At 73.6% G+C, this 57,671-nt stretch carries 48 protein-coding genes and 1 pseudogene (1 of these 49 running past the window's edge); 16 read left to right on the top strand and 33 right to left on the bottom strand.

Going from position 1 to position 57,671, the window contains the following annotated elements:
- Positions 1-341, top strand: the end of a protein-coding gene (locus E1293_RS50100; RefSeq protein WP_132192677.1) for a hypothetical protein. 874 nt of this gene lie to the left of the window's left edge; only the last 341 of its 1,215 coding nucleotides appear in the window; its start codon lies beyond the left edge, outside the window; its stop codon occupies positions 339-341.
- A gap of 208 nt (positions 342-549) precedes the next feature.
- On the opposite strand, the gene whiA is transcribed toward E1293_RS50100, so the two are convergent.
- The 4 genes from whiA to uvrC form a co-directional block, all read right to left on the bottom strand.
- Positions 550-1,530 carry a DNA-binding protein WhiA gene (gene whiA / locus E1293_RS00810; RefSeq protein ID WP_132192675.1) on the bottom strand — a complete coding sequence of 327 codons (981 nt, stop codon included), beginning with the start codon at positions 1,528-1,530 and terminating at the stop codon, positions 550-552.
- Between the two features lie 61 nt (positions 1,531-1,591).
- On the bottom strand, positions 1,592-2,569 hold the full coding sequence (locus E1293_RS00805; RefSeq protein ID WP_132192673.1) for a gluconeogenesis factor YvcK family protein: 978 nt from the start codon (positions 2,567-2,569) through the stop codon (positions 1,592-1,594).
- Between the two features lie 40 nt (positions 2,570-2,609).
- A complete protein-coding gene (gene rapZ / locus E1293_RS00800) occupies positions 2,610-3,488 on the bottom strand; it encodes an RNase adapter RapZ (RefSeq protein ID WP_132192671.1) in 879 nt (292 codons plus the stop codon).
- Positions 3,485-5,515, bottom strand: coding sequence for an excinuclease ABC subunit UvrC (gene uvrC, locus E1293_RS00795; RefSeq protein ID WP_132192669.1), 2,031 nt, complete (start codon positions 5,513-5,515; stop codon positions 3,485-3,487). The genes rapZ and uvrC overlap by 4 nt, the downstream gene beginning before the upstream one ends.
- A 206-nt stretch (positions 5,516-5,721) precedes the next feature.
- On the opposite strand from uvrC, the gene E1293_RS00790 reads away from it, so the two are divergent.
- Positions 5,722-6,900: a mechanosensitive ion channel family protein gene (locus E1293_RS00790; protein WP_132192667.1), complete on the top strand. Its 1,179-nt coding sequence runs from the start codon at positions 5,722-5,724 to the stop codon at positions 6,898-6,900.
- Here E1293_RS00790 and E1293_RS00785 read toward each other — a convergent pair.
- The 8 genes from E1293_RS00785 to E1293_RS00750 all read right to left on the bottom strand — a co-directional run bounded on the left by E1293_RS00785 (position 6,887) and on the right by E1293_RS00750 (position 16,511).
- A complete protein-coding gene (locus E1293_RS00785; RefSeq protein WP_132192665.1) occupies positions 6,887-7,384 on the bottom strand; it encodes a Rieske (2Fe-2S) protein in 498 nt (165 codons plus the stop codon). The genes E1293_RS00790 and E1293_RS00785 overlap by 14 nt on opposite strands.
- Before the next feature lie 103 nt (positions 7,385-7,487).
- Positions 7,488-7,922: a Rieske (2Fe-2S) protein gene (locus E1293_RS00780; RefSeq protein WP_132192663.1), complete on the bottom strand. Its 435-nt coding sequence runs from the start codon at positions 7,920-7,922 to the stop codon at positions 7,488-7,490.
- Positions 7,923-8,019: 97 nt separating this feature from the next.
- Complete coding sequence (locus E1293_RS00775; RefSeq protein ID WP_132192770.1) at positions 8,020-8,613, bottom strand: sarcosine oxidase subunit gamma; 594 nt, start codon at positions 8,611-8,613, stop codon at positions 8,020-8,022.
- On the bottom strand, positions 8,606-11,239 hold the full coding sequence (locus E1293_RS00770) for a 2Fe-2S iron-sulfur cluster-binding protein (protein ID WP_132192661.1): 2,634 nt from the start codon (positions 11,237-11,239) through the stop codon (positions 8,606-8,608). Before E1293_RS00770 ends, E1293_RS00775 begins: the two co-directional genes overlap by 8 nt.
- Complete coding sequence (locus E1293_RS00765) at positions 11,236-11,517, bottom strand: sarcosine oxidase subunit delta (RefSeq protein ID WP_132192659.1); 282 nt, start codon at positions 11,515-11,517, stop codon at positions 11,236-11,238. The genes E1293_RS00770 and E1293_RS00765 overlap by 4 nt, the downstream gene beginning before the upstream one ends.
- Before the next feature lie 9 nt (positions 11,518-11,526).
- On the bottom strand, positions 11,527-12,729 hold the full coding sequence (locus tag E1293_RS00760; protein WP_243715941.1) for a sarcosine oxidase subunit beta family protein: 1,203 nt from the start codon (positions 12,727-12,729) through the stop codon (positions 11,527-11,529).
- Entirely contained in the window at positions 12,722-15,076 is a 2,355-nt protein-coding gene (locus E1293_RS00755; RefSeq protein ID WP_132192655.1) for a GcvT family protein, read from the bottom strand. Before E1293_RS00755 ends, E1293_RS00760 begins: the two co-directional genes overlap by 8 nt.
- 1 nt (position 15,077) lies before the next feature.
- Positions 15,078-16,511, bottom strand: a complete 1,434-nt coding sequence (locus E1293_RS00750) for a trimethylamine methyltransferase family protein (RefSeq protein ID WP_243715940.1) — start codon at positions 16,509-16,511, stop codon at positions 15,078-15,080.
- 105 nt (positions 16,512-16,616) lie between these two features.
- On the opposite strand from E1293_RS00750, the gene E1293_RS00745 reads away from it, so the two are divergent.
- Genes E1293_RS00745 through E1293_RS00720 form a run of 6 tightly spaced genes read left to right on the top strand, consistent with a single transcriptional unit; the run spans position 16,617 to position 22,425 of the window.
- Positions 16,617-17,405, top strand: a complete 789-nt coding sequence (locus E1293_RS00745; RefSeq protein ID WP_165978029.1) for an IclR family transcriptional regulator — start codon at positions 16,617-16,619, stop codon at positions 17,403-17,405.
- A 40-nt stretch (positions 17,406-17,445) separates the two neighbouring features.
- Positions 17,446-18,147, top strand: a complete 702-nt coding sequence (locus E1293_RS00740) for a corrinoid protein (RefSeq protein WP_132192649.1) — start codon at positions 17,446-17,448, stop codon at positions 18,145-18,147.
- Complete coding sequence (locus E1293_RS00735; RefSeq protein ID WP_165978028.1) at positions 18,144-19,193, top strand: methylenetetrahydrofolate reductase C-terminal domain-containing protein; 1,050 nt, start codon at positions 18,144-18,146, stop codon at positions 19,191-19,193. The genes E1293_RS00740 and E1293_RS00735 overlap by 4 nt, the downstream gene beginning before the upstream one ends.
- Positions 19,165-20,010 (top strand): dihydropteroate synthase, encoded by an 846-nt coding sequence (locus E1293_RS00730; protein WP_132192647.1) that lies wholly within the window; start codon positions 19,165-19,167, stop codon positions 20,008-20,010. Before E1293_RS00735 ends, E1293_RS00730 begins: the two co-directional genes overlap by 29 nt.
- Entirely contained in the window at positions 20,007-21,809 is a 1,803-nt protein-coding gene (locus E1293_RS00725; protein WP_207938598.1) for an ASKHA domain-containing protein, read from the top strand. Before E1293_RS00730 ends, E1293_RS00725 begins: the two co-directional genes overlap by 4 nt.
- A gap of 10 nt (positions 21,810-21,819) precedes the next feature.
- Positions 21,820-22,425 (top strand): DUF1638 domain-containing protein, encoded by a 606-nt coding sequence (locus tag E1293_RS00720; protein ID WP_132192643.1) that lies wholly within the window; start codon positions 21,820-21,822, stop codon positions 22,423-22,425.
- Between the two features lie 197 nt (positions 22,426-22,622).
- Here the strand turns inward: E1293_RS00720 and uvrA are convergent, their stop codons facing one another.
- Together uvrA and E1293_RS00710 are read right to left on the bottom strand one after the other, a co-directional pair.
- A complete protein-coding gene (uvrA, locus tag E1293_RS00715; protein ID WP_132192641.1) occupies positions 22,623-25,460 on the bottom strand; it encodes an excinuclease ABC subunit UvrA in 2,838 nt (945 codons plus the stop codon).
- A 224-nt stretch (positions 25,461-25,684) separates the two neighbouring features.
- Positions 25,685-26,242 (bottom strand): TetR/AcrR family transcriptional regulator, encoded by a 558-nt coding sequence (locus tag E1293_RS00710; RefSeq protein WP_207938597.1) that lies wholly within the window; start codon positions 26,240-26,242, stop codon positions 25,685-25,687.
- Positions 26,243-26,329: 87 nt separating this feature from the next.
- Here E1293_RS00710 and E1293_RS00705 point away from each other — a divergent pair, with 87 nt between their 5' ends.
- The gene (locus E1293_RS00705) at positions 26,330-26,737 is read left to right on the top strand and encodes a nuclear transport factor 2 family protein (RefSeq protein ID WP_132192639.1); all 408 of its coding nucleotides are present in this window, start codon (positions 26,330-26,332) and stop codon (positions 26,735-26,737) included.
- A 1-nt stretch (position 26,738) separates the two neighbouring features.
- On the opposite strand, the gene E1293_RS00700 is transcribed toward E1293_RS00705, so the two are convergent.
- From E1293_RS00700 to E1293_RS00690, 3 genes are all read right to left on the bottom strand, one after another.
- Positions 26,739-27,512 carry a Crp/Fnr family transcriptional regulator gene (locus E1293_RS00700; RefSeq protein WP_132192637.1) on the bottom strand — a complete coding sequence of 258 codons (774 nt, stop codon included), beginning with the start codon at positions 27,510-27,512 and terminating at the stop codon, positions 26,739-26,741.
- A 112-nt stretch (positions 27,513-27,624) separates the two neighbouring features.
- A complete protein-coding gene (locus E1293_RS00695; RefSeq protein WP_132192635.1) occupies positions 27,625-31,434 on the bottom strand; it encodes a tetratricopeptide repeat protein in 3,810 nt (1,269 codons plus the stop codon).
- A 4-nt stretch (positions 31,435-31,438) separates the two neighbouring features.
- Positions 31,439-31,927 carry a hypothetical protein gene (locus E1293_RS00690; protein WP_132192633.1) on the bottom strand — a complete coding sequence of 163 codons (489 nt, stop codon included), beginning with the start codon at positions 31,925-31,927 and terminating at the stop codon, positions 31,439-31,441.
- A 193-nt stretch (positions 31,928-32,120) separates the two neighbouring features.
- Here E1293_RS00690 and E1293_RS00685 point away from each other — a divergent pair, with 193 nt between their 5' ends.
- Both E1293_RS00685 and E1293_RS00680 read left to right on the top strand, forming a co-directional pair.
- On the top strand, positions 32,121-32,786 hold the full coding sequence (locus tag E1293_RS00685; RefSeq protein WP_132192631.1) for an MBL fold metallo-hydrolase: 666 nt from the start codon (positions 32,121-32,123) through the stop codon (positions 32,784-32,786).
- Positions 32,787-32,887: 101 nt separating this feature from the next.
- Complete coding sequence (locus tag E1293_RS00680) at positions 32,888-33,463, top strand: ATP-binding protein (protein ID WP_243715939.1); 576 nt, start codon at positions 32,888-32,890, stop codon at positions 33,461-33,463.
- Between the two features lie 6 nt (positions 33,464-33,469).
- Here E1293_RS00680 and E1293_RS00675 read toward each other — a convergent pair whose 3' ends face one another.
- A complete protein-coding gene (locus E1293_RS00675; RefSeq protein WP_207938596.1) occupies positions 33,470-34,720 on the bottom strand; it encodes an alpha/beta hydrolase family protein in 1,251 nt (416 codons plus the stop codon).
- Between the two features lie 160 nt (positions 34,721-34,880).
- Here E1293_RS00675 and E1293_RS00670 point away from each other — a divergent pair, with 160 nt between their 5' ends.
- From E1293_RS00670 to E1293_RS00660, 3 genes are read left to right on the top strand one after another with little or no spacing between them, the layout of a single operon-like run.
- Positions 34,881-35,966, top strand: a complete 1,086-nt coding sequence (locus E1293_RS00670) for an S-(hydroxymethyl)mycothiol dehydrogenase (protein ID WP_132192629.1) — start codon at positions 34,881-34,883, stop codon at positions 35,964-35,966.
- A complete protein-coding gene (locus tag E1293_RS00665; protein ID WP_132192626.1) occupies positions 35,966-36,595 on the top strand; it encodes an MBL fold metallo-hydrolase in 630 nt (209 codons plus the stop codon). The genes E1293_RS00670 and E1293_RS00665 overlap by 1 nt, the downstream gene beginning before the upstream one ends.
- A 51-nt stretch (positions 36,596-36,646) precedes the next feature.
- The gene (locus tag E1293_RS00660; RefSeq protein WP_243715938.1) at positions 36,647-37,357 is read left to right on the top strand and encodes a hypothetical protein; all 711 of its coding nucleotides are present in this window, start codon (positions 36,647-36,649) and stop codon (positions 37,355-37,357) included.
- Here the strand turns inward: E1293_RS00660 and E1293_RS00655 are convergent.
- On the bottom strand, positions 37,354-38,946 hold the full coding sequence (locus E1293_RS00655; RefSeq protein ID WP_132192624.1) for an adenylate/guanylate cyclase domain-containing protein: 1,593 nt from the start codon (positions 38,944-38,946) through the stop codon (positions 37,354-37,356). The two genes, E1293_RS00660 and E1293_RS00655, sit on opposite strands and share 4 nt — an antisense overlap.
- Positions 38,947-39,020: 74 nt before the next feature.
- Positions 39,021-39,515 (bottom strand): winged helix-turn-helix transcriptional regulator, encoded by a 495-nt coding sequence (locus E1293_RS00650; protein WP_132192622.1) that lies wholly within the window; start codon positions 39,513-39,515, stop codon positions 39,021-39,023.
- A gap of 91 nt (positions 39,516-39,606) precedes the next feature.
- On the opposite strand from E1293_RS00650, the gene E1293_RS00645 reads away from it, so the two are divergent.
- On the top strand, positions 39,607-40,992 hold the full coding sequence (locus E1293_RS00645; RefSeq protein WP_132192620.1) for an MFS transporter: 1,386 nt from the start codon (positions 39,607-39,609) through the stop codon (positions 40,990-40,992).
- On the opposite strand, the gene E1293_RS00640 is transcribed toward E1293_RS00645, so the two are convergent.
- The 3 genes from E1293_RS00640 to E1293_RS00630 are packed head-to-tail and all read right to left on the bottom strand — an operon-like array spanning position 40,973 to position 43,699.
- Entirely contained in the window at positions 40,973-42,370 is a 1,398-nt protein-coding gene (locus E1293_RS00640; protein WP_132192618.1) for a vWA domain-containing protein, read from the bottom strand. The two genes, E1293_RS00645 and E1293_RS00640, sit on opposite strands and share 20 nt — an antisense overlap.
- 1 nt (position 42,371) lies before the next feature.
- On the bottom strand, positions 42,372-43,241 hold the full coding sequence (locus tag E1293_RS00635) for an AAA family ATPase (protein ID WP_132192616.1): 870 nt from the start codon (positions 43,239-43,241) through the stop codon (positions 42,372-42,374).
- Complete coding sequence (locus E1293_RS00630; protein ID WP_243715937.1) at positions 43,238-43,699, bottom strand: hypothetical protein; 462 nt, start codon at positions 43,697-43,699, stop codon at positions 43,238-43,240. Before E1293_RS00630 ends, E1293_RS00635 begins: the two co-directional genes overlap by 4 nt.
- A gap of 122 nt (positions 43,700-43,821) precedes the next feature.
- Between E1293_RS00630 and E1293_RS00625 the strand changes: the two genes are divergently transcribed.
- Entirely contained in the window at positions 43,822-44,169 is a 348-nt protein-coding gene (locus E1293_RS00625; RefSeq protein ID WP_132192614.1) for a hypothetical protein, read from the top strand.
- Positions 44,170-44,172: 3 nt separating this feature from the next.
- Here E1293_RS00625 and E1293_RS00620 read toward each other — a convergent pair whose 3' ends face one another.
- The 10 genes and pseudogenes from E1293_RS00620 to E1293_RS00575 form a co-directional block, all read right to left on the bottom strand.
- Positions 44,173-46,380: an acyl-CoA dehydrogenase family protein gene (locus E1293_RS00620; RefSeq protein WP_132192612.1), complete on the bottom strand. Its 2,208-nt coding sequence runs from the start codon at positions 46,378-46,380 to the stop codon at positions 44,173-44,175.
- Positions 46,381-46,457: 77 nt separating this feature from the next.
- Positions 46,458-47,456 (bottom strand): TerC family protein, encoded by a 999-nt coding sequence (locus E1293_RS00615; RefSeq protein WP_132192610.1) that lies wholly within the window; start codon positions 47,454-47,456, stop codon positions 46,458-46,460.
- Positions 47,457-47,681: 225 nt separating this feature from the next.
- Entirely contained in the window at positions 47,682-48,914 is a 1,233-nt protein-coding gene (locus E1293_RS00610) for a glycosyltransferase family 4 protein (RefSeq protein ID WP_243715936.1), read from the bottom strand.
- Positions 48,907-50,568, bottom strand: coding sequence for a murein biosynthesis integral membrane protein MurJ (gene murJ / locus E1293_RS00605; protein ID WP_243715935.1), 1,662 nt, complete (start codon positions 50,566-50,568; stop codon positions 48,907-48,909). The genes E1293_RS00610 and murJ overlap by 8 nt, the downstream gene beginning before the upstream one ends.
- Positions 50,569-50,649: 81 nt before the next feature.
- On the bottom strand, positions 50,650-51,618 hold the full coding sequence (locus E1293_RS00600) for a hypothetical protein (protein WP_243715934.1): 969 nt from the start codon (positions 51,616-51,618) through the stop codon (positions 50,650-50,652).
- Positions 51,619-51,622: 4 nt separating this feature from the next.
- Positions 51,623-52,579, bottom strand: coding sequence for a copper transporter (locus E1293_RS00595; RefSeq protein ID WP_132192608.1), 957 nt, complete (start codon positions 52,577-52,579; stop codon positions 51,623-51,625).
- Positions 52,576-53,814, bottom strand: a complete 1,239-nt coding sequence (gene steA / locus E1293_RS00590) for a putative cytokinetic ring protein SteA (protein WP_132192606.1) — start codon at positions 53,812-53,814, stop codon at positions 52,576-52,578. The genes E1293_RS00595 and steA overlap by 4 nt, the downstream gene beginning before the upstream one ends.
- Before the next feature lie 106 nt (positions 53,815-53,920).
- On the bottom strand, positions 53,921-55,627 hold the full coding sequence (gene recN, locus E1293_RS00585) for a DNA repair protein RecN (RefSeq protein ID WP_132192604.1): 1,707 nt from the start codon (positions 55,625-55,627) through the stop codon (positions 53,921-53,923).
- A gap of 209 nt (positions 55,628-55,836) precedes the next feature.
- Positions 55,837-56,727 (bottom strand): annotated as a pseudogene (locus E1293_RS00580) (NAD kinase); the annotation flags it as partial.
- 112 nt (positions 56,728-56,839) lie between these two features.
- Entirely contained in the window at positions 56,840-57,643 is an 804-nt protein-coding gene (locus E1293_RS00575) for a TlyA family RNA methyltransferase (protein ID WP_132192600.1), read from the bottom strand.
- Positions 57,644-57,671 lie beyond the last annotated feature (28 nt).

Below are 57,671 nucleotides of genomic sequence, written 5' to 3'. Positions count from 1 at the left end.
TCGACCAGGGCCGGGACGCCCTCGCCTCCGCGCAGGCCGTTGCGGACGGCAAGCCGGAGATCCCGCCGGTCCCCCTCTGCTTCTTCAACCCCCTGCACGGCGACGCGACGAACAAGCTCGACTGGCGCCCCCTGGGCTCCCGCAAGCGCCTCCGCGTCCAGACGTGCCGCCCCTGCGCCCGCGCGGCCCGCGACAAGCAGACCCCCGACGTCCTCACCGACCACCGCGACGGCCGCGAAGTCCCCTACTACGAGGCCGACCCGACCCAAAGCGTCTGGGCCGAAACCGGCTACGGCCAACTACGCGAAGACCTGATCCCCCGAATCCTAAGAGGCGACTAGCCCACGCCGAGCCCTCTTGGGTCTGGACCTCAGGCGGCGGTCACGGGCAGGCACGCGGAGCGAGCGCAGCGAGCGGAGCGGGCATGCCCGACGACGCAGGCGACCGGAGCGACGCCGCACAAGGCGCAAGAGGCACAGAGACCGAAACGGCGGCGTGAGGATCGCCTGCGTCGCAACGGGGGGTTTGGGGGGTCGCCCCCCCAGTAAACTACGGCGCCAGCATGTCGGCCGTCAGGTTGGCGTCGGTGCCGGGGATGCCCTGGTCGCCGGCGCGTTTGTCGGCCATGGCGAGGAGGCGGCGGATGCGGCCGGCGATGGCGTCCTTGGTGAGGGCCGGGTCGGCGAGCTGGCCGAGTTCCTCCAGGGACGCCTGCTTGTGCTCCAGGCGGAGGCGGCCGGCGCTGACGAGGTGCTCGGGGGCGTCGTCGCCGAGGATCTCCAGGGCGCGGGCGACGCGGGCGCCGGCGGCGACGGCGGCGCGGGCGGAGCGGCGGAGGTTGGCGTCGTCGAAGTTGGCGAGCCGGTTGGCGGTGGCGCGGACTTCGCGGCGCATCCGGCGCTCTTCCCAGGCGAGGACGCTGTCGTGCGCGCCGAGCCGGGTGAGCAGGGCGCTGATCGCGTCGCCGTCGCGGACGACGACGCGGTCGACGCCGCGGACCTCGCGGGCCTTGGCGTGGATCTTGAGGCGGCGGGCGGCGCCGACGAGGGCGAGCGCGGCCTCGGGGCCGGGGCAGGTCACTTCGAGGGACATGGAGCGGCCGGGTTCGGTGAGCGAGCCGTGCGCGAGGAACGCGCCGCGCCAGGCGGACTCGGCGTCACAGGCCGCCCCCGCGACCACATGCCGGGGGAGGCCGCGGACGGGCCGGCCGTTGTTGTCGACGAGGCCGGTCTGCCGGGCGAGCGACTCGCCCTCCCGGAAGACGCGGACGACGTAGCGGTTGCCCTTGCGCAGGCCGCTGGCCGCGAGCACGACGACCTCGGAGGTGTGCCCGAACACCTCGGAGATGTCCTTGATCAGGCGCCGGGCGGCCACGCCGGTGTCGATCTCGGCCTCGATCACGATGCGCCCGCTGACCAGGTGCAGGCCTCCCGCGAAGCGCAGCAGCGTCGAGACCTCGGCTTTGCGGCAGCACGGTTTCAGTATCGTGAGCCTGCTCAGCTCGTCCTTGACCAGACCGGTCATCGCCATCTGATGAACCCTCCCCCTATCGGACTTCCAGCAGTCTGGCCGATGACGGCCGCGCCGGTCGTCACTCAGCGAATATCTGTACGAAGGCTTGGGCCAGACGGGCGGGTTCATGACGCGGCGATCCGTCGGCGGCGGCGACGCCGGCGAGGACGAGGCGTCCGCCGAGGTCCTGGACGGCCTTGTCGAGCGCCGCCGGGTCGTCCACCACCGCGCGGTCGGCGAGGACGACGTCCACGCTCAGGTCCGGTGCGTGCGCCTGCAGGACCTCCAGGTGCCGCTGCGGCGAGAAGTCGTCGGTCTCGCCGGGCTGCGGCGCGAGGTTGAGCGCGACGACGCGGCGGGCGCGGGAGGTGGTGAGGGCGCGGGCCAGCGCGGGGACCTTGAGGTGCGGCAGGACGCTGGTGAACCAGGAGCCGGGGCCGAACACGATCCAGTCGGCCTCGTCAACGGCGGCGAGGGCCTCGGGGCAGGCGGGCGGGTCGGCGGGCACGAGCGACACCCCGAGGACGGCGCCGGGCGTCTTCGCGCAGGCGGCCTGCCCCTTGACGTGGGTGATCTCGTCGGGGCGGGCCGGGTCGGCGCCGCGCACCTCGGCGACGATGTCCATCGGGACGGCCGCCATCGGCAGGACGCGGCCGTGCGCACCGAGCAGCCGGCCGACCCAGTCGAGCCCGGCGACGGTGGAGCCGGGCGCGGAGGTGCCGCCGAGCAGTTCCCACAGCGCGACGATGAGGAGGTTGCCGACGGCGTGGTCTTGCAGGTCGCCCTCGCTGCGGAAGCGGTGCTGGACGACGTCCCGCCAGGTCTGGCCCCATTCGTCGTCGCCGCAGAGGGCGGCGAGCGCCATCCGGAGGTCGCCGGGCGGCAGCACGCCGAGTTCGCGGCGGAGCCGGCCGCTGGAGCCGCCGTCGTCGGCGACGGTGACGACGGCGGTCAGCCGGTCGGTGACCCGGCGCAGCGCGGACAGCGAGGCGTAGAGGCCGTGGCCCCCGCCGAGCGCGACGACCTTCGGACCCGCCTTCGGGCCAGGGGGCTTCACCGTGCCGTGTCTCTCCTTGTCCGCGCCCCGTGCCGGGCTGTCACTCGCGGCCGAGGTCACGATGGGCGACCTGCACCTCGATGCCCTCGTCCCGCAGCCGGGCGGCGATCTGTTCCGCCATGGCCACACTACGGTGTTTTCCACCGGTGCATCCCACGGCGAGGGTCACGTAGTGCTTGCCCTCGCGCTCGTAGCCGTCGGAGAGAAGGCGGAGGACCTCGGCGTAGGCGTCCAGGAACTCCTTGGCGCCGCGCTGCCCGAGGACGTAGTCGCGGACGGCGGCGTCGCGGCCCGTCTTCGGCCGCAGCTCCGGCACCCAGTGCGGGTTCGGCAGGAACCGGCAGTCGACGACGAGGTCGGCGTCGACGGGCAGCCCGTACTTGTAGCCGAACGACACGACGGTGGCGCGCAGGCTGGACTCGCCGGTGTCGTTGCCGAAGAACCCGATGATCTTGTTGCGCAGCTCGTGCACGTTGAGGCCGCTGGTGTCGATGACGAGGTCGGCCTCGGCGCGGACCTCGCGGACGAGTTCGCGCTCGCGGGCGATGCCGTCCACCAGGCGCCCGTCGCCCTGCAGCGGGTGGGGGCGGCGGACGCTCTCGAAGCGGCGCACCAGGTCGGCGTCGCCGGCCTCCAGGAACACCACGCGCGGGTGGACGCCGCGCGCCTCCAGTTCGGCGATCGAGGAGTGCAGGTCCTCGGTGAACCCGCGGCTGCGGACGTCCACGACCACGGCGATGCGCGGCACGGCGTTCTTCACCCGGCCGCCGAGGTCGGCCATGGTGGCGAGCAGCCCGGGCGGCAGGTTGTCGACCACGAACCAGTCGAGGTCCTCCAGGGACTTGGCGGCGGTGCTGCGGCCCGCCCCGGACATGCCGGTGACTATCACGATGTCCGGGATCTTCGTCTCGCTGGTCATGCCCGTCTCCCCCTGTGCTCCCCGTCGACCCTGTGCTCGCCGTCGACCGTGCTCTCCCCGCCGGCCGCGTGCCGCCCGGTGCCGGTCCCGCCCCCCGGGGGGACCTTGCCGCCGTGCAGTGCCGCGACGATGCCCTCGGCGCTGCGCGCGCCGATCCCCGGGACCTCGGCGACCTGCTCGGGCGTCGCGTCCTTCAGCCGCTTCAGCGAGCCGAAGTGTTTCAGCAGCGCCGCGCGCCGCGCCGGGCCCAGACCCGGAACGTTATCGAGTTCGCTCACCGTCATGGACTTGGATCGCCGCTGCCGGTGGAAGGTGATGGCGAACCGGTGGGCCTCGTCGCGGACCCGCTGGACGAGGAACATGCCCTCGCTGTTGCGCGGCAGGATGACCGGGTCGTCCTCGCCGGGGAGCCAGATCTCCTCCAGCCGCTTGGCGATGCCGCAGACGGCGATGTCGTCGACGCCCAGCTCGTCGAGGGCGCGCTGCGCGGCGGCGACCTGCGGCGCGCCGCCGTCGACGATCACCAGGTTGGGCGGGTAGGCGAACTTGCGCGGCCGTCCGGTCTCCGGGTCGATCGGCTGGTGCGCGCCGTCTTCCTCCGGATCTCCAAGCGAGTCGAGCTCGCCCATCTTCTCGCTTTCGGCGAGGTAGCGGCGGAACCGGCGGGTGATGACCTCGTGGATGGAGCGGACGTCGTCCTGACCCTCCACGGCCTTGATCGTGAACCGGCGGTACTCGCTCTTGCGGGCCAGGCCGTCCTCGAACACGACCATGGAGGCGACCACGTTGGTGCCCTGCAGGTTGGACACGTCGTAGCACTCGACGCGCAGGGGCGCGTCGTCGAGCTCCAGGGCGTCCTGGAGCTCCTGGAGGGCGCGGCTGCGGGTGGTGAGGTCGGATGCGCGGCGCGTCTTGTGCTGCTTGAGCGCCTCGTGGGCGTTGCGCGCGACCGTCTCCAGCAGGGTCTTCTTGTCGCCGCGCTGCGGGACGCGCAGCCGGACGGGCCCGCCGCGCTGCTCCGACAGCAGTTCGGTCATCGCGGCCTCCTCCGGCGGCAGGGCCGGGACGAAGACCTCGCGGGGCACCGACTCGATCTCGCCGTAGACCTGGATGAGGAAGTGCTCGACGAGGTCGGCGGTGGTGACGTCCTCGACCTTGTCGACGACCCAGCCGCGCTGCCCGCGGATGCGGCCGCCGCGCACGTAGAACACCTGGACGGCGGCCTCCAGCTCGTCCTCGGCGAAGGCGACCATGTCGCAGTCGGTGCGGTCGGGCAGGACGACGGCCTGCTTCTCCAGGGCGCGCTCCAGGGCGCGGATGTCGTCGCGGAGCCGGGCGGCGCGCTCGTACTCCTGGGACGCGGCGGCCTCGCGCATGTCGCGTTCGAGGCGCTTGATGAAGCGGGAGGTGTTGCCCGCCATGAAGTCGCAGAAGTCCTCGGCGAGGAGGCGGTGCTCCTCGGTGGAGACGCGGCCGACGCAGGGCGCGGAGCACTTGCCGATGTAGCCGAGCAGGCAGGGGCGGTCGAGCTGGTGCTGCCGCTTGAACACGCCTGCGCTGCACGTCCGAACGGGGAAGACGCGCAGGAGCTGGTCGACCGTCTCCCGGATCGCCCACGCGTGGGAGTACGGCCCGAAGTAGCGCACGCCCTTGCGTTTGGCACCCCGCATCACCATCACCCTCGGGAACTCCTCGTTCAGGGTGACGGCGAGATACGGATACGACTTGTCGTCCCGGTAGCGGACGTTGAACCGGGGGTCGAACTCCTTGATCCAGGAGTATTCGAGCTGGAGGGCCTCGACCTCGGTGCCGACGACCGTCCAGTCGACGCGCGAGGCGGTCTGCACCATCGTCTGGGTGCGGGGGTGCAGCGAGGAGAAGTCGGCGAAGTAGGAGTTGAGCCGCGAGCGGAGGCTCTTCGCCTTGCCCACGTAGATGACCCGGCCGTGCTCGTCGCGGAATCGGTACACCCCGGGGGACTCCGGGATGGAGCCCGGTGCGGGTCGGTAGGTCGCCGGATCTGCCACGCTCAGAAGCCTAGTGGGCGGTACCGACACGCCGTGCGCCCGCGCGTCCCGCCCCGGTCCGATGCGGCGCGGGGTGACATAGATCTCCCCGCCGCGCCCGGATGACCGCAAAGTGACGGGAAAGGGAAGGTCGGACGCAGGTCGAGCGCCTGGTGACCACCGGTCGGGCACCCGCTCGGCAGAACCGGAAGGGGGTCGTTGCGCACGTGTCCGCGTTCTGGGCATGGACCGTCCTCGCGGCCGTCGTCGCGGCGTCCGCGATCATCGTCGAGGGAGGCCGGCGGCTGCTCGCGGGCCGGCTGTCGGCGCGCTGGCCGGGCGCCGGGCGCGTCGCCCGGCGCTGCGCGGCGCCGGCGTTCGCGTTCGCGGCGGTGACCGGTTCCAACGCCGCGATGCCGTACCAGCTGATCGGCGACGGCGCGGAGGGCGCGGTCCGGCACGCGCTGCGGATCGCGGTGATCGGCGCGACCACCTGGCTGGTGCTCCGGATCGGCTACGCGCTGAGCGACCCGCCGCTGGCCCGGCTGATGCGCATCGAGGGCGAGCGCAACCGGCGGGCGAGGCGCGCCCGGACGCAGATGCTGCTGCTCCGCCGCATCGCCGCGGTGATCATCGTGGTCCTCGCGGTGGGCGCCGCGCTGTTCACCTTCCCGGCCGTCCGGGCGGTCGGCGCCGGGGTGCTGGCCTCGGCGGGCGTCGCCGGGCTGGTCGTCGGCATCGCGGCGCGGCCGGCGCTCGGCAACCTGCTCGCCGGGCTGCAGCTGGCGTTCAGCGACGCGCTGCGGCTGGACGACGTCGTCGTCACGCAGGGCACCTGGGGCCGGGTCGAGGAGCTGACGCTGTCGTACGTGGTGCTGCAGCTCTGGGACGACCGGCGGATGATCTTCCCGGTGTCGCACTTCACCGAGCAGCCGTTCGAGAACTGGACCCGGCACTCCAGCCGGCTGCTCGGCTCGGTGGAGCTGCACGTGGACTGGACGGTGCCGGTCGAGGAGCTGCGCGCCGAGCTGTACGCGGCGCTGAGGGAGAACCCGCTGTGGGACCGGCGGGAGTGGATGCTGCAGGTGGTGGACGTCCTGCCGAACGGCGTCGTCAAGCTCCGCGCGCTGATGAGCGCCGCCGACTCGGCGAGCACCTGGGACCTGCGCTGCGACGTCCGGGAGCACCTGGTCGCCCACATCCGGGACCGGCATCCGGAGGCGCTCCCCCGGTTCCGCGTCGACTCCGACCCCGTGGCGGACGACGCCGCGCCCTCGCCGGACGGCGAGACGCCCGCGAACGGCGCCCCGGTGGACGGCGTGGCGGAGGGGCGGCACGCGGACGGGGCACGGGCCGTCCCGCGCAGGGACGGCCCGGCGCCCGCGAAGTCGCTCAGGCGAGCATGATCTTCCCGCCCTGGACGGTGACCTTCTTCTCCTCCAGGGGCTTGTCGGCGGGCGGGCTCGCCACCGACCCGTCGGCGATCTTGAACTTGCTGCCGTGGCACGGGCAGTTGATCGTGCCGCCGGACACCGACCCGACGCTGCAGCCCTTGTGGGTGCAGGTGGCGGAGAACGCCTTGAACTCGCCCTCCTGCGGCTGGCAGACGACGACCTTGGCGTCCTCGAAGACCTTGCCGCCGCCGACCGGGATCTCGCTGGCCGCCGCCAGCGCACCGCCCGCGCCGCCGCCCGAGTCCCCGCCGGACCCGCCGGACCCGCCGGAGCCGCCCGCGTCGTCGTCGCCGGACCCGCCGCACGCGGCTGCCAGGCCGGCCACGCCCGCGAGCCCGGCGCCGATGAGCAGCCCTCTCCGGGTGCCGCCCGCGGCCGGTGTCTCCCCCGGCTGCTGCTCCGTCCCGTCCGCCTGCGTATCGGACTTCTGTGGCATGTTCGCCCCTCCGGTGACATGTCTTGATTCCGGTCCGTCACCAGGAAGCACGGATGCGCGAGCGAGTTGGTTCAAACCGAAACCAATGCGCCGGAAGTGATGATCAGGTGACGACGATGCCGTCGCCCTTCACCTGCACCGGGTACTCGGTCAGCGGCTCCTTCGCGGGGCCGTGCGCCACCGACCCGTCCGCGATCTTGAACTCGCTGCCGTGGCAGGGGCACTTGATCAGACCGTTCGTGACGCTGCCCACCGTGCAGCCCTGGTGGGTGCACACCGCCGTGAACGCCTTGAAGGCGCCCTGGCTCGACTGCGTCACCACGACCTTCTGGTCCCCGAACACCTTGCCGCCGCCGACCGGGACGTCGGCGGCCTTCGCGATCTCCTTGCCCTTCAGGTCCGCGGCCGACGTCGGCTCGCTGTCGCCGCCGCACCCGGCGAGCGCGGCGGCACCGACGGCGCCGGCCCCGCCGTACAGCACCGCGCGCCGTCCGATCCCCCGGTCCCCGGCGGCCCGGGGCGTCACGTTGTCTCCCATGGCTCCATCTTGGTGGGACCGCACCGAGCGGCCCGCATCGACCCGCCCGTAGCCGCCGCCCGTGTTCGATCAGGCGTGCTCGATCAGGCGGGCTGGATCAGACGTACTCGGTCATCGCGTCCAGGAGCCAGCGGACGAGATGGTCGGCGTAGGACGTCCGCACGAGGAGCCGGTAGTCGGCCGCGCCCGTCTGGTGCAGGACCACCTGAGCCTGCGCCAGGACGGTCTGCGCGCAGCGCCCTGGCCCGAACGTCCTCGGATGGAGGTCGAGCAGGCAGCCGTGGGCCAGCACTGCGCGCGCGCTTGGGCCCGACAGTTCGAGGACCGTCCGTGCGGCCGACACGTCCACCGCCGAGCCGCACATTCCGCCGCAGTCCGCGCCGAGCGCGTCGCGGAGGCCGGCGAGGAGGCCGTACGCGCTCCCGGGCCGGTCGACGGCGAGGTACCAGCCGGGGCCGAGCCACAGGACGTACGGGTCGCCCGCCCCGGCGGCGTGCCCGGGGGCCGGCATGCCGCAGCACAGGAACTGCCCGGCGCGGGGGCCGAACGCGGTGGCGTCCTCGTCGTCCAGGCGCAGCTCGACCTGGGCGGGGAACGCGACCTCGCGGAGCCGGACCGCGCCGCCGGGACGGTCGGGCAGGTCGGGTGCGAGATGGGCGACGGCGCTGCGCGGCGCCGATCCCTCAGCCATCGCCGTCACGGCGTGCTCCTTCCCTGTCGTAGTGGACGGGACTGGTCACGGTGACCGCGTCGGCGCGTCCGGAGTCGACCGCGTAGAGGGTCTCGCCCTCCCGCTCGTCCCCGCCCTTGAGGAGGGCGAGCGCGAACGAGCCGACCGTGCCCCGGTAGGACGAGGTGACGTGGCCGAGCATCGGGACCGGGTGGGTGATCTCGGCCGGCGGGGGCTCGGCGACCAGCTGGGCGCCCTCGGCCAGGACGACGGCGGGGTCCCGCGGGCGCAGGCCGACGAGGCGCTTGCGGTCGGCGCGGGCTGTGTCGGGGCGGTGCAGCGAGCGGTGCCCGACCCAGCCTCCGGCGGCCTTGACGGCCCAGCCGAGGCCCGCGTCGTGCGGGGTGACGGTGCCGTCGGTGTCCTGGCCCGCGACGATGTAGCCCTTCTCGGCGCGCAGGACGTGCATGGTCTCGGTCCCGTAGGGCGCGATGCCGTGCGGTTCCCCGGCCGCCATGACCGCCTCCCAGAGCGCGAGGCCGTGCCAGGACGGGACGTTGATCTCGTAGGCGAGCTCCCCGCTGTAGCTGATCCGGAAGACCCGCGCCGGGAGGCCCGCGACCTCCGCCTCGCGCGTCGCCATGAACGGGAACGCGGCGACGTCGAGGCCGGGCGCCAGCGCGGTCAGGACGTCCCGCGACCGGGGACCGGCGAGCGCGACGACGGCCCACTGGTCGGTGACCGAGGTGCACCGGACGCGCAGCTCGGGCCATTCGGTCTGGAGCCACTCCTCCAGCCAGTCCAGGACGCGGGCGGCGTTGCCGGACGTGGTGGTGAGGTGGAACCGGCCGGGGGCCAGCCGCGCCGCCACCCCGTCATCGAAGATCATCCCATCGGTGCCGCACATCACGCCGTAGCGGCAGCGTCCGGGCGCGAGCGTCGAGATCCGCCCGGTGTAGATCCGGTCGAGGAACGCGGCGGCGTCCGGGCCCTGCACGTCGATCTTGCCGAGGGTGGACGCGTCCAGGGCCGCGACGCGGGCGCGGGCCGTCCGGCATTCGCGGAGCACCGCGTCGTCCATCGACTCGCCGGGACGCGGGTAGTACCGGGGGCGCTTCCATTCGCCGACGTCCTCGAAGAGGGCGCCGTGCTCCTCGTGCCAGCCGTGCATGGGGGTGCGGCGGGCGGGCGCGAGCAGGTCGCCGCGGTCGCGGCCCGCGAGGACGGCGAACGGGATCGGCTCGACGGGCGGGCGCTGCGTGGTGGTGCCGATCTCGCCGGGCGCGCGGCCGAGGAGGCGCGCCAGCGCACCGGACGCCGGGACCCCGGACGTGCGGCCCTGGTCGGCGCCGGTGCCGATGGTCGTGTACCGCTTGACGTGCTCGTTCGAGGTCATGCCGGCCTGGAGGGCGTCGCGCACGCCGGCGAGGGTGGCGTCGCGGTGGAGGTCGACGAAGACCAGGCCGTCGGCGCCTTCCGGGAGGTGCTCGGCCGCTTCGCCCGGGATGCCGCGCGCCGATCCGACGACGTCGATGGGCACGCGCGGCGGCGCGCCGGGGATGAAGGCGGCGTGCTCGGCGGACCATCGCGTCCGGCCGCCCGCCTGGGTGAACAGGTGCAGGTCGGGGTTCCAGCCGCCGGAGACGGCGAGCAGGTCGCAGGGCACGATGTCGCCCCCGATCCGGGCGTCGGTCAGGATGCCGTCCGGACCGGACTCCGTGCCGGTGACGGCCCGCCCTTCCAGGACGGTCACGCCGCGCTCGCGCAGCCGGTCGCCGAGCGGCCCGGTCGACGCCCGGACGTCGGTCACGCACGCGATCTCCACGCCCGCGTCCAGGAGGTCGAGCGCGGCTTGCAAGGCCCCGTCGTGCGCACCGAAGACGACCGCCCGGCGGCCCGGCAGGACGCCGTATCGCCGGACGTAGGCGGCGGCCGCCCCGGCGAGCATGATCCCCGGCCGGTCGTTGTCCGGGAAGAGGACGGGGCGTTCGAGAGCACCCGTCGCCAGGACGACCCGCCGCGCCCGGACGTGCCAGAGCCGCCGCCGCGCCGTCCGGGCGGGAGCGGCGTCGCCGAGGTGGTCGGTGCGGCGCTCGACGGCGACGAAGTACCCGTGGTCGTAATGGCCGGTCACCGTCGTGCGGGGCAGGACCGTCAGCTCCCCCGACGCCTCGATCCCGATGCCGGGACGGTCGTCGGCGACGATGACCCGAGCACCGGCCGCGACCGCCGCCAGAGCCGCCGCGCGTCCAGCGGTCCCGGCGCCGATGACGAGCACATCGCAGTGCGCGTACACCTTGTCGTAGCGGCCGGTGTCGGGCGCGTCCACCAGACGCCCGCGCCCGGACAGGGACGAGGCGCGCAGACCGTCGTGAACCTCAAGGCGGGTGGCGCGCACCATCGGTTCCCCTGGGCCCGACTCGACCTGGACGAACGCGTTGGGCTCCTCGGCGCCCGTGCTGTAGACGCCTCGCGGCCGTCCCGTGTACGGGCCTTGCGCGACGACGCGAACGCCATGGGCAAGGAGCGCGGACGCCAGCGTGTCACCGGGATGCGCGGTGTAGGTCGTGCCATCGAAGGTGAAGGTGAGGGTGCGTGAACGGTCGATGCGCGTGCCGCCCGACGCCGTCCGGAACGACCCGGTCATGACGCGACCTTTGGCGGGACGTCACCGGGCCGGTACGAACCGGCGATCTCATACGTGACCGTGTGGCGGACCACGTTGAACCAGCGGCGGCACCCTGCGGTGTGCGTCCACCGCTCGCGGAACCAGCCTTTCGGGTTGTCGCGCATGAACACGTAGTCGGCCCAGGCCGCATCGTCCAGAGCGTCAGGATCGGACGGGTACGCCACGTGCGCCTGGCCGCCGTAGTGGAATTCGACCTCGTCGCGGTCTCCGCACCAAGGGCAAGGGATGAGCAGCATGGTTCCTCCCTAGTGCGCGACGGCCGCGGCACCGTGTTCGTCGATGAGGGCGCCGGTCGTGAACCGTTCGAGCCCGAACGGTTCTGCGAGCGGGTGCGGACGGGCGTGGGCGATGGTGTCGGCGTAGACGTGCCCGGCGCCGGGAGTGGCCTTGAACCCGCCCGTCCCCCAGCCGCAGTTGACGAAGACGTTCTCCACGGGCGTCGGGCCGATGATGGGCGAGGCGTCCGGGGAGACGTCCACGATGCCGCCCCAGGTCCGCAGGACGTGCGCCCGCGCGAAGACGGGGAACAGTTCGACGGCCGCCGCGATCTGCTGCTCGATGACGTGGAACGAGCCGCGCTGCCCGTACCCGTTGAACGCGTCGATGCCGGCGCCCATGACGAGTTCGCCCTTGTGGGCCTGGCTGACGTACACGTGGACGGCGTTCGACATGACCACCGTGTCGAGGACCTGTTCCAGCAGTTCCGACACCAGCGCCTGCAGCGGATGGCTCTGCAGCGGCAGCCGGAAGCCGAGCATGTCGGCGAGGACGGAGGTGTGCCCTGCCGCGCAGAGCGCGACCCTCCCCGCGCCGATGAACCCGCGCGAGGTCTCCACGCCGGTCACCGCACCGCCGGGCGTGCGGCGGAACCCGGTGACCTCGCAGTTCTGGATCAGGTGCACGCCGCGCTCGTCCGCGCCCTTGGCCAGGCCCCAGGCGACCTGGTCGTGGCGGGCGATGCCGCCGCGCGGCTGGAACGTCCCGCCGAGGACGGGGAACCGCACCGACGGGCTCGTGTTAAGGATCGGGACGAGCTTCTTGACGTCGTCGGGGTCCAGCCATTCGGCGTCCACGCCGTTCAGCCGGTTGGCGTTGACGCGCCGGACGCCTTCGCGCACGTCGGGCAGGTTGTGCGCGAGGTTGAGGACGCCCCGCTGGCTGAACTTCAGGTCGTGGCCGAGATCGTCCTCCAGGCCCTCCCACAGCCGCAGGGAGTGCTCGTAGATGGCGGCGCTCTCGTCCCAGAGGTAGTTGGAGCGGATGATCGTGGTGTTGCGGGCCATGTTGCCGCCGGCGAGCCAGCCGCGTTCGAGGACGGCGACGTCCGTGATGCCGTGGTCGCGGGCCAGGTAGTAGGCGGTGGCGAGGCCGTGCCCGCCCGCGCCGACGATGACGACGTCGTAGGAGTTCCCGGGTTCCCGGTCCTCCCACAGCTTCCCGTCAGGCACGCAGTCGCTCCATTCCCGGGTCGAAGAGCGGTTCTTCGGCGACCACCGCAGGGAGGCGCCGGTCGAAGTAGCCGATTTCCAGTGCCGTGCCCGGTTCGGCATGTTCGGACGGCACCCACGCGTAGGCTATTCCGCGCCCGATGGTGTACCCCCAAGCCGCACTGGTCACGTATCCCACGGGCCGCTCGTCGGCGTACACCGGCTCCTTGCCCATCACCACGTCGTCCAGGACGAGGCAGACGAGGCGGCGTGCGGGCTCGGCCGGGGTGGCGTCCTCCTTGCGGACGGCGAATCCCAAGCCGGCCTCGTACGGGTCGTGTTCGGCCGTCATGTCCACGCCGTAGGAGCGGTAGCCCTTCTCCATGCGCAGGCTGTTGAACGCGCCTCGTCCTGCGGCGATGAGGCCGTGCTCGCGTCCGGCGTCCCAGAGGGTGTCCCACAGCTTCAGGCCCATGTCGGCGGTCGTGCTCAGCTCCCAGCCGAGTTCGCCGACGTAGGACACGCGCAACGCGGTGACCGGGACGGTGCCGATGTGGGCTCGCCTGGCCCGGAAGTAGCGGAGGCCCTTCGCGGAGAAGTCGTCCTGGCTGAGGGGCTGGACGAGGTCTCGCGCACGCGGCCCCCAGACCCCGATGCAGCACGTGCCGGCGGTGACGTCGCGGACGGCCACGCCCAGTGGCGCCCGGTCGGCGAGCCATTCGGCGTCCAGGACGGTGTTGGCCCCGATTTGGAACGTGTCCTCGCCGAGCCAGGCGACGGTGATGTCGCTGAGGACTCGGCCATGCTCGTCCAGCAGGAGGCAGTACGTGACGGAGCCGATGCCACGCGAGAACGCACCGGTCGTCGCCTCCCGTAGGAACGCCTCGGCGCCGGGCCCGCGAACCTCGATCCGCTTCAGCGAGGTCATGTCGTACAGCGCGACCCTCTCCCGCGTCACCTGCGCTTCCGCACCGGCGATCGGCGACCAGTACCGCGCCGCCCACGGACCGGGCTCGCGGATTTCGCGGCCGTCGAGGAGAGGCGCGTTCGACTCGTACCACTGCGGTCGTTCCCACCCCATGCCCTCCAGGAACACCGCGCCGAGCTCTTCCTCGCGGCGGTGGAAGGGGCTGGCGCGCAGCGGGCGCGGGTCCTCCATCGGCTGGAGCGGATGGAGGATGTCGTAGACCTCCCGGTAGTTCTGGCAGTCGCGGGCCAGCACGTATTCGGGGCTCCGCTGGTGCTCCTCGAACCGTCCGATGTCGCATTCGCGAGGCGGGGTCACCGGGCGCTCGCCGGTCAGCCATTCGGCGACGGCCCGTCCGACGCCGGCGGAGTGGGTGATCCAGACGGCCTCGGCGATCCAGAGCCCCTCGACCCCGCGGGCCGGGCCGAGCAGCGGCAGGTTGTCGGGGGTGAACGAGAACAGGCCGTTGAAGCCCTCCTCGATCTTGGCGTCGCCCGCGGCGGGGAGCAGCGACCGCGTCTCCCGCCAGGCGCCGGCGAAGTCGTCCTCGGTGAACGGGAGCGTCGCCGTGCTCTCCAGCTCGTTCGCCGGGACGGGCAGCGGCCGGTGGCCGTAGTTCCCGACGACGAGCCGGTCGAACCGCTCGCGGAAGTACAGCGCGGCCGACTGGTGCCGCAGGATCGGATGCCCGACCTCCTGCTCGGCGCCGGCGAGGCGAGGGAGCGGGTCGGTCCAGGCGAGCTGGTGGGCCAGCGGGGTCAGCGGCAGGTCCACGCCGGCCATCGCGGCGATCCGCGGCCCCCAGATCCCGGCGCAGCAGACGACGATGTCGGCGGGGACGTCGCCGTCCGCGGTGACGGCGGCCGTCACCCGGCCGCCTTGGATCCGCAGGTCGAGCACTTCGCGGTGGCCGTGGAAGACCGCGCCGCGCTCCGTCGCCGCCCGCGCCTGCGCGACCGCCGCGTCGACGGCGCGGGCGACGCCGTCGGACGGGATGTGCAGCCCGCCGAGGACACGGCCGGCGTCCACCAGCGGGTGCAGGCGGGCGCACTCGGCCGGTTCCAGGACGCGCGCCTCGATCCCCCAGGACGTGGCCCAGCCCTGGCGCCGGTGGAGTTCGTCCAGCCGCTCGGGCGTCGTCGCCAGTTCCAGGCCGCCGACCCGGTCGAACGCGCCGAGCGCCTCGTACTTCTCGACGGTGCGCCGCGCGAACTCCGCCATCGTCTTGCTCGGGTTGACCTGGAAGACCAGGCCGGGGGCGTGGGACGTGGAGCCGCCGGTGGAGAACAGCGGCCCCTGGTCGAGGACGGTCACATCGGTCGTCCCGCGGCGGGTCAGCTCGTCCGCCACCGCGCAGCCGACGATGCCGGCGCCGATGACGACGACGCGTGGCTGCGTCACATCAGTCTCCGAGTTCTCTCCGGCGGCGGGTCACGTAGTCGTCGAGTTCGGCGCGGATCCCGTCGTCCAGGGGCGGCGGCTCGTAGGCGGCGAGCCGGCCGGCGGCGATCCCGGCGGCGCGGGCGGCGGTGTCGGCGGCGCCGTTCTTCAGCCACCGCTCGTGGTTCTCCGACGAGGACAGGAACGGCCGGTAGAAGCACGTCCGGAACCGTTCGAGGGTGTGCGCGGCGCCGAGGAAGTGCCCGCCGTGCCCGATCTCCTCGTGCGCGCCGAACGCCAGCGACGCCTCGTCGATCTCCAGGGGGGTGAACTCGTGCTGGAGCATCTCGACGAGCTGCAGGTCGATGACGAACTTCTCGTAGGACGCGACGAGGCCGCCCTCCAGCCAGCCGGCGGCGTGCATGACGAAGTTGGCCCCGGCGAGGAACGTCGGCAGCAGCGTCATGAGGCCTTCGTAGGCGGCCTGCGCGTCCGGGAGCTGCGCGGACGTGAGCGCGCCGCCGGACCGGAACGGCAGCCCGAAGTGCCGGGCGATCTGGCCGGTGCACAGCAGCCCCATGCCGGACTCGGGCGTCCCGAAGCACGGCGACCCCGACTGCATGTCGATGTTGGACAGGAACGACCCGAAGACCACCGGCGCGCCCGGCCGGATCAGCTGGGCCAGCGCGATCCCCGACAGCGCCTCGGCGATCTGCTGGACGAGCGCGGCCGGGATGGTGACCGGCGACATCGCGCCCATGAGCAGGAACGGGGTGAGGACGACGGGCTGGTTCGCGGCGCTGTACTCGAACAGGGCGTCCAGCATCCGGCCGTCCCAGCACAGCGGCGAGTTGCAGTTGATGAGCGAGATGGTGACGGGGTCGGCCTCGATCGCGTCCCGGCCGCCGAACAGGATCGACGACATCGCGAGGGTGTCGCGGGCGTTCTCGCCGGACACGACGTTGCCCATGTAGATCTTGTCGGTCAGCGTGGCGAGTGCGCGGACCATGTCGAGGTGCCGGGAGTCGAGCGGGGCGTCGTTCGGCTCGCAGACGACGCCGCCCGCCGAGTCGAGCGCGTCCGCGGTCTGGGCGAGCATCGCCAGCCGGCGGAAGTCGTCCATCGTCGCGTCGCGGCGGACCTCGCCCTCGCGGACGAACGGGGGCCCGTACACGGCGCCGAACGCCATCCCGTCGCCGCCGATGCGGACCGATCTGCCGGGGTTGCGCGCCCGGACGCCGAACTCGCTCGGTGCCTTGGCCACCTGCTCCAGGACGAAGCCGGGATCGAGGCGGACGGTGTCGCCGTCCACGCGCTGGCCCGCCTCGCGGAACAGCGCGAGGGCGCGCGGTGAGTCGAACTGGACGCCGACCTCGGTGAGCAGGCGGCGCCATCCGGTGTCGAGGACGTCCATCGCGTCGGAAGTGAGGATCTCGTAGCGCGGCATGCGGTTCACGAACATGCGGTGCCTCGGGTTTCCGGGGCTTTTTGCCCCTTGACGCCGTTCCGTCCGGAATCTTACGCTCGATTTATGGAACACAGGTTCCATATAGTGGAACTTATGTCACGCGAATCACGCACCGCGGCGCAGCCCGGCACCCAGGCGATCGACCGGGCGGCCGAGCTGATCCGCCTCATCGTCGAGGCGGAGGCGCCGCGCACCTTCACCGCGCTCGTCACCGAGACGGGCCTCGCCAAGTCCACCACGTCCCGCCTGCTCCAGGCCCTGGAACGGCACCGCCTCGTCCGCCGCGACCGCGACGGCGCCTTCCGCGCCGGCCCGGTCTTCACGCAGTACGCGCTGCGCGGCGACATCACCGACGCGCTCGTCGACATCGCGACCCCGACGCTGGAACGGCTCCGGGAGAGCAGCGGCGAGACCGTCACCATCGCCGTCCCCCGGGCCGGCGCCGTCATCACCATCGCGCAGGTCGACAGCGAGTACCTGCTGAGCGCGACGAGCTGGATCGGCCTCGACCTGCCCCCGCACTGCATGGCCACCGGCAAGGTCTTCTACGCGCACGGCCGGCTGCCGCTGCCCGACGACGAGGACCTGGAACGCCTCACCGGCAACACCGTGACCAGGCGCGACCTGCTCGAAGCCCAGTTCACCGGGATCCGGCGCAGCGGCTACGCCGTCACCCGGGAGGAACTGGAGATCGGCCTGGTCTCGATCGCCGCGCCCGTCCACTCGGCGGGCGACGACGTCATCGCCGCGGTCGCGGTCACCGGGCCCACCGCGCGGCTCACCCCGTCCCGCACCGAGCAGGTCGGCACGTGGCTGGCCGCGGAGACCCGCGCGCTGTCGGCCGCACTCGGCCACCATCCGCCGAACCCGCCTCCCCGCTGAACCAGCGCGGGGAGGTACCGCCCGAGAAGGAGGGCGCCCCATGTCCCACGAGGAGATCCTCACCGGCCTCTACACCGAGACGCTCGTCGGCAACGGCCCGACGGTCCTGGAGCTGACCCACGCCGGTCTCGACGAGGGACTGGCACCCGAGCGCATGCTGTTCGACGCGCTCATCCCGTCGCTGGAGGAGGTCGGCGCCCGCTTCGAGCGCGGCGACTTCTTCGTCCCCGAGATGCTGATCGCCGGGAAGGCGATGGCGGGCGCGCTGGAGGTGCTGCGGCCGCTTCTCGCCGAGACCGGCGCCGCGAGCACCGGCACGTTCCTGATGGGCACCGTCAAGGGGGACGTGCACGACATCGGCAAGAACCTGGTGAACATCATGCTGGAAGGCGCCGGGTTCCACGTCATCGACCTCGGCGTGCAGGTCGCGCCGGAACGGTTCGTCGAGGCGATCCGGGAACACAATCCCGACATCGTGGGTTTCTCGGCGTTCCTGACCACGACCATGCCGATGTTCAAGGCGAACATGAACGCGCTCACCAAGGCGGGGCTTCGCGACGAGGTCATCGTCATGGTCGGCGGCGCGCCCGTCACCCAGGAGTACGCGGACGCGGTCGGCGCCGACGCCTACGCGGCCGACGCGTCCGCCGCCGTGAAGCGCGCCAAGGAGCTGCTCGCGGCGCGGCGCACGGCACCGGCGGGCACCGCACCGGCAGGCACCGCACCGGCGGGCGCGTCATGAGGCTGCTGCCGCTCGTCGAGCACGCCGTGAAGAAGCCGGTGTTCGGCTGCCGGATGTGCGGGCAGTGCGTCCTGCACTCGACCGGGCTTACCTGCCCGATGAACTGCCCGAAGACGCTGCGGAACGGTCCGTGCGGCGGGGTCCGCGAGGACGGCCGCTGCGAGGTGGTGCCCGAGATGCGGTGCGTGTGGCTGAAGGCCCACGACCGTTCGCGGCGGCTGCCGGGCGGCGCGCCCTGGGTCGACGCCGTCAACGCGACCGACAACACCGCCGCGCACGCCCACGCGTCCAACGTCGCCGTCGCGATCGCGCTGCGCGGACTCGGCGTCGAGCCGATCCTGCAGGTGGTGTGCCGCGACAAGAACCGGCTCGCCGTCCAGGCCGACATCGTCGGGGCCGCGCTGCACGGCGTCACCAACGTGTGCTGCCTGACCGGCGACGACGTCAGCGCGGGCGACGAGCCGCAGAGCCGCCGCGTGTTCGACCTGGACGGGCCGCAGCTCGTGCGGGTCGCGGCCGGGCTGCGGCGCGGCGAGTACCTGTCCGGGCGCGCGATCACGCCGCCGCCCGAGCTGTTCATCGGCGCCGTGGAGAACCCGTCGGCGCCGCCGCACGAGTACCGGGTGCGGCGGGCGCAGCTGAAGGCCGCCGCGGGCGCGCGGTTCCTGCAGCTGCAGATCTGCTTCCGGCCCGGCCGGCTGGAGGCGTTCGCCGCGCTCGCCGAACGCACCGGCCTCACCCGGCGGGCCGCGCTGCTCCAGACGGTCGTCCTGGTGCGCGGTGCGCGGGGGCTGCGGTTCATGGACGAGCACGTGCCCGGCATCTCCGTCCCAGCGGACGTCATCGACCGCGTCGACCGCGCCGCCGACCCCGCCGAGGCCGCCTATCGGCTCGCCCTGGAGCAGGCCCGGCACGCGCTGGCGCTGCCCGGCGTCCGCGGCCTGCACCTCGCCGACATGCGCCGGGACGGCTCGCTCGCCCGGCTCGTCACCGACCTCGGACTCGGAAGGGACCACCATGCACACGACCCTGCGATCGCGCGGTGACGAGGTCGTCATCGGCCCCGACCGGCCGTTCTGCGTGATCGGCGAGCGCATCAACCCCACCGGCCGCAAGAAGCTCGCCGAGATGCTGCGGGCCGGGGACCTGTCGCAGCTGGAGATCGACGTCCGGGAGCAGACCCCGGCGGCGGCCGTCCTCGACGTCAACATGGGCGTGCCGCTCGCCGACGAGGCCGAGCTGCTGACCCGCGCGATCCGGCTGATCCAGGACCTCACCCCGGTGCCGCTGTGCCTGGACTCCTCGGTCGTCGAGGCGCTCGCCGCCGCACTGGAGGTCTACGACGGCAAGGCGCTCGTCAACTCCGTCACCGCGGAGGACGAGCGGCTCCACCAGGTCCTGCCGCTGGTCAAACGGCACGGCGCCGCCGTGATCGGGCTGCCCAACGACGAGGACGAGATCCCGGACGACCCGCGCCGCCGGCTGGAACTGGCCCGCAAGATCGTGGACGTCGCCACCGGCACCTACGGCATCCCGGTGGAGGACGTCCTCATCGACCCGCTCGCCATGCCCGTCGGGGCCGACACGAGCCTGGTCATGAAGACGCTGGAGACCATCGCGCTGATCCGCGACGACCTCGGCGTCAACATGACGCTCGGCGCGTCCAACGTCTCGTTCGGGATGCCGGACCGGCACGCCATCGGCGCGGCGTTCCTGCCGATGGCGATGGCGCACGGCCTCACCAGCGCGATCATGGACGCGCGGGCGGCGTCGCTCGTCCAGGCGGCCCGCGCGGCCGACCTGCTGCTCGGCAACGACCCGTGGGGCGGGAACTGGATCGCCGCGTTCCGGAGCGCGCGTTGAGCAGGATCCGGCTCACCTACCGGCTGGACGACGGGCGGGAACGCGAGATCGCCGTCCCGCCCGGCGTCACCGTCTTCGACGCCGCCAGCTGGAACGGCATCGCCGTCGACTCCACCTGCGGCGGCCACGGGACGTGCCGCAAATGCGGGGTGCGGATCGCCGCAGGGGCGGCGCCGCCGACCTCGCTGGACGGGCGGGCCTACTCCCCCGACCGGCTCCGCGACGGCTGGCGGCTCGCGTGCCGGGCGGTCGCGCAGGAGGACCTGACGGTCGAGGTGCCGCCGCTGACCACCCGCCCGAAGGCGTCGACGGTCGGCGTCGGGCGGCAGGTCATCCTGCGGCCGGCCGTCCAGAAACGGTACGTGGAGCTGGTCGAGCCGACCCTCAAGGACCAGCGGTCCGACCTCGAACGGCTGCTGGACGCGATCGACGACCTCGAACCCGCCGCCGGCCTCGCCGTGCTGCGCCGCCTCGGCCCGGTCCTGCGGGAGGCGGACTGGAAGGTCACCGCCGTCATCGTGGACGAGACCCTCATCGACGTCGAACCCGGCGACACCACCGGGACCGCCTACGGGATCGCGTTCGACCTGGGCACGACCACGGTCGTCGCCACCCTCCTCGACCTGACGGCGGGCACGCCGGTCGCGGCGGCGTCCCGGCTGAACGCGCAGCAGCCGTTCGGCGCCGACGTCATCACCCGGATCAGCGCCACGATGATGGACGCCTCCGCCGCGTCCCGGCTGCGCGACCTGGCCCATGAGACGCTCGCCGACCTGGCCGCCGAGGTCTGCGCCGAAGGCGGCGTCGCACCCGGACACGTCTACGAGATCGCGCTGGCGGGCAACGCGACGATGACGCAGCTCGCGCTCGGCCTGGATCCGGAGCCGCTCGGCGTCGCGCCCTTCATCCCGTCCGCCCGCGCCATACCTTCGCTGCACGCCGCCGACCTCGGGGTACGCGTCCACCCGGAGGCACGCGCGGCGATGTTCCCGGCCCTGGGCGCCTACGTGGGCGGCGACATCGTGGCCGGTCTGCTCGCCTCGGGCATGGACCGCGACCGGCGCGTCCGGCTGTTCATCGACGTGGGGACGAACTGCGAGATCGTCCTCGGCTCCGCGGCCGGGCTCACCGCCACCGCCGCGCCCGCCGGGCCCGCGTTCGAGGGCGCCGCCATCCGCTGCGGGATGCGGGCCGCCGAGGGCGCCGTCGAGACCGTCCGGCTGACACCGGACACGGTCGAGCTCGGCGTGATCGGCGACACCGAGCCCCGCGGCCTGTGCGGCTCCGGCCTGGTCGACGCCGTGGCGGAGCTGCTGCGGACGGGCCTGCTGGACGCCTCCGGCCGACTGGCCACCCCGGACGAGGCGCCCGCCGCCCTGGCGCCGCGCCTCACCGAGGTCAACGGCGAACGCGTCTTCGTCCTCCGCGGCGACGTCTACCTCTCCCAGCGGGACGTCCGGGAACTGCAGTTCGCCAAGGCCGCGATCGCCACCGGCTGGAGCCTCCTCCTCGACGAGACCGGGACGGACGTCGCCGACGTTGCCCAGGTGCTCCTCGCCGGGTCGTTCGGTTCCTACCTGTCCCCCGCCAACGCCGTCCGGATCGGCCTCGTCCCGCCCCTGGCCCTGCCGCGCATCGTCAGCGCCGGCAACGTCGCCGGCGAGGGCGCCAAGCTGGCCCTGCTCAGCCTGCGCGAACGGACGGGCGCCGACGCGCTGCTCCAGGAGGTGCGCTATGTCGAACTCTCCGACCGCCCCGACTTCAACGACCTGTTCATCACGCGGCTCGCCTTCCCCTGACCTCACGGTCGTGGCCTGCGGCGCGCTGGCGCCCCACATCGCCTCGATCGCGAGACGCCGGGGATGGCCGATCGACGTCCACGCGCTGGCGCCGCTCCTGCACAACCGCCCCGCCCGCATCGCCGCCGCGGTCGAGGAACGCGTCCGCGCCCTCGCCCCCCGCCGCGTCGCCGTGGCCTACGCCGACTGCGGCACCTACGGCGCGCTGGACGAGGTCTGCGCCCGCCTGGACGTCCCGCGCCTCCCGGGCCCGCACTGCTACGCGACCTTCGCCGGCGAGGAACGCCTGGACGCCCTCCTCCGCGCCGAACCCGGCACGTACCTGCTCACGGACTTCCTGGTCCGCTCGTTCGAGCAGACGGTGGTCGCCGAGCTGGGCCTCGACCGCCGCCCCGAACTCCGCGACGACTACTTCGCCCACTACACGCGCGCGGTCTGGTTGGCCCAGTCCCCGACCCCGGAACTCCGCGCCGCCGCCGACCGCGCCGCCGCGTCCATCGGCCTGCCCCTGACCATCGTCGCGACCGGCGACGGAGACCTGGAGGCGGCCCTCGAACGACTGCTGGCCGATGCCCCGGAGGCCCTCCCCCTTGACCAGGCGGACCTCCGGGCCTGAGGGCCGCCCCCGTCCGGTGGACCCGCAGCCAGGAGTCACCCGCCGCCGCGTGCCCCCACGCGACAGCGGGCCATGGGTCGCCGTGACCGCCTTCGGTGTACGTCCTGCTTGGTCGGCCCGGTCTTCCTCCCGCTGCGGGGCCGCCTCCGGCGGCCCTCACCCACAGCACGCGCGAGGCGCGCCCTGGGGTTCAGCGCTCAGTCGAGAATCTTCTGGAGGAACTGGCCGGTGTGGCTGGCGTCGATCTTGGCGACGTCCTCGGGGGTCCCGGTGGCCACCACGGTGCCGCCCCGGGAGCCGCCCTCGGGGCCCATGTCGATGATCCAGTCGGCGGTCTTGATGACGTCCAGGTTGTGCTCGATGATGATCACCGTGTTGCCCTTGTCGACCAGGCCGTTCAGGACGCCGAGGAGCTTGTTGATGTCCTCGAAGTGCAGGCCGGTGGTCGGCTCGTCCAGCACGTAGATCGTGCGGCCGGTGGAGCGCTTCTGGAGCTCGGACGCCAGCTTGACGCGCTGCGCCTCGCCGCCGGACAGGGTCGGGGCGGGCTGGCCGAGCCGGACGTAGCCGAGGCCGACGTCGTTGAGCGTCTTCAGGTGCCGGTGGATCGCGGTGACCGGCTCGAAGAACTCGGTGGCCTGCTCGATCGGCATGTCGAGCACCTCGGAGATCGTCTTGCCCTTGTAGTGGACCTCCAGGGTCTCCCGGTTGTAGCGGGCGCCGTGGCAGACCTCGCACGGGACGTAGACGTCCGGCAGGAAGTTCATCTCGATCTTGATGGTGCCGTCGCCGGCGCAGTTCTCGCAGCGGCCGCCCTTGACGTTGAAGGAGAACCGGCCCGGCTGGTAGCCGCGCACCTTCGCCTCGGTCGTCTGCGCGAACAGCTTGCGGATGTGGTCGAAGACGCCGGTGTAGGTCGCCGGGTTGGAGCGCGGGGTGCGGCCGATCGGCGACTGGTCGACGTGCACGACCTTGTCGAGGTTGTCGACCCCGTTGACGCGCTTGTGCTTGCCGGGCACGGTCTTCGCGCCGTTCAGCTTCTTCGCGAGGGAGTTGTAGAGGATGTCGTTGACGAGGGTCGACTTGCCCGACCCCGACACCCCCGTCACGGCGGTCAGGACGCCGAGCGGGAACGCGACGTCGACGTCGCGCAGGTTGTTCTGCTGGGCGCCCCTCACGGTGACCTCGCGGCCCTTGGTGCGCGGACGGCGGATCTGCGGGACGGCGATCTCGCGGCGCCCGTCCAGGTAGGCGCCGGTCAGCGAGCGCTCGGACTTCTTCAGGTCCTCGACGGTGCCGGACACGACGATCTCGCCGCCGTGCTCGCCCGCCCGGGGGCCGATGTCGACGATCCAGTCGGCGGCGGCGATGGTGTCCTCGTCGTGCTCGACGACGATCAGGGTGTTGCCCATGTCGCGGAGCCGGATCAGGGTCTCCAGCAGCCGGTGGTTGTCGCGCTGGTGCAGGCCGATGGACGGCTCGTCCAGCACGTAGAGGACGCCGACCAGGCCGGAGCCGATCTGCGTCGCGAGCCGGATGCGCTGCGCCTCCCCGCCGGCGAGCGTCGCGGACGCCCGGTCGAGGGTGAGGTAGTCGAGGCCGACGTCCAGCAGGAAGCCGAGGCGGGCGTTGATCTCCTTGAGGACGCGCTCGGCGATGTGCGTCTCGCGCTCGTTCAGCTCCATCGCGAGGAGGAACTTCGCGGCCTCGCCGATCGGCATCGAGGCGACCTCGGCGATCGACATCCCGCCCATGGTGACGGCGAGCACGACCGGCTTCAGCCGGGCGCCCTCGCACGTCGGGCACGGGATCTCCCGCATGTAGCCCTCGAACCGCTCCCGGCTGGAGTCGCTCTCGGACTCGGCGTGCCGCCGCTGGATGTAGGGGATCACGCCCTCGTAGGCGGTGTAGTACGACCGCGTCCGGCCGTAGCGGTTCTTGTAGCGGACGTGGACCTGGGTCTCGTGCCCGTTGAGGACCGCCTTGCGCGCCTTGACCGGCAGCTTCTCCCACGGGGTGTTCAGGTCGAACCCCATGGCGTCGCCCAGAGCCGACAGCAGGCGCAGGAAGTAGTCGCTCACGTGCCCGTTCGACCACGGCTGGATCGCGCCCTCGCCGAGGGTCAGCTCCTCGTCCGGGACGACCAGCTCAGGGTCGACCTCCATGCGCGTCCCGAGGCCGGTGCAGTCGGGGCACGCGCCGTAGGGCGAGTTGAACGAGAACGAGCGCGGCTCCAGCTCCTCGAACGACAGGTCGTCGTAGGGGCAGTAGAGGTGCTCGGAGTACATCCGGGTGCGGTGCTCGTCGCCTTCGGGCAGGTCGACGAAGTCGAGGATGATCGTGCCGCCCGCGAGCCCGAGCGCCGTCTCCACCGAGTCGGCGAGCCGCTGCCGCGCGGAGTCCTTCACCGAGAGCCGGTCGACCACGACGGAGATGTCGTGCTTCTCCTGCTTCTTCAGCTTGGGCGGCTCGTCCAGCCGGATCATCTGCCCGTCGACCAGCGCCCGCGAGTAGCCCTTGGACTGCAGCTCGCGGAACAGCTCCAGGTATTCGCCCTTGCGCCCGCGGATCACCGGCGCCAGCACCTGGAACCGCGTGCCGGGCTCCAGCTCCAGCACCCGGTCGACGATCTGCTGCGGCGCCTGCCGGCTGATCGGCCGGCCGCAGTCGGGGCAGTGCGGATGCCCGATCCGCGCGTACAGCAGCCGCAGGTAGTCGTAGACCTCGGTGATCGTCCCGACCGTCGACCGCGGGTTCTTGCTGGTCGACTTCTGGTCGATCGACACCGCCGGGGACAGCCCCTCGATGAAGTCGACGTCGGGCTTGTCCATCTGCCCGAGGAACTGCCGGGCGTAGGCCGACAGCGACTCCACGTACCGGCGCTGGCCCTCGGCGAAGATCGTGTCGAAGGCCAGGCTGGACTTCCCCGAACCCGACAGACCGGTGAACACGATCATGGAGTCCCGCGGGAGGTCGAGCGAGACGTCCTTCAGGTTGTGCTCGCGTGCTCCACGCACGATGAGTCGGTCATGCACGGCGTTCTTCCGGTTCCTCTTCTGGGGCGCGGCGACTGGAGAGACAGGTCGGTCTCAAGGCTAGCCAGGGGGTACGACAGAATTCCCCCGAGTCTTCAACAGCGGCGCTCACCGCTGCATTTCATGAAGCTACCCGCCCGTCCCCACCGGTCCGGACGGCACCTCGCACCGTACACGTGTTCGAACACCCCCCGCCACCGCAACCCACGGAGCAACACGCGAGTTCACCGGCGGAGGGCGTCCAAGACGAGGGCGAGGGTCCGGTGGCGCAGGTCTTCCGTCCATGACGCGGCCAGGGCGCCGTGGGTGGTGGCGGTCAGCAGGGCCATCACCTCATCCAGGCGGGCGTCGGGACGGACGGTGCCCGCCTCCTGGGCGGCCTCCAGAAGGGCCCCGAAGGTCTGGGCGAAGGCCATGATCTGGTCGCCGGGCTCGATCGGCGTGCCCTCCTCCGCGAGAAGGGTCACGACCGTGCCGATCTCGGCGGAGCTTTCGACGAGATACGTGAAGTAGTCGAAGAAGGCGGTGGCGGGGTCGCCGCCGGCGATGAGCGTCTCGGCCTTGTCGATGAGGCGCTGCCGGAGCTCCTTCATGATCGCGGCGAGCAGGTCGTGCTTGGTCGGGAAGTGCCGGAAGACCGTGCCGATGGCGACGCCGGCGCGGGCCGCGACCTCCTCGGTGGACGCGGAGGCGCCCCGCTCGGCGAAGACCTCCCCGGCGGCGGCGAGGATGCGGGCGCGGTTGCGCCGGGCGTCGGCGCGCATGGGCTTGCTCGGTGTCATTCGTCCACCCTTGACAAGATGAGTCGCGACTCATATTTTCCAAGATGAGTCAAAGCTCATCTTATTGCCCCGACGGAGGGACGACCCATGTCCGAGCCCGGTCCACGCGACCTGTTCGCCCGGTTCCAGCGCAACGCCCTCGCCGGTGAGGCGGGGCTGGACGAGGAGATGCTCGCCGAGGACGTCGTGATCGAGATGCCGTTCGCGCCCGCCGGACACGAGCGGCGCTCCGAGGGACGCGAAGCGATCGCGGCGCGGCTGCGCGAGGGACGCAGGTCGCTGCCGATCGAGTTCGAGGAGTTCCGGGACGTGGTGGTGCACGAGACCGCCGACCCCGAGGTGATCGTCGCCGAGTACGAGCTGGTGGCCACGATCCCGGGCACGGGCAAGCGGGGATCCGCGAACTTCGTCACGGTGCTGCGGGCGCGGGACGGGCGCATCGTGCACTGGCGCGAGTACCAGGATCGGGCCGCGATCGAGGAGGCGCTTTCATGACTCACTCGTCGTCCAGGGCGTAGGTGAGGTAGCGGTCGGGCGCCGGCCCCGCCGGGTTCCGGCCGCCGGGTTCGAGGGCGGGGTCGTCGTCGCGGGCGAGGCGGTGCAGGACGTCGACCGAGCGGACGACGATCGCGCTGCGGGCGACCGTCAGCCCGCCGCGGACCGGCTCGGACGCGAGGATCTGCGCGACCTTGCGGCGGCCCATGCCGGCCCAGCGGCCGAGGTCGTGCTGGGAGACGGGGAGCCGGACGTGCACGCCCTCCTCGGTCACGCCGTCCGGGCGCTCCTCCTTGGCCGGGGAGCCGAACCGCGCCACCAGGCGCAGCAGCCGGCCGGCGAGGCGGCGTTCGGGGTCGTCGGGGAAGTGGGCGACGCGCAGCTCGTTGGAGTCGCGCAGCCGCTCGGCGAGGACGGCGGCGACGGCCCACACCGAGCCGGGATGGGCGTCCAGGACGCCGCGGAACCGCGCGGCGGGGAGCACGACCGCCTCGACCCGGGTCAGCGCCTCGACGTTGGCGTGCCGGGTGCCGCCGTCCACGGCCTCCAGCTCGCCGACCACATCGCCCGGCCCGAGGACGTCGAGGATGGCGCTCTCGCCGTCCCGGTCCACCCACACCTTCACGGCCCCGGAGCGCAGGACGAAGACCTGGGACGCGCGGGTGTGCTCGCGCATCAGGAACGCGCCGGGCCTGATGACCACCGGGACTCCGGCCCGCAGCAGCGCCTCCCGGGCGCGCGGGCCCAGCGCGTCCCAGAACCGGGTGATCTCCATCTCGCCTCCTCACCGCGCCCGGACCCCGGGGCCGGGGCCCGCGGCGGCCGTGATGATCGGCCGCCCTGTGGTCCAGGTAACGCGGCGCTGCGCCGATGGACTAGGTCATTCGTCACATGTCGAGCGATCTTTCTGATTCGAGCAGCTTGTCGAGGGCGCGGACGCGGCGGGCGCTGTCCGCCGCCGCGGCCTGGTCGCCGAGCGCCAGGTGCGAGTCGTGCAGCAGCCCCAGCGCCGCCCGCAGCCCGCGCCGGTCGTCCATGTCGCGGCGGATGACGACCTCGGCGGCCACGTGCTCCACCGCGCGGGCGTGCTTGCCGAGCAGCCGGCACGCGCTGGCCATGGTGTGCAGCGCGTACGCCTGCTCGCGGGCGGCGCCCAGCTCGGCCGCCAGGTCCAGGGCGCGGCGCCCCTTCTCCAGGGCCTCGTCGGCGTGGCCGAGGTCGAGGTGGATGGCGGCGAGGTGGACGAGGCCGGTGGCCTCGCTGTGCCGGTCGCCGACCTCGCCGAGCAGCCGCAGCGCCTCCAGCTCCCGTTCGAGGGCCTCCTCGAAGCGGCCGACGCGGCGCAGGACGGAGGCCAGGGTGTCCATGCCGACGCCGAGCCCGTACCAGTCGCCGCCGGACTCGCGGATGCTCAGCGCCTGCCGCGCGGCGCGCTCGGCCTCGGCGGGCAGGCCGAGCTGCGAGTACGTGCGGGCCAGGCTGCCGAGCGTGCCCGCCATCCGGCCCTGCGCGCCGAGCACGTGCCACAGGTCGAGGGCCTCCAGGCCGAGGACGAACGCCTCCTGGGGGCGGCCGAGCCGGCGCATCACGACCGACAGGTGCTCCAGGTCGTTGGCCTCGCCGTGCTGGTCGCCGATCTCGCGGCGGATCTCCAGCGCGCGCAGCAGGTGCTCGCGCGCCTCCCGGTACCGTCCGAGGCGCCAGTGGACGATGCCGATCTGCGCGAGCGCCTCGGCCTCGCCGTGCCGGTCGCTGATGTCGCGGTGCAGCCGCAGCGCCTGACCGCAGTAGGTGAACGCCTCGGCGAACCGCGTCGCGTCGCACATGAGCATGCCGAGCGTGGTCAGCGCGCGCGCCTCCCCGTGGCGTGCGCCCAGGGCGCGGTAGGTGCGCAAGGCCTGCTCGGCGTCCTGCTGCGCCATGTCGCGCAGGCCGAGCGTCGCGTTCATCCGCGCGAGTTCGGTCAGCGCCTCGGCGGCGCCGTGCATGTCGGCGAGTTCCTGCCGGATGTACAGGGCCTCCAGTGCGTGCGACACGGCCTCGTGGACGTTCCCCTGCCGGCGGTGGACCCCGGCCACGGTCAGCAGGGTCTCGGCCATGCCCGCCTGGTCGCCGATCCGGCCGCGCAAGGCGAGCGCCCTCGCGGCGTGCTCCAGCGCCGTCTCGTAGTCGCCGAGCCCCAGGTGCGCGCGGGCGAGCGTGCTGCGGCCCTTGGCCACGCCCGCGTCGTTCCCCAGCTCCTCGTGGATTCCGAGGGAGCGCCGCGCGTGGTCGATCGCCGTCAGGTACCGGCCCAGCACCACGTGGACGTCGGCGAGGGTGGCGAGGGTGACGGCCTCTCCGTACCGGTCGGGCGGGTCGACGGCCCGGAAACCGCGGCGCGCGTCCTCCCCGTACCCGATGGCTTGGACGGAGCCGCCCAGCTCGACATGCGCCATCGCCAGGTTGTGCAGCATGACGGCCGCCGCCGCCCAGTCCTCCTCGGTGCGGGCGGCGTGCAGGCCCGCCTGGTGGACGGCGATGTTGTCCTCGCCGTACCGCCGGAACTCCTGGAAGTCGAACAGGGCGTCGGCGAGCTCCCAGCAGGTCCGGTGCAGGCCGAGCCGGGCGGCCTGGTGGACGGCCGCGACCAGGTTGCGCCGCTCGGCCTCGAACCAGGCGAGCCCGGCGGCGCGCTCGGCGGACGCCGGCGGACGGCTCGGCGCCTCGCCGCGGTGCACGGCGGGCCGGGGCCGTCCGGGCAGCGACCCGTTCGCCTCGCGCGCCTCGGCGAGGTAGCCGCCGAGGAGCCGGCGCTGCGCCGCCTGCCGCTCGCCGTCCGAGTCCTCCTGGAGTCCCCGTTCGCGGGCGAACTCGCGCAGCAGGTCGTGCATCCCGAACCGGTCCGGCCCGACGTCGTGGACCAGGTACGCCTGCCGCAGCCCCTCCAGGCATTCGCGCGCCTCGCCGACCGTGCTGTCCTGCAGTGCGGCGAGGGCGACGGGCGTGAAGTCGGGGCCCGCGACGAGGCCGAGCCTGCGGAAGGCCGCGCGCTGCCCGCGGCGCAGGCTCCGGTAGGCGACGTCGAACGTCGGGTTGACGACGGCGCTCAGCCCCGGCCCGGCCGCTCCGGGCGCCGTGCCCAGGCCCGCCCCTGCGAGGCCCGGTTCGTACGGCGCGGCGCCGGGCGCGTCCCGGGCCGCCAGCTCCCGGACGGTCCCGGCGATCGACTCGCCGGGGTTCTCGGCCAGCCGCCCGGCCATCACGCCGAGGGCCAGCGGCAGGTGGCCGCACTCCTCGGCGAGCCGCACGACCGCCTTGTGCTCGTCGCCGACGCGGGGGTCTCCCGGGCCGAGCACGTTGGAGATCAGGTCGACCGCCTCCTGCGTCGCCATCTCCCGCAGCTCCAGGGTCCGGATGTCGGCGCCTTCGAGCAGGGCGGGCAGCCGCCGCCGGCTCGTCACGATCACCAGCCCGGACGCCATCGCGTCCAGCAGCGGCCTGACCTGCTCGGGCCGGACGGCGTTGTCGAGCACCAGCAGCATCCGGCGGTCGGCGAGCAGCGACCGGCACTGCGCCGCCAGCTCCGCCTCCGTCCGCGGGACGTGGTCGCCGGGCACGCCCGCCGCCCGCAGCACCTGGCCCATCGCCTCCGCCGGGGTGACCGGGGCGCCGGTCGTGCCGCGCAGGTCGGCGAACAGGACGCCGTCGGGGAAGCGGTCCACGACCCGGTGCGCCCAGTGCAGCGCCAGGGTCGTCTTGCCGACCCCCGCCATCCCCTGGACGACGACCGCGCGCGGCCACACCGTCTGGCCGACGAGCAGGTCGAGTTTGCCTAGGCTGACCGTCCGCCCGGCGAAGAAGGGGGTGCCGGCGGGGAGGCGCACCTCGGGCGGCGCGCCCTGCGCCGCCAGGCGCACCGGCTCGCGCGCCGCGATCCCGGCGCCCCCGGCCGGCTCGGGCCCGGCCTCGGCCGCCCGCTCGGCGTCGGCGGCCGGCCACTCGTCGCCCCACGGGCTCGCGGCGCGGCGCAGCCGCTCGATGTCGAGGACGGTCAGCGGGCGGGCCCGGCGGTCGAGGATCCCCCGCGCCCGCCAGAGCCGGAACCAGCGCACCAGCGTCTCGCGGGAGATCCCCGCCCAGTTCGCGAGCTCGGCCTGGCTGAGCTTCAGCGGGATCCGCGTCCCGGCTCCGGGCGCGGGCTCGCCGAACCGGTGCGCCAACTCCAGCAGGTGGTAGGCGAGCCGCTGCGGATGGTCGGCGGCCCGCACCGCGTGCCGGCGGCCGCCGAACGTGGCGCCCTCGGAGATCGCGTGCATCATCGCCTCGGCGACCTGCGGGCTCGCCGCGAGCAGGCTGCGGAACTTGCCGCGGTCCACGCGCAGCGCCGTGACGTGGTCCAGCGCGGCGACGGTGCCGCGCTGCGGGTGCCCCCACGGGCCGAGGACGCCGACCAGGTCCCCGGCCCCAAACAGCTCGATGATCGATTCGTCGCCGTCGCTGGAGTCCACGAACTCCTTGGCGACCGCGTTGCTCGCGCCCCGCGGCGACGCCTTGAACACCACGTACACGGCCGGCGCGACCGACCCCTGGTGGCACAGCATGCCGCCGGGCGGGATGTCGGTGCGCCGGCCCATGGCGCGCAGCGCCTGCCGGTCGGTGGGCGCCAGCCGCTCCCAGAAGCTGCCCGGCCGGACGTCCGGGGCGTCGCCGATCACCCGGTCACCCTCCCGCCATCGCCGCCGCCAGCGTCCAGAACAGGAACAGCACCCCGGTGGCCACCGACCAGGCGACGGCCTGCCAGGACAGCTCGCCGCAGCGGTGCGCCGCCGACAGCAGCCGGCGCAGCTCCACGTCGCGGACCCGGTCGTCCAGCGCGACCGCCGAGCCGAACGGCGTCCACGGCGCGCCCGGGTCGACGGGCGAGCCGGTGCGGCCCCGGACGTCGCCGAGCACCCGCACCAGCGTCCGGCGGGACCGGACCGCGTATCCGGCGGAGACCGCGAACGAGCCGGCCAGGACCGGCAGCAGTGCCAGCGCGGCGGGACCGGGCAGGCCGGCCGCGAGCCGCGTGACGGTTCCGACCAGCACCAGGGCGAGGAACATCACCGCGATCGCGGAGTCCCTGCCGCAGAGCCGGACCAGTGTGCAGGCGTGCTGGAGGAGGTCCTCCGGCTGCTCCCTGTCCGGTCCGGGACGGAATGCGGTCACCAACGCTTCACCGTCCTCACGGGGGTCGATCTGATCTTCCACTGACCATGATGCGGCGGCAACACGGGGATGTCCGTCCGCGGGCGCACGGTCCGGCTGAGTCTGGTGACTCAATCGCGCCACGCGCCGGGGTGCGGGGGATCCGGGCCGCCGATGATGGAAGATGGTCTCCGGACCAACGACGGGAGATCCCATGACCTACACCGGGAACGTCGAGGTGGGCGGACGTCCCGACGTCCGGGAGCTGCCCGGGCTGACGGTCACGAAGGTGGCGGTCGGCCCGTACGACAACAACGCCTACCTGCTGCGCTGCACCGCGACCGGCGAGCGGCTGCTGATCGACGCGGCGAACGAGGCGCCCCGGCTGCTGGAGCTGATCGGCGACGGGCCGCTGGCCCGGATCGTCACCACGCACCGCCACGAGGACCACTGGGGCGCGCTGAGCGAGGTAGTGCGCGCCACCGGCGCGCCCGTCGCCGCCCACCCGCACGACGCGGGCCCGCTGCCCGAACCGGTGGCCGAGCCCGTCGAGCACGGCGACACCGTCACCGTCGGGCAGGCGTCCTTCGACGTCATCCACCTGCGCGGCCACACGCCCGGCTCGATCGCGCTGCTGTACGACGCCGGCGGCGAGCTGGCCGGGCGCCCGCACCTGTTCACCGGCGACAGCCTGTTCCCGGGCGGGGTCGGCAACACGTGGGGCGACCCCACCCGCTTCAAGCAGCTGCTCTCGGACGTGGAGGAGCGCGTCTTCGACCGCCTCCCCGACGCCACCTGGTTCTACCCCGGCCACGGCAAGGACTCGACGCTCGGCCGGGAGCGCCCCTCGCTGCCGGAGTGGCGCGCCCGCGGCTGGTGACCGTCCCGGCTCGGGACGGAACAAGCGGTGCTGGGTGTTCGTTGGCCCCAACACACTTCCGGCCCCGAGCCCAGGAGACGACAATCCCCGAACCCATCGAGGTGGATCCGGGACCCGCACTGCGCTACCCGGCGGGTTCCCTGGTGCTGGTCGCCGGCCTCCCGGGGGCCGGCAAGAGCACGCTGCTCAACCGCCTGTACGGGCTGCGCGGCGACGAGACCGCCCCGGTCCGCGCCGGGGACGTCCGGGTGATCGACTCGCGGCAGTCCCGCAACTGGTGGGCGCGGTTCCTCGGGCCGCTGCCGGTCCGGCTGCGGACGCCGCTCGTCCACGCGACCCACGTCTGGCGCATCGGCCGCGCGATCCTCGCCGGGCACGGCGTCGTCGCCCACACCCGCGGCACCTGGCCGCACATCCTGCACTGCTTCGACTGGCTGGCCCGCCGCCGCGGCGGCCGGCTGCACCTGGTCCTCATCGACGTGGACCCCGAGACCGCCCGCGCCGGCCAGGTCGCCCGCGGCCGGGTCGTCACGTCCGTCACCTGGGCCCGGCACTGCCGCCGCTGGAGCCCGCTCATCGCCCGCGCCCGCGGCGGCGGGCCCCTCCCGCCCGCCGCCGGCGTCACGGTCCTCGACCGCGACGCCGCCGACAAGCTCCAGGCCATCCGCTTCACCTGAGCCGCTTCACCTGAGTTCGCTGAACCAGCGGACGATCCGGGCGGTGCCGGCGAGGTTGGAGCCGAGGTGGCGGGAGCCGCCGTAGAGCCTGTCCCCCGTGTCGATGACGGGGACGTCGACGCCGCGCTCCCGGAGCCGCGCGGCGCAATGGTCGGTGTTGGCGGTCGTGGCCTGCTCGTCGCCGGCCATCTTGTAGAGGCGGATGGGGACGCGCGGTGTCCAGGCCGTGCAGACCTCCGCGTCCACGCGCAGGGCCTCGGCGAACGTGCCGGACGGGTCGCGCAGCACCTCGAAGCCGCGCGGGGTGAGCAGCTCGCCGAGCGTGCCCGGCAGGCCCTTGAGCATGACGGGTCCGGGTGTGGTGCTGTCGAAGTACTTCTCGACGCGGCCCGCGTACGGGTCCTGGAACAGCTCGGAGGGCGAGGTGTAGATGCCGCCGTGGACGCGGTTCCAGGAGGTGAGGAGGTACGAGACGTACGCGACGGACATCTTCGCGTCGAGGTCGCCGTTCAGCAGTGCGGGGAGTTCCGCGCCCCGGAAGTCGTAGGCGCCGCTGATCGGGGCCACGGCGCGGAGGCGGAAGCGCGGGTCGGCGCCGTCCTGCAGTGCGCGTGCCAGGCCGAGTGCGGTCGAGGCGCCCTGCGAGAAGCCGGTGACGAACACCCGGCCGTCGAGGGTCCGGCCCGTGCGGGGCGCGAAGTGCCGGGCGGCGCGGAGCATGTCGAGGGACGCGATCGTCTCGGACGGCACGTCCTTCCAGGGGTGGGCGCCGGGGCTCTGGCCGAGGCCGAGGTAGTCGGGCGCGGTGGCCGCGAAGCCGGCGGCGGCGTAGGTGACGGCCGCGCCGGGTCCCCAGACGTCGTCCGCCATCGAGGGGGCGTCGGCCTTGTAGCTGGTCGTGCCGTGCGTGTAGGAGACGGTGGCGAGGCGGCGGTCGCGGTTGCGGGGCAGGACGAGGAGGCCGCTGGCCGTGGTCTCGCGGCCGCGGGTGTCGATCGTCCGGTAGACGAGGCGGTAGGTGTCCACGCCGTAGCGGACGGACGCGTCGTCGAAGTCCTCGGTCGCGAGCCACGCGCGGACCTCGCCGGCGGACATCGTGCCGAGGTGGGCGGCGGAGACCAGGTGCCCGCGGGCGGGCTGCCGGTGGGTGACGGAGGGGCGGTCCAGCGCGCCCGCGGAGGCCGGGGCGGCCCCGGCCGCGGTGATCGCGGCGGCGGCGATGAGGCCGGCGGTCAGCCGGGACGTGGTGCGGTTCATGGATCAAGCGTTCATTCCGGGCACCCGGACCCGCATCGCGCCCGAAGTCGATCTTCCACCCCCTACCTGAGAGGGGCCCGCGTCCGGCGGAACCGATGCGGGCAGGTCAGTACCGCGATATGTAGGGTCGGGGAAGATCGAGTCGAGGAGAGGCGGCAGCATGGCGCAGCAGGTACGCGGGGTCGTCGCACCGGGCAAGGGGCGGCCGGTGCGGATCGAGACGATCGTCGTGCCGGACCCCGGGCCCGGTGAGGCGGTCGTCAAGGTCCAGGCGTGCGGGGTCTGCCACACCGACCTGCACTACCGCGAGGGCGGGATCAACGACGAGTTCCCGTTCCTGCTCGGGCACGAGGCCGCCGGCGTGGTCGAGTCGGTCGGCGACGGGGTGACCGAGGTGGCGCCGGGCGACTTCGTGATCCTGAACTGGCGCGCGGTGTGCGGGCAGTGCCGCGCCTGCCTGCGTGGACGCCCCTGGTACTGCTTCAACACGCACAACGCGACGCAGAAGATGACGCTCGCGGACGGCACCGAGCTGTCGCCGGCGCTCGGCATCGGCGCGTTCGCCGACAAGACCCTGGTCGCGGCCGGGCAGTGCACGAAGGTCGACCCCGCGGCCAAGCCGGAGGTGGCGGGCCTGCTCGGGTGCGGCGTGATGGCGGGGCTCGGCGCGGCGATCAACACCGGCGGGGTCGGACGCGGCGACTCGGTCGCGGTGATCGGCTGCGGCGGCGTCGGCGCGGCCGCCGTCCTCGGCGCCCGGCTGGCCGGCGCGGGGACGATCATCGCGGTGGACCTGGACGAGCGGAAGCTGGCCACGGCGTCCTCGCTCGGCGCGACGCACACCGTCAGCGCCAAGGACGGGGACGTCGTCGAGACGGTGCGGGAGCTGACCGGCGGATTCGGCGCGGACGTCGTCGTCGAGGCGGTCGGCCGCCCGGAGACCTACGAGCAGGCCTTCTACGCCCGCGACCTCGCCGGCACCGTGGTGCTGGTCGGGGTGCCGACCCCGGAGATGAAGCTGGAGCTGCCGCTGCTGGACGTGTTCGGGCGCGGCGGCTCGCTGAAGTCGTCCTGGTACGGCGACTGCCTGCCCTCCCGCGACTTCCCGATGCTCATCGACCTCTACCTCCAGGGACGCCTGGACCTGGACGCGTTCGTGTCGGAGACGATCGAGCTGGACGGCGTCGAGGCCGCGTTCGAGAAGATGCACCACGGCGACGTGCTGCGCTCGGTGGTGGTCCTCTGATGCCGGCCCGCATCGGCCACGTGGTCACGTCCGGGACGTTCTCCCTGGACGGCGGGACGTGGGACGTCGACAACAACGTCTGGATCGTCGGCGACGACAGCGAGGCGATCGTCATCGACGCCGCGCACGACGCCGACGCGATCGCGGCGGCGGTGGGCGGCCGGCGGCTGGTCGCGATCGTGTCGACGCACGGGCACGACGACCACATCGACGCGGCGCCCGCCCTCAAGGCCCGCACCGGCGCGCCGATCCTGCTGCACCCGGACGACCTGATGCTCTGGAAGCAGCGGCACCCGGACCTCTCCCCCGACAGCGACCTGTCGGACGGCCAGGTCATCACCGTCGCCGGGACGGACCTCACCGTCCTGCACACGCCGGGCCACTCCCCCGGCGCGGTGTGCCTGCACGCGCCTGAGCTGGGCGCGGTCTTCTCCGGCGACACGCTGTTCAACGGGGGTCCGGGCGCGACGGGCCGGTCGTTCTCCGACTTCCCGACGATCATCACGTCGATCCGGGAGCGCCTGCTGACGCTCCCGGCGGAGACGACCGTCCGCACCGGCCACGGCGACTTCACCACGATCGGCGCGGAGGCCCCGCATCTGGACGAATGGATAGCCCGCGGCCATTGACCGGGATAGTGTCCGCGGTGGCGGACGGACGTCCACGGCCGGGAGGGTGCGATGCGGCGCAGGGCACCGCTGGCCGTCCTGCTGTGCGGGGCGGTCGCGGGCTGCGGCCAGAGCGCCCGCGGCGCGGACGTCCCCCCGCCGACCGCGCCCGCCGTCCCGGCCGTGACCGCCTCCGCGGAGCCTACGGAGCCCACTGGCTCCGTACCGCTCGGGCACCGCGGAGGATGGCGCATCACCACCTACTACACGGCGCTCGAAAGCCTGTACGACGGCGAGCCGAAGGCGGTGCGCGGCTGCGTGCGGTTCCACTGCTCGCATGGGAAGACCCCGCTCGGCGAGTATCCGAAGGACTTCCTCAAGGTCGTCCAGACCGAGGGCAGTGGCCGCATCACCGCCGGGCCGCAACAAGGCCGGTACCTGAACTGGTCGCACAGCGTCGGCTTCTGGCTGGACGCCACGACGCGCGACTCGCGGGGGCACCCGCTCCAGCCCTGGGCATCGGCGGCGGCCGACAAGTCGGTCCTCGCACGGGGCCAGCGGTTCGCGATCGTCGAGTGCGGCAAGGACGGGAACGGCCGCGCGACCGAGAAGAAGGTGTGCCAGGCGTTCCGGAAGGCTCGCTGGACGGTCACCGATCTCTTCCGTCCCGGCTACGGGGGCGAGAACCACGCCGACGTCTACATCGGTGAGGAGAAGGGCTCGCGGCTGTCCGAGTCGCCCTTCTACACCACGCTGAGCGGCGCCACGCTCGGGTCGTCCTAGGACGGGACCCGGTCGGCCGGGCGCGGTGAGGCGAGCCGCGTCGCCCGCGTCCGGCCCCGGAGGGTGACCTCGCCGCCGAGCGACCAGTGCGCGGCCTCCTCCGGCCCGGCCTCCGCGACGAGCGACCCCGACGCGAGCACCCGCTCCTCAGTGGTCTTGGCCATGTCGGTGAGGCGGGCGGCCTCGTTCACGGGGTCGCCGATCACGGTGTACTCGAAGCGCTCCTCGGCGCCGATGTGCCCGGCGACGGCCTCGCCGGCCGAGACGCCGATCGCGGCCTCCAGCACGGGGACGTCCGAGCGGAGCCGGCGGGCCAGTTCCCGGGACGCGGCGAGCGCCCGGCCGGGCCCGCCGTCCAGTGGCAGCGGCGCGCCGAAGATCGCCAGCGCGGCGTCGCCCTCGAACTTGTTGATCCAGCCGCCGTGCGCGCCGATCACCTCGACGACCACGGCGAAGAAGTCGTTCAGCAGCCGGACGACCTCGGCGGGCGGGCGGTCGGCGGCGAGCCGGGTGGAGCCGATGAGGTCCACGAAGACCACCGCGACCTCGCGCAGCTCGCCGCCGAGGTCGATGCCGCGCTCGACGGCGACGCGCGCGACGTCCGTGCCGACCTGGCGGCCGAACAGGTCGCGGAGCCGCTCGTGCTCGCGCAGCCCGGCGGCCATGTGGTTGAACCCGGCCTGCAGCATCCCGACCTCGCTGGCGTCGTAGACGGGGACCTCGACGTCCAGGTCGCCGCGTTCGACACGGGCGAGGCCGAGCCGCACCGACTCGACCGGATCGGCGATGGCGCGGGCGGCGCCGTAGGTGACGCCGAGGCCGACGACCAGCGCGATGCCGCCGAGCGCGAGGACGGCCACGGCGAAGTCCCGGACGGTGATCCGGGCGATGAGGAACGAGCCGATCGCCAGGGTGATCAGGCCGAGGATCGGGACGGCGGTGCCGAGGCTCCAGGCGAGCACGGAGCGGGCGACGACGCCGGGCAGCCCGGTCCGGCGCGGCAGCTCGCTGCGCAGGGCGGTGGTCACGGCGCGCCGCAGCAGCCGCTCGGTCAGCAGGTAGACGATCGTGCAGGTGGTGAGGCCGCCGAGCAGGCTGGTCAGGCCGAGTTTGACGGCGAGCAGGCCGGAGAACGGGGCGTTGATGACGACCCAGCCGACCGTCCCGATCCCCCAGAGGGTCAGGTGCAGGGCCATCAGGCGCAGCGGCCCGTACAGCAGCAGGGCGCGCTCGTGCCGGTCGGGTTCCTCGTGCCGCTCGACCAGGCGCCGGACGCGGCGGAAGAACCGTTCGCCGAGGACGAGGCCGACCGGCATCGCGGCGGCGACGTAGGCGGTGAAGACGACCAGGTTGACGAGCTGAAGCCGCGCGGAGACGTCGCCGACCGGGTCGGGGACGACGACCGCGAACGCGAGCACGACCAGCGCGCCGCCGAGGTTGGCGAGGCCGGTGGCGATCGTCACCAGGATCCGGGCGCGGCGCGCGATCCGGGCCCGCGAGTCGCCGGGCACGCCGTCGATCAGCCGCCACAGGAAGCCGAGCGCGGTGCGTCTGGCCCGGGGTGCGGGCTCCGCGGTTTCGGTCTCCATGAGCGTGCAGATTATCCGGTCGAAACCTGCTTCTCCCTATCGCGGCCGCGTGACCTGGGCGAGGGATTGCTCACTCAGGCGCGGATCGGGGCGAGGAGGCGGTGCGGCTCGCGCAGCACCTTGCTGACCGGGTCGCTGCGGCGGCTGCCGCTCGGGCCGGGGAGCATTTCGAGATCGTCCACCGGGACGGGGCGGTCGCAGGCGGGGCACCTGCCGTCCGGTCCCACGCGCGCACCGCAGCCGGCGTGGACGAAGACCCTGCACTGGCCGCCGTGCAGGTGGTCCTCGCCCCAGCGGGCGAGGGTGTGGACGACGGGCCACAGCTCCTTGCCCATGCCGGTCAGCACGTAGTCGCTGCCGTCCTTGATGAGGACGCCGGTGTCGACGAGCGCCTGGAGCCGCGCCGACAGCACCGCACGGGGGATGTCCAGGTGCGCGAGGAAGTCGCTGAACCGGCGGACGCCGTAGAAGGCGTCCCGGACGATGAGCAGCGTCCACCGCTCCCCCACGACCTCCAGCGCGCGGGCGAGCGAGCAGTCCTGCGCGGCGTAGTCCTTGCCGAGTGCCATGTGCACCACAGTACCCGCCCCGGGGTTCATTGATTGAACTAAAGCGTGCTACGGTCGGCGGGTTGGTTCGTTCAATGAACTTGGAGACCGCATGACGACGCTGACCACGTCCCGTCCGGCGCGCCGCATGTCCGGTCCGGGCGCCGCGCTGGCCGTGCCCGCCGCCGCGACGCTGCTCGCCCTGATGAACTACACGGCGCCCATGGCGGCGCTGACCGACACCGCGCGCGGGCTGCACGCCGGCGGGACGGCCCAGATCTGGCTGATGAGCTCGATCAGCCTCGGCCTCGCGGCGGCGCTGCTGGCCGTGGGCAGCCTGGCCGACGACCACGGGCGGCGCCGGGTGTTCCTGATCGGTGCCGCGACGCTCGCCGTGTCCAGCGTGGTCTGCGCCGTGGCGCAGGACACGGCGGTCTTCGTCGCCGGGCGGATCGTGCAGGGCGCGGCGAGCGCTGCCCTGCTCGCGACCGGTCTCGGCATCATCGCCGCCTCGTTCGAGCCGGGGCCGCGCCGGGCCCACGCGACCGGGGTCTGGGGCGCGATGCTCGGCCTCGGCATCGCGCTCGGCCCGATCGCCTCCGCCGGGCTGGCCGAGGCGGGCGGCTGGCGGCTCTGGTACTGGGCGGCGGCGCTGGCGTCGGTGCCGCTCGGCATCGCCGCGCTGTCCCTCCCGGAGTCGCGCGCCGCCCGCCCGCGCGGCCTGGACCTGCCCGGCCTGCTCACCATGAGCCTCGGCGTCGGCGCGCTGGTCGCGGCGATCACCTGGGGGCGGATCGGCTGGACGCGCCCGGCCGTCCTCGCGCTGTTCGCGGCGGCGGCCGTGCTGCTCGCCGCGTTCACCGCGATCGAGACGCGCCGGCGCGAGCCGATGCTCGACCTCGGCCTGTTCCGGCGGCCCGTGTTCCTGCTGTCGATCACCGGGGCGCTGGTCACCGGGCTCGCGGTGATCGGCATCATGAGCTTCCTGGCGACCGTGATGACGCTGGTCATGGGCCTGTCGCTGATCGCGTCCGCGCTGGTGCTGGCGATCTGGTCCGGGCTGTCGTTCGCCGCCGCGCTGCAGGCCCGCCGGATCCCGGCCCGGTTCCCGGCCGGCCGGCTGCTCGGCCTCGGGCTCGGGCTCAGCGCCGCCGGCGAGTTCGCGATGCTCGGGATGGCGCCGCACGAGCACTGGTGGCGGCTCGTCCCGGGCCTGGTCCTGTCGGGCATCGGCAGCGGCCTCGCCAACGCGATGCTCGCCCGCCTCGCCGTGGAGAGCGTCCCCGCCGACCGCGCCGGCATGGGGTCGGGCGCCAACAACACGGCCCGCTACGTCGGCGCGTCCGTGGGCGTGGCGATCGTCGGCGCCATCGCGACCGGCTCGGGCGCCGGGCCGTCCGCGCTGGCCCACGGGACGAACGTCGCCATGCTCGTCTCCGCCGTCGTCGCCCTGGCCGGCGCCGCCCTGGCAATGGCGATCACGCGAGCTCCTCGATGAACGCGGCGAGCTGGGTCAGGTTGCGGCACTCGAACATGGGGACCAGGTCGCCGTACCGGGACGCGGCGGAGTCGCCGGTGTCCCACTGGCCGCGCGGCTCGGGGTTCAGCCAGTACGCGTGCCGGGCGCGGTCGACCATCGACCGCAGGACCGGCAGCGACAGCTCGCCATAGTTGGAGCGGGCGTCGCCGAGGATGAGCAGGGACGTCTTGGACGTGACGGCGTCGCGGTACTTGTCGTCGAACACCTTGATGGCGTGACCGTAGTTGGAGCGGCCGGTGATCCAGACCAGGTCGGCTTCGGCGGCGAGGCGCGCCATCGCGTCCACGACGTCCGTGCCCGGCGCGAAGTACTTGGTGATCTCGTCGGTGGCGTCGATGAACGCGAACGCGCGGACCTTGCTGAACTGCTCCCGCAGCGCGAACGTCAGCAGCAGCGTGAAGTGCGCGAACGCCGACACCGAGTCGCTGGCGTCGCACAGCACGACCAGCTCCGGCTTGTGCGGGCGGCGCGGCCGGTGGTGCGTGGTCAGCGGCACTCCTCCGCTGGCCAGGGACGCGCGGACCGTCCGGCGGAAGTCGAGCCGGCCGCGCCTGCCGTGCCGCTGCTTCTGCACGAGCCGGGACGCGAGCTTACGGGCCAGCGGATACACCTCGCGGCGCAGCCCCTCCATCTCGGCGCGGTTCGCGGAGGCGAAGTCGAGCCGCTCCAGCGGCGGGCGGACGGCGATGCGCGCGGTCCGCTCGACACCGGTGTCCTCGGCGATGCGGCGCCGCACCTCGCCCGCGACGAGGTCCTGGAAGCGGGCGATGCGGTCGCGGAATGTCCGGCGCGCGACCCGCTCGGCCATGCCCTCGCGCTGCCCTCCGCCGAGGACGGCGTTGAGCAGCCGCGCCATCAGGGTCTCCGGCGACAGCGTGTTCAGGACGCCGGAGGAGAACCACGACTCCTGCCCGGGCGTCTGGCCGAACTCGGTGACGGCGAGGCGGGCGAACTGCCGCAGCCCGGCGTCGTCCCCGGACAGCAGCAGTTCCGCCAGCTCGTCGCGGCGCTCCTGCACGCGCGGGTCCAGCGCGGAGGGGACCGGGCGCCCGTCGTCGCGGGCCGTGCGGGCGGGACGGTCCGGATCGCGCACGGCCCCCGCGCCGTCCCCGACCGCCGCCGGGAACCACAGGTCGAAGAGCGTGTCGAACGTCGGGCGGTGCTGCGGGCGCTTGACGACCGTCGCGGCGTAGGCGGCGCGCAGCGACTCGCGGTCGAGCAGGTCGACGGCCTGCATGGCGCGCACCGCGTCCAGCCCTTCGGCGACCGACACCGGCAGCCCGGCCCGCCGCAGCTCCGCGACGAACCCGGTGTGCCGGTCGACGAGGGACGCCATGTCAGCCCCGCAGCCCGAGTTCCTTGGCGGCGCGTTCCTGGTCGGACACGTGCTTGAGGACGACGCCGAGGGTGCGGGCGACGGCGGCCTCGTCCAGGTCGTCCAGCCCCAGGGCGAGCAGCGTGCGCGCCCAGTCGACCGTCTCGGCGATCGACGGCGCCTTCTTGATCTCCAGGTCGCGCAGCGTGCCGACGGTGCGGACGAGCTGCTCGGCCAGCTCCGCCTCGATCCCCGGGACCTGCGCGAGCACGATGTCGCGTTCCCTTTCCGGCGCCGGGTAGTTCAGGTGCAGGTAGAGGCAGCGGCGCTTGAGCGCCTCCGACAGCTCCCGCGCCGCGTTCGAGGTGATCAGCACGAACGGGCGGCGGACGGCGGCGAGCGTCCCCAGCTCGGGGATCGTCACCTGGAAGTCCGACAGGACCTCCAGCAGCATGCCCTCCACCTCGACGTCGGCCTTGTCCGCCTCGTCGATCAGCAGGACGGTCGGGTCGGCGCGCCGGATCGCCGCCAGCAGCGGGCGCTCCAGCAGGAACTCCTCGGAGAAGATGTCCTCGTGGGTCTCCTGCCAGGCCCGGTCCGCCGGGGCGGCCTGGATCGCGAGCAGCTGCTTCTTGTAGTTGAACTCGTAGAGGGCGCGGGCCTCGTCCAGGCCCTCGTAGCACTGGAGCCGGATCAGCTCGGCGCCGGTGGCCGCCGCGACGGCCTTGGCCAGCTCGGTCTTCCCGACCCCGGCGGGGCCCTCGACCAGCAGCGGCTTGCCGAGCGCCTGGGCGAGGTACACGGTCGTGGCGATCGCCTCGTCCGCGAGGTAGCGCACGCCCGCGAGCCTGCCCTCCACGTCGGCCGGCGAGGCGAACATCCCGTCGGTCATCCCTTGCCCTTCTTCGTGGCCTTCTTCTCGGCGGCCTTCTTGTAGGTCTGGTTGGTCACAGCGAACACGAGCGACTTCTTGTCCTCGCTCAGGGAGATGCCCCAGTAGGACGCGGTCTTGGGGTCGCCGCCCTTCCAGGAGAACCGGTACTTGCCCGCGCCCTCGGGGATGACCGAGCCGCTCCACAGCTTGTGGCCGCCGCGCACCCACACGCCGCGGCCGTCCGCCGCGAACTGGAAGTAGTCCTTGGCCGCGCCGGCCCAGCGTCCGACGAGCGGCTTGACGTCGGCGGCCCGCACCGCCGGCAGCGGAGCCAGCGTGGTGGGCGGCGCCGAGGGCGCCGCCTCCTTCTTCTCGCCGCCGCACCCGGCGAGGACCAGCCCGGCCGCGACGGCGCAGCCGGCGAGCACGCTCGTACGGGTGAGCACGGTCGTACGGGCCCGCACTGTCACGGACACCTCCGGGTGATCTGGGGCGAAAGCGGAAGTTTACCCGCGGGTCCGATCACACCTGAGAGGTAGGAGACGGTTGGACCCACGGGGTGACGCCGATGGGGGACCCCGCCGCCTATAACGGATTTATGACGACCCCACGACTGCCGCGCGAGGACCTCACCGCGGCCATGGCGGCCCGGCGCGAGCTGGGGCCCGACTACGACGACGCCTTCATCGAGACGGTCGTGGACCGCATCCAGGAGAGCCTGGACGCCCGCACCGCCGCCGCGCCGCGGCCCTGGCCTCGCCGGGCACCGGAGCCGCGGAGCCGCGGCGAGGGCGACCACAGCCTGGCCATGGCCGTGCTGTCGCTGCTCGCCGCGATCCCGCTGAGCGCGATCGGCGTCGTCAACGCGGGCCTCCCGGGCCTGCTGTTCGTGATCGTCGGCATCGTGCTGGTGAACTTCACCTACACCTTCCGCCCGCGCCGTTAGCGCCTACTTGCCGGGTTCGGGGTCGCGCGGGAGGCCGAGGATGCGCTCACCGATGATGTTGAGCTGCACCTCGGTGGTGCCGCCGTAGATCGTCATCGCGCGGCTGAACAGCATGGCCCGCCCCACGATGCCGCTCTCGCCCATCGGCACCTCGGTGGTCGCGGCGGTGCCCTGCGCCGCGAAGCAGTAGTCGGCGACGTCCTGGTTGAACTGGACGCCGAGGAGCTTGCGGACGCTGGCCTCCGCGCCCGGCTCCACCCCGTTCAGCTGCTTGAGCGTGGTGCGCAGGCCGAGCAGGTCGATCGACTGGCCCTGCGCGACGAGCCTGCCGACCTCGGCGGCGGCGACCGCGTCCGGCTCCCGGTTCGCGAAGAACCTCAGCAGCTCGGGGACGCCCATGCCGAGCCCCCCGCCGGTCGACAGCGACACCCGCTCGTTCGACAGGGTGTTTCGGGCGACCTGCCAGCCCTTGTCGACCTCGCCGACCACGTGCTCGTCCGGGACGAACACGCCGTCCAGGAACACCTCGTTGAACAGGGCGTCACCGGTCAGCTCGCGCAGCGGGCGGACGTCCACTCCCGCGGACTTCATGTCCACCAGGAAGTAGGTGATGCCGTCGTGCTTGGGCGCGTCGGGGTTCGTCCGGGCGATGCAGAAGCCCCACTCGGCGTGGTGGGCGAGCGACGTCCAGATCTTCTGGCCGGTGAGCTTCCAGCCGCCCTCGACCCGCTCGGCCTTCATCGACAGGGACGCGAGGTCGGAGCCGGCGCCCGGCTCGGAGAACAGCTGGCACCACACGATCTTGCCGCGCAGCGTCGGGCGGAGGAACTTCTCCTTCTGCTCGTCCGTCGCGTACCGGACGAGGGAGGGCACCAGCCAGGCGCCGATCCCGAGGTTCGGGGCCTTGACCTTGGCGGCCCTCAGCTCCTGCTGGATGAGGATCTGCTCGACCGGCCCGGCCTCGCGCCCCCACGGCTTCGGGAAGTGCGGGACGGTCCAGCCCTCGTCGCCCATCCTCGCGTGCAGCGCGTCCTTGTCCTCGACCGCGGCCAGCTCGGCGATCTCGGCGCGGATCCGCTCGCGCAGCGGCTGGGCGTGCTCGTCCAGTTCCAGGACGACCTCGCGGCGGCCGCCGTCCAGCGCGAGCGCGGCGGCCTTCGCGGCCCAGTCCTTGGACGGGCCGAGCAGCGACCGCAGCGTGAGCGCGCGGCGCAGGTAGACGTGCGCGTCGTGCTCCCAGGTGAATCCGATGCCGCCGAGGATCTGGATGGCGTCGCGGGCCGTCTGCACGCCCGCGTCCAGCGCGATGACCGCGGAGACGGCGGCGGCGAACCCGGCTTCCCCGGTGCCCTCGTCGAGCGCGCGGGCGGCGTCCCACGCGGCGGCGCGGGCCTGCTCCAGCGCGATGAGGCTGCGGGCGGCCTTGTGCTTGACGCCCTGGAACTGCCCGATCGGGCGGCCGAACTGCTCGCGGACCTTGGCGTACTCGGCCGCGGTCGTCACCAGCCATCCGGCGAGGCCGGCGGCCTCGGCGCCGAACAGCGCCGCGGCCAGGTCCTGGACCCGGCCGGTGGTGAGGCCGTCCAGGACGCGGTCCGCGGCGACGGCCGCACCCTGGACCTCGACGGCGGCGACACGGCGGACCCTGTCCAGGCTCGCCACCGGCGTGACGGTGAGGTCGGCGGCGTCGACCGCGACCCACTGCTCGCCGTCGTCCCCGGAGCCGCTCACGGTGACCGGCAGGACCAGCACGTCGGCGAGCGCGGCGCCGAGCACCGTCGCCGACGTGCCGGACACGATGAGGGAGTCGCCATCGCGGCGGCCGGTCAGCTCGCCGTCCAGCGCGAGCGCGGCCGTCCTCGACCCGTCCGCCAGCGCGGGCAGCAGCTCCGCGCGGAGCTTGGCGTTGCTGGACGCGTCGATCACCGCGCTCGCCAGCACGGTCGGCAGGAAGGGGCCGGGCGCGGCGGCGCGGCCGAGCTCCTCCAGCACCACCGACAGCTCCAGCAGCCCGAAGCCCTGCCCGCCGTGCTCCTCGGCCAGGTGCAGCCCGAGCAGGCCCTGCTCCGCCAGGGCGGGCCAGAACTCGGGCCTGGTCTCCTCGTCCGCGTCCAGCGCGGCCCGGACGGCCGCCGCCGGGATGTTGCGGTCGGCGAAGCCGCGCACCGAATCGGCGAGCGCCTCGTGCTCCTCGGTCAGCCCGATGGCCATGCGTCAACCCTCTCTCAGGACCTTTTGACCGAGATTCTAGAACAGGATTCGGATGACTGGGGAAGGTGATCCCGCTCTCACCCCTCGCGTGCCGCCGCGGCGTCCTGCTCCGAGCCCTCCGCCGCCTTCGCGTCCTTGGAGCGCTTCGGGCCGACGGCGAGGCTGGCGACGGTGGTGGCGGCCAGCGTCCCGGCGATCACGGCGAGGGACAGCCAGATCGGGATCTCCGGCGCCCACCCGGCGCCGTACTCGTGCAGCGCGTGCAGGATCAGCTTGACGCCGATGAAGCCGAGGATGAAGGCCAGCCCGTGCGCGAGGTAGACGAGCCGGTCGGTGAGCCCGCCGAGCAGGAAGTACAGCTGGACCAGGCCCATCAGCGCGAACGCGTTGGCGGTGAAGACCAGGTACGGCTCGGTCGTCAGCCCGAAGATCGCGGGGATCGAGTCCAGCGCGAACAGCACGTCGGTGGAGCCGATCGCGATCATGACGATGGCCATCGGGGTCACGACCCGGCGGCCCGACTCGCGGGTGAGGAACCGGGCGCCGTCGTAGTCGTCGGACGTCGGGATGACCCGCTTGGCCCAGCGCAGCAGCCCGTTCTCCTTGAACTCGTCCTCGTCGCCGCCGCGGACCAGGCCGATCGCCGTCCAGATGAGGAACGCGCCGAAGATGAAGAACACCCAGGTGAAGGTCGCGATGGCCGCCGCGCCGACCGCGATGAACAGGCCGCGCAGCACCAGCGCGATCACGATGCCCGCCATCAGCACGGTGTGCTGGGCGTGCCTCGGCACCGCGAACCGGGTGAGGATCACCATGAACACGAAGAGGTTGTCGACGCTGAGGCTCTTCTCGGTGACGAAGCCGCCGAAGTACTCGCCGGCGTACCGGCCGCCGGCGAACGCCCAGACGCCGATGCCGAACAGCACCGCGAGGCCGATGTAGATCCCCGACCAGAACGCGGCGCGGCGGGTGGTGAACTCCCGCGTGTCGTTGCGGTGGATGAGGAACAGGTCGGCGGCGATGACCGCGAGGATCCCCGCGATCGTCAGGGACCAGATCAAGGGTGAGACTGACACCGTGAACACCTCCGGCGGACACGAAACGAGCGCCGGAGGTCTCTCCCGCCCGGACGAGCGAGGGCCGCGGAACCCGGGACGGTATGGACCGGCCGTACTGACGGGAACCGCGCGCGGGGATACTCCCCTCCGATTACCTACTTGAACGCTGAACGACCGGCCCCGGTTCCCCGCCCCCCGGAAAATTCTCGGTCCGGTTCCGAACCATGTCCCCGGTTACCGCGTCTAAGGCCCGGTGTTCAGCACGTCCCGGTAGAGGTCCGCGAGCTGGTCCGCCGCGTCGTCCTCGCCGGGCAGCCGCGCCGACCGGCGGGCGGCGGCCGACCCGAGCCGCGCCGCCAGGGACGGATCGTCCAGGACCCGGCTCACCGCGCGTCCCAGCGCCTCGGCGTCGTTCGGGGGCACCAGCAGCGCCGCCTCGCTCTCCGGCCCGTGCAGCAGCGGGCCTGCGCCACCCCGCTCCGCCGCGCCCACCATGCCGGGGACGCCTCCGACACGGGTCGCGACGAGCGGCCGCCCGGCCCGCAGGATCTCCTGGACGATCAGCGGCTGCCCCTCCCACACGCTCGGGACGACCGCCACGTCGCAGGCGGCGAGCAGGCCGGGGATGTCGGAGCGGCGGCCGAGCAGCCTGACCGGCAGGTCCTCGGCCTCGATGCGGGCGTTCAGCTCGTCCTCCAGCGGGCCGTCGCCGACGATCGCGACCAGCGGCTGCGGGGTGCGTCCCGCCCAGACCGCCGCCGCGTCCAGCAGCGTCGGCAGGCCCTTCTGCGCGGCGAGGCGCCCGACCGTGAGGACCAGCGGGCGCTCCCCCGCGCCCAGCGCCGCCCGCAGGTCGGCGCGGACGGCCGGGCCGGGCGGCGCCTGCGGCGCGGGGGCCGGGACGATCGCGTGCCCGGCCGAGCGGGCGCCGAGGGCCCGCATCCGCTCCTCCAGGTCGGGCGAGACGCCGAGGACGCGCGCGGCGCCCCGCGCGACGACGCGCTCCAGCGCCCCGTAGACCGCGGCGGTCCGCCCGCCCGTGATGACCGCGTTGTGGAGCGTGACGACCAGCGGCGGCCCGCCGCGCGAGAAGCGCAGCGGGCCCGGCGCGATCCGCGCGCACGCCGCCACCGCTAGGGCCCCCGCCCGCAGGCCGTGGGCGTGGACGACGTCGGCGTCGCGCAGCAGCGACCGAAGCCGCGCGACGGCCTTGGCGTCGCTGACCGGCCGGGGCCGGTCGGCGAGGTCGACCTCGGCGAACCGGGCGCCGCCCGCGGCGAAGCCGAACAGATCCTCCGTCGACGCGGGCCCGCAGACCAGCACGCGGGCACCGCGTCCCGCCAGGCGCTCGGCGACGGACCTGACATGCCGCCCGACACCGCCGGCGCTCGTGCCGAGGACGAGCGCGACGCGCATCCCGTCCAGATCCTTGCCGGGCCCTACTCGCTCTTCAGGCCCTTCTCGCTCGTCAGGCATTGCGGGTGACCTTCCGGCTGAGGACGGCCCGCAGGTCCCGGCCGTCGATCACGAATGCGATGATCAGGAAAACCGCGCCGGCGGCGAGCGCGGCGAGCGCCCCCGTCCCGGCGTTGCGCAGCTCCCCGGCGGGACCCGTCCCGCCGGGGCCGAGCAGGGCGGCCGTCGCGTACCCGGCGGCCCCTCCCGCGGCGCCGCCCAGCACTCCGGCGGCCAGCGCCCGCGGGATCCCGCGCACGGCCGCGGCGCCCCGCGCGCGCACGAGCGTCCCGAGCAGCAGCACACCGGCGACGGTCATCCCGGCCGCGTTCCCGGCGCCGAGGGCCGCGACGACCCACTGCCGGTCGACCGACAGCACCAGTGCGGCGTCGGCGGCCATGACGACGAGCCAGCCCGCGACCACGGCGATCGCGCCCATCCGGCCCTTGTGCGCGGCGAACAGGACGCGGCCGAGGTGCGCGACGAGCCCGTAGCCGAGCAGGCCGGGCGCGAACGCGAGCACCGCCCGCGACAGCACCTCCTGCTGATCGGGATGCCCGGGGTTGAACACCGCCCCGACGGGGGCGGAGACGGCGGCCAGCGCGGCGGCCCCCGCGCACGACACCAGGACCACCGCGCGGGTGGTGGACGCGGTGACCGCGTCGAACCGGTCCCGCTCCCCCGCGCTCATCCGCGCCGACAGCATCGGGAACGCGCTCGTCGCGATCGGCACCGCCAGGATCGCCCACGGGAGCAGGTAGATCGCCCACGCGTACTGGTAGTTGGCGAGCGCGCCGCCGGTGCCCTCGTAGCTGAGCCGGACGACGAGCAGCGCCGACAGCTGCTGCGCCGCGACCGTGGCGAGGCCCGCGGCGGCGAGCCGCCGGACCCGCCGCGCCACACCGTCCGGGAAGCGCAGCGTCGGGCGCAGCCGGAGCTTCAGCCGCCACGCCGCGATCCCCGCGGTGACCGCCATCGCGACGCCGCCGAGCGCCGTGCCGACCGACAGGGTCAGCAGCGCGTCCAGCGGCAGGCCGTCGAGGTCGTTCTCGAAGCCGCGGCCGAGCGGCGCGTAGGCGATGTAGGCGCCGATGACCACGAGGCTCGACATCAGCGGCGCCAGCGCGGGCGCGACGAACCGGCGGTGCGACTGCAGCAGCCCGTACAGGACGACCGCGGCACCGTACATCACCATCTGGACCGACTGGATGGCGAGCATGACGGCGCCGGTGTCGATGATCTCGCCGCGCGAGCAGCCCTGCAGGTCGCCGCCCGCCAGCAGCTCCATGACCGGGCGGGCGGCGAGCGCCATCAGCGCCGACAGCGGCACCATCAGCACGACGATCCAGGTCAGCAGCGCCGACCCGATCCGGCGGACCTCGTCGCGGTCGCCGCGCTCGGCGGGTCCGGCCAGCACCGGGACGACCATGCTGGCGAGCGCGCCGCCCGCGACGATCTCGTAGACGATGCTGGGGAACTGCGTCGAGGTGAAGTACGCCTGGCTGAGGCAGGACGTCGTGACCGTCTGCGAGAACGCGTAGGTGCGCCCGAACCCGGCGAGCCGCGACAGCACCGTGATCACCGCGATGACGACGGCGGCGCCGGCGAGCCCGCCGGTCAGCCGGCGCAGGGCCGCCTGCCGCCGGGGCGGCGGTGGCGGCTCGGAAGGGGGCACGTCGGAAGCAGGCCGTTCGGAAGAGGGCACGGTAGGTGAGGGCACGCTCGTGGAGGATCTGCGGGGGGCCGTCCGGCGCGGCTAGGACGGGTCGGCGGCGACGCCGTCGTCGGCCGAGTCGGCCTGCGCGGGCACGGCGGGGCGGAACTCGTCGCCGGTCTCCGGCTTCTCCGCCTCCACCGGGGCGGGGGCCGGGCGGCGGCCGAGCATGTCGATGCGGTTCAGCACCGGGTTGCCCGCGATGACCTTGGTGAAGCTGACGACCTCGCTGGCGGCGTTCAGCCCGGTGAGCCCGGCCAGCACGGCGAGCCGCGGCCCCCGGCCGAGCCGGGTCGCGGCGAGGCCGAGCAGCGCGCCGAGCGCGTTGGCGCCGGTGTCGCCGAGCATGGCGCGTTCGCCGAGGTCCTCGGGCAGGAGCGCGGCGGCGGCGCCGAGCGGCGCGGCGACGACCGCCGACCCGGACCGGGTCAGCGCCAGCGGCGCGCCGGCGAGGAGGCCGACCTTGACGGCCCGGCCGGGCCGCAGGTCGAACAGGTTCATCAGGTTCGCGGACCCGGCGATGATCGCGCCGTTGACGAGCGTGTCGAACGCGCGCCCCGGGCGGGACGGGGCGGGCGACCCGGCGACGGCGGCGGCGGCCAGCCCGGTCGCGCCGATGCCGAGGATCTTCACCGCGCCGCTGGTCACCTCGCCGCGCGCGAGCGCGGTCAGGTGCCCCTTGAAGCCGCGGGACGCGCCGGAGCCGGCGAGGTCGTCGTAGCCGCCGAGGACACCGGACCCGGCGCCCGCGAGCAGTGCGGCGGCGCGCATCCGCCCGGCGGTGCCGGGGGCGAGCAGCCCCGCGGCCGCGGCGCCCGCGACGAACGCGGGCCCCTCCAGCAGCGTCACCGGCTCGCCGCGGTGGTTGGTGCGGCCCCAGACCTCGTCGCCGGGCAGCCCGTTCAGGCCGGGGGGCCGCCGCGTCAGCGCGCTGTAGGCGGCACGCGCGGCCACCGCGCCGAGGCCCAGGCCGGCCGCCAGCCGCGCGCCCTTGCCGATGGCTCGTCTCATCAGGTCACCCGTTCTTCCCCGCCGTGGGCGCGGGCGAGGGCAGGTAGCCGCTCGCGCCGGCGCCCGTGCCGTACTGCCCGGACTTGCCGCCGATCTCGTTCTGCAGCGCCAGGATCGTCACGACCTGGCCGGACGCGGTGTCCACCGTGTCGATGGTGGAGACCGAGTCGGCGGCGTCGGAGTCGCGCAGCGCCGCGATCAGCCCGCCCTCCTGGGCGGAGGTCGGCGGGCCACCGACGACGGTACCGCGCCCGGCGCCGTCGAGTGCGGAGGCCAGCGAGATCAGCGCCTTGTTGTCGTCGCCGCCGCCGTCGTAGGCGTACGGGGCGGCGGGCGCGACCATGACGGCGATCGTGGCGTGCTGCCCGGGCTTGCCGCTGGTGGTGACGTACCCGGCCTGCTTGAAGCCGTTGAGGACGGCGCCTCCGGCGGCGTCCTCGCGGCCGGACTTGGCGGTGTCCTTGGTGACGAGCGCGTTGGCGAGGACGGCGCCCGCCTTGTCGTAGGCGCTCGCGTTGGAGGGGAAGTTCACGCCGTCGGCCTTGAGCTGCGTGGCCAGCTCGTCGACGGTGGTCTGCTGGTCGTCGTTCAGCAGCTTCTTCTGGACCGTGACACGGCCGGTGACGGCGGCGCCGGCGTTCTTGGCCAGCTCGCTGACCTGCTCGATGCTCTCGTTGCCCGCGCCCGGCGTCTCGATCACCACGACGGACTGGCCCTTGAGCCGGTCGGCGACGAGCTGCGGCGAGAGCACCTTGGTGAACTGCTCCTCCCCGTTCACCTGGTGCTGCAGGTCGCGCTGGGCCATCCGGGCCTGCTGGGCGGTCTTGGCCGCCGAGTTGGCCTGCTGGCGCAGCGTGTCGCTCACCGAGTCGGACAGGGTGGTGGAGCCCAGCACGATGCCGAGCGCCAGCGCGAGGAAGATCGCGACGATGGAGACGAGGTGATAGCGGAAATCGATCACGTGAAGAGTCCGGTCAGCCAGAAGACGAAGGCGTGCCAGCGGTCGGCGAGCAGGGGACTGATGACGTCCCCCGCCGGTGACATGGCGACGGCGGTGACGATGGCGACGAACGCGCCGATGACGAGGAAGAGCAGCGACCAGGTGGAGATCCGGCTGCGGTAGAGCCGGCTGACGCCCTTGGCGTCCACGAGCTTGCTGCCGACGCGGAGGCGGGTGAGGAACGTGCTGGCCATGCCGGCGCGTCCCTTGTCGAAGAACTCCTCCATGTTGGCGTGCGTGCCGACCGCGACGATGAGCGAGGCGCCCTTGTCGTCGGCGAGCAGCATCGCGATGTCCTCGCTGGTGGCGGCGGCCGGGAAGACCACGGCCTCCTGCCCGAGCTCGTGCACGCGCTTCAGGCCGGGCGCCCGGCCGTCCCGGTAGGCGTGCACGACGAGTTCGGCGCCGCTGGTGAGCGCGTCGTCGGACACCGAGTCCATGTCCCCGACGATCATGTCGGGGCGGTAGCCGGCCTCCATCAGAGCGTCGGCACCGCCGTCCACCCCGATCAGGACGGGGCGGTACTCGCGCAGGTAGGGCCGCAGGGTCGCGATGTCCTCGCGGTAGTGGTAGCCGCGGACGACGATCAGCGCGTGCCGGCCGGCGATCCGGGTCTCCACGTCGGGGACGCCGACGCCGTCGATGAGCAGGTCGCGCTCGCGCTTGACGTACTCCATCGTGTTGGCGACGAACGCCTCCAGCTGGGCGGAGAGCCCGGCCTTGGCCTCGGTCAGCGCCTCCTCGATGGACTCGGCCGTCTGCTCGGTGCCCTTGGCGACGACGTCCTCGCCGCGGTGCACGGCGCACCCCTCGACGCGGACCTGGTCGCCCTCCTGCAGCTTGCTGAAGATCTCGGGGCCGACGTCGTCGACCAGCGGGATGCCGGCCTCGATCAGGATCTGCGGGCCGAGGTTCGGGTACCGGCCGGAGATGCTCGGCGCGACGTTGACGACGGCGCCGACCTCCCGCGACACCAGCGCCTCGGCGCTCACCCGGTCCAGGTCGACGTGGTCGATCACCGCGATCTCGCCGGGCTGCAACCGCTTGGTCAGGTCCTTGGTGCGGCGGTCGAGCCGCGCCACGGCGCTGACCCCCGGCCGCCCGTCGTCGCGGCCCCGCCCCAGCGCGAGCATGCGCCGCGGCAGCTTCCGGCTCAGCCGGACGCGGCGCTCTGCGGTGGGTGACGGCTCGTTCATCACCAACCATCCTGCCAGAGCACGGGACCGGACGCCGGAAAGATCGACTGTCCTGGCGTGTCCGTTCGCGCACTCTCTGTAATTTTTGCCGGGACGGTGTGCGCGGTTACCGCTCTTCGGCGGCCATGGCGAGCAGCTCCTCAGCGTGGGCGCGGCCGAGCTCGGAGTCCTCCAGGCCGGCCAGCATCCGCGACAGCTCCCGGACCCGCCCCTCCTGGTCCAGGGCGGTGACGCCGCTGCTGGTCACGGTGCCGTCGTCGGACTTCTCCACCAGCAGGTGCTGGTCGGCGAACGCGGCGACCTGCGGCAGGTGCGTGACGACGATCACCTGGGCGTTGCGGGCGAGCCGCGCCAGCCGCCGCCCGATCTCCACCGCGGCCTTGCCGCCGACGCCCGCGTCCACCTCGTCGAACACGAACGTCGGAACGGGGTCGGCGCCGGCGAACACGACCTCGATCGCCAGCATCACCCGGGACAGCTCTCCGCCGGAGGCGCCCTTGTGCAGCGGCAGCGGCTGCGACCCCGGATGGGGCGCGAGCCGCACCTCGACCTCGTCGACGCCGTGCGGGCCGTAGTCCTCGGTGGGGGTGACGGTGACGACGATGCGGGCGTGCGGCATCGCGAGGGCGGTGAGCTCGTCGGTGACGGCGCCGGAGAACCGCTCCGCGGCGCGGGTGCGGACCGCGGTCAGCTCGCCCGCCTCGGCGGTGAGCCGCTCGGTCAGCTCGGCGTGCTCGGCGCGCAGCCCGTCGATGCGGTCGTCGTCGCCCTCCAGCTCCGCGAGCCGGGCGGCGGACGCGCGGGCCCACTCCAGGACCTCGGTGACCGTCCCCTCCGTCCCGCCGTACTTGCGGGTCAGCGCGGTCAGCTCGGCGCGCCGCTCCTGGACGACCGCGTGCCGCGCCGGGTCGGCGTCCACGGACTCGGCGTAGGACGCGAGGTCGGTGCCGACGTCGGAGACCAGGTAGCCGGCCTCGGTGAGCCGGTCGGCGAGCGCCGCCAGCTCCGGGTCGTGGTCGCGGACGGCGTCGAGGGCGTTGCGGGCCTGGCCGAGCAGGCTCGTCACGTTCGCGGCCTCGAACGCGGCCGAAGGGTCGCCGAGCAGCGCCTCGTGCGCGGTGTCGGCGGCGCCGTGCAGCGCGTCGGCGTGCCCGAGCCGCTCCTCCTCGGCGGCGAGGTCGGTGTCCTCGCCCTCCTTCGGGTCGACCTTCTCGATCTCCTCCAGGCCGAAGCGGAGCAGGTCGGCCTCCTGGGCCCGCTCGCGGGCCCGCGTGGTCAGCTCCTCCAGCAGCGCGGTGACCTGGCGGTGCCGCTGGTACGCCTTGGTGTAGGCGCGCATCGGCTTGGTCAGGGCGCCGCCCGCGTACCGGTCGAGCGCGCCGCGCTGCCGGGACGACTGCAGCAGCCGCTGCTGGTCGGACTGCCCGTGCACGGCGACCAGCTCGTCCGCCAGATTGATCAGCACGTTCACCGGGACGGACCGGCCGCCGAGGAACGCGCGGGACCGGCCCTCCGCCGACACCGACCGGGTCACGATCAGCGCGCCGTCGTCCAGCTCGCCGCCGGACTCCTCGACCCGCTCCACCACGCGCCCGCCCGGATCGACGACGATCCGGCCCTCGACCGTGGCGCGGTCCGCGCCCGGCCGGACCCGCTGCGGGTCGGCGCGGCCGCCGAACAGCAGCCCGAGGCTGGTGACCACCATGGTCTTGCCCGCCCCGGTCTCCCCGGTCACCACGTTGAAGCCCGGCGACAGATCGAGCACGGCCTCATCGATCACGCCGAGGCCCTGGATCCGCACCTCATCGACCATCGGACGCACCAGCGTCACAACCCTCCGCAAAACAGATCCACGATCAGCGCCTGTGGAGATTATCCCCTCCGCCCGCCGGGCGCCTCCCCCTCCGCCGCCGGGGGCGGCCCGTCCGGCGCGAACCCGGGGCCCGGGTACCCGGCGATGCCGCCGGCCGCGGGGGCGTCCCCGACCTGGGAGTCCCCGAGCGGCGGGGACGGGCGGGACGGCTGCCGGACCCGGCCGCGCCAGCCCGTCACGGGCAGCCCGAACTTGGTGACCAGCCGGTCGGTGAACGGGGTGAGGTGCAGCCGCGCGAGCCGCACCGGCTCGGCGCCGCGGCGGACCTCGACCCGCGCGCCCGGCGGCAGGTCGAGCGTGCGGCGCCCGTCGCACCACAGGACGGCGCGGGGCGTGCCCGGCAGGACCTCCACCGCCACCGACGAGCGCGGCGACACCATCAGCGGGCGGGCGAACAGCGAGTGCGCGCTGATCGGCACGACCAGCATCGCCTCGACCTCCGGCCACACGACGGGCCCGCCGGCGGAGAACGCGTACGCGGTGGAGCCGGTCGGTGTGGCGCACACCACCCCGTCGCAGCCCCAGTTGGACAGCGGGCGGCCGTCGATCTCGGCGACGACCTCCAGCATCCGCTCCCGCTCGGCCTTCTCGATGCTGGCCTCGTTCAGCGCCCACGTCGTGCCCAGCACCGTGCCGTTGCGGCGGGCGGTGACGTCGACGGTCATCCGCTCCTCGACCTCGTAGCGGCGCGTGCACACCCGGTCGACGGTGGCGGCGAGGTCCTCGCGCTCGGCCTCGGCGAGGAACCCGACGTGGCCGAGGTTGACGCCGAGCAGCGGGGTGCCGGACGAGCGGGTCAGGTCGGCGGCGCGCAGCAGCGTCCCGTCGCCGCCGAGGACCATGACGACCTCGGCGCCGTCGGCCGCCGCGGCGGTACCGGGCATGACGTCCACGCCGGTACGGCCGATCTCGGCGGCCTCGTCGTCCAGGACCCGCACGCAGATCCCGGCCTCGCTGAGCCGCTCGATGACCAGCTGCGCGCTGCGGACGGCCTCGGGCCGCCCGGTGTGCGCAACCACCAGCACCGACCTCTTGCTCATGCTCTCGCCCCACTCCCCGACGCGCTCCGGCGTACGGACGTCTGGACGAACGTCCCATGGAAGGACGTTCCCGGTTCGGACGCCCTCTGTACGTTCCGGGGACCGCCGCCGCTCACTGCGGGCCCTCTTCGATCGCCCTGGACAGGGCCGCCTCCGCCAGCGGCGGGGCGCCTGCCCGCAGCCACAGGAAGTACTCCACATTGCCGGACGGGCCCGGCAGCGGGCTCGCCACCACCCCGAGCACGCCCAGGCCGAGCGCCGCCGCGTGCTCCGCCACGCCGCGCACCGCGCCGGCGCGCAGCTCCGGGTCGCGGACGACGCCGCCCGCGCCGACCCGGTCCTTGCCGACCTCGAACTGCGGCTTCACCATGACCGCGTAGTCAGCCTCGGGCGCGGCGCACTTCTGGACCGGACCGAGGACGAGCTTCAGCGAGATGAACGACAGGTCGCCGACGACCAGGCCGGGCGGCGTGCCGCCGAGCGTGCCCGGCTCCAGGTCGCGGATGTTCACCCGCTCCAGGACGGTGACGCGGTCGTCGGTCCGCAGCGGCCAGGCGATCTGGCCGTAGCCGACGTCGACCGCGTACACCCGCGCCGCGCCCGCGCGCAGCAGGACGTCGGTGAACCCGCCGGTGGAGGCGCCCGCGTCCAGGCAGACGCGGCCCTTCACCTGCAGGCCCTCGAACGCCTTCAGCGCGCCCGCGAGCTTGTGCCCGCCGCGGGACACGTACTCGGGGCCGCCGGCGGCCTCCTCGACGAGGATCGCGGCCCCGGCCTCGACCTGCGTCGCGGCCTTGGCCGCCCGCTGCCCGCCGACCCGCACCCGGCCGTCGGTGATGAGCTGCCCGGCGTGCTCGCGCGACCGCGCCAGCTTCCGGCGGACGAGCTCGGCGTCCAGCCTCCGGCGAGTGCTCACGGGCGGGGGCGGAGCGCGTCGGGGAAGG

Source organism: Actinomadura darangshiensis, assembly GCF_004349235.1.
GTDB classification, from domain to species: domain Bacteria; phylum Actinomycetota; class Actinomycetes; order Streptosporangiales; family Streptosporangiaceae; genus Spirillospora; species Spirillospora darangshiensis.
This window is presented reverse-complemented; position numbering and strand designations above follow the sequence as displayed.

Coding starts and splice junctions, on each gene's coding strand:
- E1293_RS00710 (WP_207938597.1), bottom strand. CDS start 26,242: ATGACACCGAGCAAGCCCATGCGCGCCGACGCCCGGCGCAACCGCGCC.
- E1293_RS00775 (WP_132192770.1), bottom strand. CDS start 8,613: ATGGCTGAGGGATCGGCGCCGCGCAGCGCCGTCGCCCATCTCGCACCC.
- E1293_RS00735 (WP_165978028.1), top strand. CDS start 18,144: ATGAGGCTGCTGCCGCTCGTCGAGCACGCCGTGAAGAAGCCGGTGTTC.
- E1293_RS00665 (WP_132192626.1), top strand. CDS start 35,966: ATGCCGGCCCGCATCGGCCACGTGGTCACGTCCGGGACGTTCTCCCTG.
- E1293_RS00785 (WP_132192665.1), bottom strand. CDS start 7,384: ATGCCACAGAAGTCCGATACGCAGGCGGACGGGACGGAGCAGCAGCCG.
- E1293_RS00620 (WP_132192612.1), bottom strand. CDS start 46,380: ATGGCCATCGGGCTGACCGAGGAGCACGAGGCGCTCGCCGATTCGGTG.
- steA (WP_132192606.1), bottom strand. CDS start 53,814: ATGAACGAGCCGTCACCCACCGCAGAGCGCCGCGTCCGGCTGAGCCGG.
- E1293_RS00770 (WP_132192661.1), bottom strand. CDS start 11,239: ATGACCGGGTCGTTCCGGACGGCGTCGGGCGGCACGCGCATCGACCGT.
- E1293_RS00730 (WP_132192647.1), top strand. CDS start 19,165: ATGCACACGACCCTGCGATCGCGCGGTGACGAGGTCGTCATCGGCCCC.
- E1293_RS00685 (WP_132192631.1), top strand. CDS start 32,121: ATGACCTACACCGGGAACGTCGAGGTGGGCGGACGTCCCGACGTCCGG.
- E1293_RS00705 (WP_132192639.1), top strand. CDS start 26,330: ATGTCCGAGCCCGGTCCACGCGACCTGTTCGCCCGGTTCCAGCGCAAC.
- E1293_RS00625 (WP_132192614.1), top strand. CDS start 43,822: ATGACGACCCCACGACTGCCGCGCGAGGACCTCACCGCGGCCATGGCG.
- E1293_RS00645 (WP_132192620.1), top strand. CDS start 39,607: ATGACGACGCTGACCACGTCCCGTCCGGCGCGCCGCATGTCCGGTCCG.
- E1293_RS00780 (WP_132192663.1), bottom strand. CDS start 7,922: ATGGGAGACAACGTGACGCCCCGGGCCGCCGGGGACCGGGGGATCGGA.
- E1293_RS00650 (WP_132192622.1), bottom strand. CDS start 39,515: ATGGCACTCGGCAAGGACTACGCCGCGCAGGACTGCTCGCTCGCCCGC.
- E1293_RS00655 (WP_132192624.1), bottom strand. CDS start 38,946: ATGGAGACCGAAACCGCGGAGCCCGCACCCCGGGCCAGACGCACCGCG.
- E1293_RS00765 (WP_132192659.1), bottom strand. CDS start 11,517: ATGCTGCTCATCCCTTGCCCTTGGTGCGGAGACCGCGACGAGGTCGAA.
- E1293_RS00610 (WP_243715936.1), bottom strand. CDS start 48,914: ATGCCTGACGAGCGAGAAGGGCCTGAAGAGCGAGTAGGGCCCGGCAAG.
- E1293_RS00745 (WP_165978029.1), top strand. CDS start 16,617: ATGTCACGCGAATCACGCACCGCGGCGCAGCCCGGCACCCAGGCGATC.
- E1293_RS00675 (WP_207938596.1), bottom strand. CDS start 34,720: ATGAACCGCACCACGTCCCGGCTGACCGCCGGCCTCATCGCCGCCGCC.
- E1293_RS00660 (WP_243715938.1), top strand. CDS start 36,647: ATGCGGCGCAGGGCACCGCTGGCCGTCCTGCTGTGCGGGGCGGTCGCG.
- E1293_RS00640 (WP_132192618.1), bottom strand. CDS start 42,370: ATGGCGTCCCTCGTCGACCGGCACACCGGGTTCGTCGCGGAGCTGCGG.
- E1293_RS00700 (WP_132192637.1), bottom strand. CDS start 27,512: ATGGAGATCACCCGGTTCTGGGACGCGCTGGGCCCGCGCGCCCGGGAG.
- E1293_RS00600 (WP_243715934.1), bottom strand. CDS start 51,618: ATGAGACGAGCCATCGGCAAGGGCGCGCGGCTGGCGGCCGGCCTGGGC.
- E1293_RS00635 (WP_132192616.1), bottom strand. CDS start 43,241: ATGACCGACGGGATGTTCGCCTCGCCGGCCGACGTGGAGGGCAGGCTC.
- E1293_RS00670 (WP_132192629.1), top strand. CDS start 34,881: ATGGCGCAGCAGGTACGCGGGGTCGTCGCACCGGGCAAGGGGCGGCCG.
- rapZ (WP_132192671.1), bottom strand. CDS start 3,488: ATGACCAGCGAGACGAAGATCCCGGACATCGTGATAGTCACCGGCATG.
- recN (WP_132192604.1), bottom strand. CDS start 55,627: ATGGTCGATGAGGTGCGGATCCAGGGCCTCGGCGTGATCGATGAGGCC.
- whiA (WP_132192675.1), bottom strand. CDS start 1,530: ATGGCGATGACCGGTCTGGTCAAGGACGAGCTGAGCAGGCTCACGATA.
- E1293_RS00740 (WP_132192649.1), top strand. CDS start 17,446: ATGTCCCACGAGGAGATCCTCACCGGCCTCTACACCGAGACGCTCGTC.